Annotated in this window: 51 protein-coding genes and 1 tRNA gene (1 of these 52 running past the window's edge); 26 read left to right on the top strand and 26 right to left on the bottom strand. The window is 69.2% G+C overall.

Annotated elements, in window-relative coordinates:
• From YU1_RS29975 to YU1_RS0117095, 9 genes are all read left to right on the top strand, one after another.
• Positions 1–653 carry the 3' portion of an alpha/beta hydrolase gene (locus tag YU1_RS29975; protein ID WP_035715702.1) on the top strand. Its footprint begins 205 nt before the window's first position, so the window shows 653 of its 858 coding nt (coding positions 206–858); its start codon lies off the left edge, out of view; the stop codon is at positions 651–653.
• Entirely contained in the window at positions 650–3,016 is a 2,367-nt protein-coding gene (locus tag YU1_RS0117130) for a xanthine dehydrogenase family protein molybdopterin-binding subunit (protein WP_029005114.1), read from the top strand. Before YU1_RS29975 ends, YU1_RS0117130 begins: the two co-directional genes overlap by 4 nt.
• Positions 3,013–3,873, top strand: coding sequence for an FAD binding domain-containing protein (locus YU1_RS0117125; RefSeq protein ID WP_029005113.1), 861 nt, complete (start codon positions 3,013–3,015; stop codon positions 3,871–3,873). Before YU1_RS0117130 ends, YU1_RS0117125 begins: the two co-directional genes overlap by 4 nt.
• The gene (locus tag YU1_RS0117120) at positions 3,870–5,081 is read left to right on the top strand and encodes a xanthine dehydrogenase family Fe-S subunit (RefSeq protein ID WP_029005112.1); all 1,212 of its coding nucleotides are present in this window, start codon (positions 3,870–3,872) and stop codon (positions 5,079–5,081) included. Before YU1_RS0117125 ends, YU1_RS0117120 begins: the two co-directional genes overlap by 4 nt.
• Before the next feature lie 52 nt (positions 5,082–5,133).
• Positions 5,134–6,288 carry an ABC transporter substrate-binding protein gene (locus YU1_RS0117115; protein ID WP_029005111.1) on the top strand — a complete coding sequence of 385 codons (1,155 nt, stop codon included), beginning with the start codon at positions 5,134–5,136 and terminating at the stop codon, positions 6,286–6,288.
• A 70-nt stretch (positions 6,289–6,358) separates the two neighbouring features.
• On the top strand, positions 6,359–7,231 hold the full coding sequence (locus YU1_RS0117110) for a branched-chain amino acid ABC transporter permease (protein ID WP_029005110.1): 873 nt from the start codon (positions 6,359–6,361) through the stop codon (positions 7,229–7,231).
• Entirely contained in the window at positions 7,228–8,274 is a 1,047-nt protein-coding gene (locus YU1_RS0117105; protein ID WP_029005109.1) for a branched-chain amino acid ABC transporter permease, read from the top strand. The genes YU1_RS0117110 and YU1_RS0117105 overlap by 4 nt, the downstream gene beginning before the upstream one ends.
• Positions 8,271–9,095, top strand: a complete 825-nt coding sequence (locus tag YU1_RS0117100) for an ABC transporter ATP-binding protein (RefSeq protein WP_035715700.1) — start codon at positions 8,271–8,273, stop codon at positions 9,093–9,095. Before YU1_RS0117105 ends, YU1_RS0117100 begins: the two co-directional genes overlap by 4 nt.
• A complete protein-coding gene (locus tag YU1_RS0117095; protein WP_029005107.1) occupies positions 9,088–9,822 on the top strand; it encodes an ABC transporter ATP-binding protein in 735 nt (244 codons plus the stop codon). The genes YU1_RS0117100 and YU1_RS0117095 overlap by 8 nt, the downstream gene beginning before the upstream one ends.
• Positions 9,823–10,241: 419 nt before the next feature.
• Here YU1_RS0117095 and YU1_RS0117090 read toward each other — a convergent pair whose 3' ends face one another.
• Positions 10,242–11,258, bottom strand: a complete 1,017-nt coding sequence (locus YU1_RS0117090) for a hypothetical protein (protein ID WP_156922219.1) — start codon at positions 11,256–11,258, stop codon at positions 10,242–10,244.
• Between the two features lie 296 nt (positions 11,259–11,554).
• Here YU1_RS0117090 and YU1_RS0117085 point away from each other — a divergent pair, with 296 nt between their 5' ends.
• A complete protein-coding gene (locus tag YU1_RS0117085; protein WP_029005105.1) occupies positions 11,555–12,811 on the top strand; it encodes a cupin domain-containing protein in 1,257 nt (418 codons plus the stop codon).
• Between the two features lie 108 nt (positions 12,812–12,919).
• Here the strand turns inward: YU1_RS0117085 and YU1_RS29970 are convergent, their stop codons facing one another.
• From YU1_RS29970 to YU1_RS0117065, 4 genes are all read right to left on the bottom strand, one after another.
• Entirely contained in the window at positions 12,920–13,825 is a 906-nt protein-coding gene (locus tag YU1_RS29970; protein ID WP_051356972.1) for a CHAD domain-containing protein, read from the bottom strand.
• A 105-nt stretch (positions 13,826–13,930) separates the two neighbouring features.
• Positions 13,931–14,485, bottom strand: a complete 555-nt coding sequence (locus YU1_RS0117075) for a biotin transporter BioY (RefSeq protein WP_245263366.1) — start codon at positions 14,483–14,485, stop codon at positions 13,931–13,933.
• Positions 14,482–15,135 (bottom strand): energy-coupling factor transporter transmembrane component T, encoded by a 654-nt coding sequence (locus tag YU1_RS0117070; protein ID WP_029005103.1) that lies wholly within the window; start codon positions 15,133–15,135, stop codon positions 14,482–14,484. The genes YU1_RS0117075 and YU1_RS0117070 overlap by 4 nt, the downstream gene beginning before the upstream one ends.
• Positions 15,132–15,884 (bottom strand): energy-coupling factor ABC transporter ATP-binding protein, encoded by a 753-nt coding sequence (locus YU1_RS0117065; RefSeq protein ID WP_029005102.1) that lies wholly within the window; start codon positions 15,882–15,884, stop codon positions 15,132–15,134. Before YU1_RS0117065 ends, YU1_RS0117070 begins: the two co-directional genes overlap by 4 nt.
• Before the next feature lie 292 nt (positions 15,885–16,176).
• Between YU1_RS0117065 and YU1_RS0117060 the strand changes: the two genes are divergently transcribed.
• The 6 genes from YU1_RS0117060 to denD all read left to right on the top strand — a co-directional run bounded on the left by YU1_RS0117060 (position 16,177) and on the right by denD (position 23,879).
• Positions 16,177–18,522, top strand: coding sequence for a TonB-dependent receptor (locus YU1_RS0117060; protein WP_029005101.1), 2,346 nt, complete (start codon positions 16,177–16,179; stop codon positions 18,520–18,522).
• Positions 18,523–18,611: 89 nt separating this feature from the next.
• Complete coding sequence (locus YU1_RS0117055; RefSeq protein WP_029005100.1) at positions 18,612–19,292, top strand: Fe2+-dependent dioxygenase; 681 nt, start codon at positions 18,612–18,614, stop codon at positions 19,290–19,292.
• Positions 19,293–19,429: 137 nt separating this feature from the next.
• Positions 19,430–21,244 (top strand): IlvD/Edd family dehydratase, encoded by a 1,815-nt coding sequence (locus YU1_RS0117050; protein WP_029005099.1) that lies wholly within the window; start codon positions 19,430–19,432, stop codon positions 21,242–21,244.
• A 55-nt stretch (positions 21,245–21,299) separates the two neighbouring features.
• Positions 21,300–21,983: a GNAT family N-acetyltransferase gene (locus YU1_RS29965; protein WP_245263365.1), complete on the top strand. Its 684-nt coding sequence runs from the start codon at positions 21,300–21,302 to the stop codon at positions 21,981–21,983.
• Entirely contained in the window at positions 21,980–22,726 is a 747-nt protein-coding gene (locus tag YU1_RS0117040) for an SDR family oxidoreductase (RefSeq protein WP_029005098.1), read from the top strand. The genes YU1_RS29965 and YU1_RS0117040 overlap by 4 nt, the downstream gene beginning before the upstream one ends.
• 172 nt (positions 22,727–22,898) lie before the next feature.
• On the top strand, positions 22,899–23,879 hold the full coding sequence (gene denD, locus YU1_RS0117035; RefSeq protein WP_029005097.1) for a D-erythronate dehydrogenase: 981 nt from the start codon (positions 22,899–22,901) through the stop codon (positions 23,877–23,879).
• A gap of 44 nt (positions 23,880–23,923) precedes the next feature.
• Here the strand turns inward: denD and YU1_RS32110 are convergent, their stop codons facing one another.
• A complete protein-coding gene (locus tag YU1_RS32110; RefSeq protein WP_051356970.1) occupies positions 23,924–24,448 on the bottom strand; it encodes an arsenate-mycothiol transferase ArsC in 525 nt (174 codons plus the stop codon).
• 260 nt (positions 24,449–24,708) lie between these two features.
• Between YU1_RS32110 and YU1_RS34035 the strand changes: the two genes are divergently transcribed.
• Entirely contained in the window at positions 24,709–25,554 is an 846-nt protein-coding gene (locus YU1_RS34035; RefSeq protein ID WP_198018966.1) for a hypothetical protein, read from the top strand.
• Between the two features lie 105 nt (positions 25,555–25,659).
• Here YU1_RS34035 and YU1_RS0117020 read toward each other — a convergent pair whose 3' ends face one another.
• The 5 genes from YU1_RS0117020 to YU1_RS0117000 all read right to left on the bottom strand — a co-directional run bounded on the left by YU1_RS0117020 (position 25,660) and on the right by YU1_RS0117000 (position 30,166).
• Positions 25,660–26,445: a succinate dehydrogenase iron-sulfur subunit gene (locus YU1_RS0117020; RefSeq protein ID WP_029005096.1), complete on the bottom strand. Its 786-nt coding sequence runs from the start codon at positions 26,443–26,445 to the stop codon at positions 25,660–25,662.
• An 84-nt stretch (positions 26,446–26,529) separates the two neighbouring features.
• Positions 26,530–28,365 (bottom strand): succinate dehydrogenase flavoprotein subunit, encoded by a 1,836-nt coding sequence (gene sdhA / locus YU1_RS0117015; protein WP_029005095.1) that lies wholly within the window; start codon positions 28,363–28,365, stop codon positions 26,530–26,532.
• Position 28,366: 1 nt separating this feature from the next.
• Complete coding sequence (sdhD, locus tag YU1_RS0117010; RefSeq protein ID WP_029005094.1) at positions 28,367–28,753, bottom strand: succinate dehydrogenase, hydrophobic membrane anchor protein; 387 nt, start codon at positions 28,751–28,753, stop codon at positions 28,367–28,369.
• Between the two features lie 13 nt (positions 28,754–28,766).
• Positions 28,767–29,168: a succinate dehydrogenase, cytochrome b556 subunit gene (gene sdhC, locus YU1_RS0117005; protein ID WP_029005093.1), complete on the bottom strand. Its 402-nt coding sequence runs from the start codon at positions 29,166–29,168 to the stop codon at positions 28,767–28,769.
• 287 nt (positions 29,169–29,455) lie between these two features.
• Positions 29,456–30,166, bottom strand: coding sequence for an OmpW/AlkL family protein (locus YU1_RS0117000; protein WP_084539937.1), 711 nt, complete (start codon positions 30,164–30,166; stop codon positions 29,456–29,458).
• A 404-nt stretch (positions 30,167–30,570) separates the two neighbouring features.
• Between YU1_RS0117000 and YU1_RS29950 the strand changes: the two genes are divergently transcribed.
• Positions 30,571–31,533, top strand: coding sequence for a CE1 family esterase (locus YU1_RS29950; RefSeq protein ID WP_051356969.1), 963 nt, complete (start codon positions 30,571–30,573; stop codon positions 31,531–31,533).
• Positions 31,534–31,582: 49 nt separating this feature from the next.
• Here the strand turns inward: YU1_RS29950 and oxlT are convergent, their stop codons facing one another.
• Both oxlT and YU1_RS0116985 read right to left on the bottom strand, forming a co-directional pair.
• The gene (oxlT, locus tag YU1_RS0116990) at positions 31,583–32,899 is read right to left on the bottom strand and encodes an oxalate/formate MFS antiporter (RefSeq protein WP_029005091.1); all 1,317 of its coding nucleotides are present in this window, start codon (positions 32,897–32,899) and stop codon (positions 31,583–31,585) included.
• A gap of 408 nt (positions 32,900–33,307) precedes the next feature.
• Positions 33,308–34,378: a MaoC family dehydratase gene (locus tag YU1_RS0116985; RefSeq protein ID WP_342447001.1), complete on the bottom strand. Its 1,071-nt coding sequence runs from the start codon at positions 34,376–34,378 to the stop codon at positions 33,308–33,310.
• Between the two features lie 124 nt (positions 34,379–34,502).
• Here YU1_RS0116985 and YU1_RS0116980 point away from each other — a divergent pair, with 124 nt between their 5' ends.
• The gene (locus YU1_RS0116980) at positions 34,503–35,417 is read left to right on the top strand and encodes a cation diffusion facilitator family transporter (protein WP_029005089.1); all 915 of its coding nucleotides are present in this window, start codon (positions 34,503–34,505) and stop codon (positions 35,415–35,417) included.
• Positions 35,418–35,447: 30 nt separating this feature from the next.
• On the opposite strand, the gene YU1_RS0116975 is transcribed toward YU1_RS0116980, so the two are convergent.
• A complete protein-coding gene (locus YU1_RS0116975; RefSeq protein WP_029005088.1) occupies positions 35,448–35,651 on the bottom strand; it encodes a DUF1737 domain-containing protein in 204 nt (67 codons plus the stop codon).
• Between the two features lie 70 nt (positions 35,652–35,721).
• Positions 35,722–36,600, bottom strand: a complete 879-nt coding sequence (locus YU1_RS0116970; RefSeq protein WP_029005087.1) for an HpcH/HpaI aldolase/citrate lyase family protein — start codon at positions 36,598–36,600, stop codon at positions 35,722–35,724.
• A gap of 253 nt (positions 36,601–36,853) precedes the next feature.
• Here YU1_RS0116970 and YU1_RS0116965 point away from each other — a divergent pair, with 253 nt between their 5' ends.
• Positions 36,854–37,639, top strand: a complete 786-nt coding sequence (locus tag YU1_RS0116965) for a DUF429 domain-containing protein (protein WP_029005086.1) — start codon at positions 36,854–36,856, stop codon at positions 37,637–37,639.
• A 257-nt stretch (positions 37,640–37,896) separates the two neighbouring features.
• Here the strand turns inward: YU1_RS0116965 and YU1_RS0116960 are convergent, their stop codons facing one another.
• The 3 genes from YU1_RS0116960 to YU1_RS0116950 form a co-directional block, all read right to left on the bottom strand.
• Positions 37,897–38,646 carry an outer membrane protein gene (locus YU1_RS0116960; protein ID WP_051356968.1) on the bottom strand — a complete coding sequence of 250 codons (750 nt, stop codon included), beginning with the start codon at positions 38,644–38,646 and terminating at the stop codon, positions 37,897–37,899.
• 676 nt (positions 38,647–39,322) lie between these two features.
• On the bottom strand, positions 39,323–39,586 hold the full coding sequence (locus YU1_RS0116955; protein ID WP_051356982.1) for a hypothetical protein: 264 nt from the start codon (positions 39,584–39,586) through the stop codon (positions 39,323–39,325).
• A 382-nt stretch (positions 39,587–39,968) separates the two neighbouring features.
• Positions 39,969–40,667, bottom strand: a complete 699-nt coding sequence (locus YU1_RS0116950) for an outer membrane protein (protein WP_029005083.1) — start codon at positions 40,665–40,667, stop codon at positions 39,969–39,971.
• A 764-nt stretch (positions 40,668–41,431) separates the two neighbouring features.
• Between YU1_RS0116950 and scpC the strand changes: the two genes are divergently transcribed.
• The gene (scpC, locus tag YU1_RS0116940) at positions 41,432–42,946 is read left to right on the top strand and encodes a succinyl-CoA:acetate CoA-transferase ScpC (RefSeq protein ID WP_029005081.1); all 1,515 of its coding nucleotides are present in this window, start codon (positions 41,432–41,434) and stop codon (positions 42,944–42,946) included.
• A 79-nt stretch (positions 42,947–43,025) separates the two neighbouring features.
• Here the strand turns inward: scpC and YU1_RS0116935 are convergent, their stop codons facing one another.
• On the bottom strand, positions 43,026–44,060 hold the full coding sequence (locus YU1_RS0116935) for an aspartate-semialdehyde dehydrogenase (RefSeq protein ID WP_029005080.1): 1,035 nt from the start codon (positions 44,058–44,060) through the stop codon (positions 43,026–43,028).
• Positions 44,061–44,322: 262 nt separating this feature from the next.
• Between YU1_RS0116935 and YU1_RS29945 the strand changes: the two genes are divergently transcribed.
• From YU1_RS29945 to cysW, 4 genes are all read left to right on the top strand, one after another.
• Entirely contained in the window at positions 44,323–44,676 is a 354-nt protein-coding gene (locus YU1_RS29945) for a hypothetical protein (protein WP_035715693.1), read from the top strand.
• 153 nt (positions 44,677–44,829) lie between these two features.
• Positions 44,830–45,570 (top strand): metallophosphoesterase family protein, encoded by a 741-nt coding sequence (locus tag YU1_RS0116925; RefSeq protein ID WP_029005079.1) that lies wholly within the window; start codon positions 44,830–44,832, stop codon positions 45,568–45,570.
• Positions 45,571–45,706: 136 nt separating this feature from the next.
• On the top strand, positions 45,707–46,528 hold the full coding sequence (gene cysT, locus YU1_RS0116920; protein ID WP_029005078.1) for a sulfate ABC transporter permease subunit CysT: 822 nt from the start codon (positions 45,707–45,709) through the stop codon (positions 46,526–46,528).
• Between the two features lie 2 nt (positions 46,529–46,530).
• Complete coding sequence (cysW, locus tag YU1_RS0116915; RefSeq protein ID WP_029005077.1) at positions 46,531–47,391, top strand: sulfate ABC transporter permease subunit CysW; 861 nt, start codon at positions 46,531–46,533, stop codon at positions 47,389–47,391.
• 171 nt (positions 47,392–47,562) lie between these two features.
• Here cysW and YU1_RS0116910 read toward each other — a convergent pair whose 3' ends face one another.
• From YU1_RS0116910 to YU1_RS0116885, 6 genes are all read right to left on the bottom strand, one after another.
• Positions 47,563–47,886 carry a lipopolysaccharide assembly protein LapA domain-containing protein gene (locus tag YU1_RS0116910; RefSeq protein WP_029005076.1) on the bottom strand — a complete coding sequence of 108 codons (324 nt, stop codon included), beginning with the start codon at positions 47,884–47,886 and terminating at the stop codon, positions 47,563–47,565.
• 8 nt (positions 47,887–47,894) lie between these two features.
• Positions 47,895–48,179, bottom strand: a complete 285-nt coding sequence (locus YU1_RS0116905; protein ID WP_029005075.1) for an integration host factor subunit beta — start codon at positions 48,177–48,179, stop codon at positions 47,895–47,897.
• Between the two features lie 115 nt (positions 48,180–48,294).
• Positions 48,295–49,266, bottom strand: a complete 972-nt coding sequence (sppA, locus tag YU1_RS0116900) for a signal peptide peptidase SppA (protein ID WP_029005074.1) — start codon at positions 49,264–49,266, stop codon at positions 48,295–48,297.
• 127 nt (positions 49,267–49,393) lie between these two features.
• Complete coding sequence (locus YU1_RS0116895; RefSeq protein WP_029005073.1) at positions 49,394–50,362, bottom strand: ElyC/SanA/YdcF family protein; 969 nt, start codon at positions 50,360–50,362, stop codon at positions 49,394–49,396.
• 407 nt (positions 50,363–50,769) lie between these two features.
• On the bottom strand, positions 50,770–52,461 hold the full coding sequence (gene rpsA / locus YU1_RS0116890; protein ID WP_029005072.1) for a 30S ribosomal protein S1: 1,692 nt from the start codon (positions 52,459–52,461) through the stop codon (positions 50,770–50,772).
• Positions 52,462–52,858: 397 nt separating this feature from the next.
• Positions 52,859–54,481 (bottom strand): M48 family metalloprotease, encoded by a 1,623-nt coding sequence (locus YU1_RS0116885; protein ID WP_245263364.1) that lies wholly within the window; start codon positions 54,479–54,481, stop codon positions 52,859–52,861.
• Between the two features lie 806 nt (positions 54,482–55,287).
• Between YU1_RS0116885 and YU1_RS0116880 the strand changes: the two genes are divergently transcribed.
• Positions 55,288–55,364, top strand: a tRNA-Arg gene (locus YU1_RS0116880).
• A gap of 38 nt (positions 55,365–55,402) precedes the next feature.
• On the opposite strand, the gene YU1_RS34915 is transcribed toward YU1_RS0116880, so the two are convergent.
• Positions 55,403–55,831 carry a Com family DNA-binding transcriptional regulator gene (locus tag YU1_RS34915; RefSeq protein ID WP_084539946.1) on the bottom strand — a complete coding sequence of 143 codons (429 nt, stop codon included), beginning with the start codon at positions 55,829–55,831 and terminating at the stop codon, positions 55,403–55,405.
• Positions 55,832–56,255 lie beyond the last annotated feature (424 nt).

The raw sequence follows: 56,255 nt of genomic DNA, 5'->3' as shown, positions 1-56,255 counted from the left end.
ACCTTTATCCGGCGGCGGACCCGGCCGCGCCCTGCCTCGTCTTCATCCATGGCGGCTATTGGCAGCGCAATTCCCGCGAGGTGTTCGCCGCCTTCGCCGAGGGCGCGGCGGCGGCCGGCTGGTCGGTGGCGCTGCCCAGCCATACGCTTGCCCCCGATGCCAGCCTCGCCGCCATCGTGGCCGAGATCGGCACCGCCTTGGATGTGCTGAAGGCGGATGGCCCCGCGCATGGCATCGCCGGGCCGCTGGTGGTGTCCGGCTGGTCGGCGGGCGGGCATCTGGCGGCGATGCATCTGGCCCATCCGGCGGTGACGGCGGGCCTTGCCATCTCCGGCGTGTTCGAGCTGGGGCCGCTGCGCGACACCTTCCTCAACACCGCGCTGAAGCTCACCGACGAAGAGATCGCCACCCTCTCGCCCTTGCGTCTTCCGGTGGTGAAGAAGCCTTTGGCCATCGCCTATGGCACGGCGGAAGTGCCGGCCCTGGTGGCCGACGCCCGTGCGCTCCACGCTCTGCGCGCCGGCGCCCACGCGCCGGGGCCGCTGGTGCCGGTGGCGGGGGCCAACCACTTTTCCATCCTGGAGGAATTGCGCCGCCCCGGCGGGCTGCTGGTGCGCACCGCCCAGGCCATTCTGGGAGATGCGCTGACATGAGCCCGCGCTCATCATCCCTTGAGGGCGTCGGCGCCCGCCTGCCGCGCAAGGAGGACGACCGGCTGATGCGCGGGCGCGGCCAGTTCGTCGGCGACATCAAACTGCCGGGGATGCAGGACGTGGCCTTCGTGCGCAGCCCTTTGGCCCACGCGCGCATCCGCGGCATCGCCATTCCCCCGGAGGACCGTTCCCGCGTCTTCATCGCCGCCGATCTCGACGGGGTGAAGCCCATCCGCGCCGTGTCCGGCCTGCCGGGCTTCAAGGTCTCCGAGCAGCCGGTGCTGGCGACGGGCAAGGTGCGGCAGGTGGGCGAGCTGATCGCCATCTGCGTCGCCCCCACGCGGGCGGAAGCCGAGGACATCGCCGCTCGCGTGACCCTCGACCTGGAGGAACTGCCCGCCGTCTCCGACATGATCGCCGCCCGCGCCCCCGGCGCGCCTTTGGTGCATGAGCACTGGGGCGACAATGTCTTCCTGGAGACTTTGGTGGACATCGACATGGCGTCCGCCTTCGACGCCCCCATCAAGGTCTCGCGCACCATCTCCACCGCCCGCCAGTGCATGGCGCCCATCGAGGGGCGCGGCGTGGTGGTGCATCTGGACCACCGCGCCGACCAGATCGTCTTCCACACCGCCAGCCAGATGCCGCACATCGTGCGCACCGGCCTTGCCGGATGCCTGGGCCTGGACGAGGGCCGCATCCGCATCGTCTCGCCCGACGTGGGCGGCGGCTTCGGCTACAAGGCCATATTGCTGGCGGAGGAAGTGTGCCTCGGCTGGCTGGCGCAGCGCTGCGGCCACCCGGTGCGCTGGCTGGAGGACCGCCGCGAGCATCTGACCGCCAACGCCAATTGCCGCGAGCACCATTACCAGATCACGCTTTATGCCGAGCGCGACGGCACCCTGCGCGGGGTGGATTGCGAGGCCACCGTGGATAGCGGCGCCTATTCCGCTTATCCCTTCTCCGCCTGCCTGGAGGCTGCCCAGGTGGCGAGCATCCTGCCCGGCCCCTACGATTTCCCGGCCTATCGCTGCCGCACCTGGTCGGTGGCCACCAACAAATGCCCGATCCTGCCCTATCGCGGCGTGGCCCGCACCGGCGTGTGCTTCGCGCTGGAACTGGCGCTGGACGCGGTGGCCGCCGCCGCCGGCTTAGCCCCGGAGGAGGTGCGGCGGAAGAATCTGGTGCGGCCCGCGCAGATGCCGTTCGACAACATCACCAATAAGCATTTCGACAGCGGCGACTATCCGCAGGCGCTTGAGCGCGCGCTCACCGCCATCAATGCCGACGGCGTGCGCGCCCGGCAGGCGCGCGGGGAGGAAGACGGCCGGCGCATCGGCCTCGGCCTCTCCATCTATTGCGAGCAGGCGGCGCACGGCACGTCTGTCTACTCGGGCTGGGGCATCCCCATGGTGCCGGGCTTCGAGCAGGCCGGCGCGCGCCTGACCCCGGACGGCGGGCTGGAGCTGCGCATCGGTGCCCATTCCCACGGCCAGGGGCTGGAGACCACATTGGCCCAGGTGGCGCACGAGATCCTCGGCGTGCCGGTGGCGCGTACCCGCCTCGTGCATGGCGACACCGCCATGACGCCTTATTCCACCGGAAGCTGGGGCTCCCGCGTCATGGTGATGGCCGGCGGGGCGGTGGCCACCGCCTGCACGGAGCTGGCCGAGCGCGCGCGGCGCATCGGCGCCCATCTGTTGCAGGCGGACCTTGCCGACGTGCGCTTCGCCGATGGCCGGGTCACCGGACCTTCGGGCGACGTCTCGCTCGCGCAGATCGCCCACGTCTGGTATCGCCGGCCGCAGGACCTGCCGGCGGGCGTGGATGCCGGCGGGCTGGAAGTCACCGCCGGCTACAAGCCGGTGCGCGACAGCGGCACCTTCAGCTATGCCGCCCACGCCGTGGTGCTGGCGGTGGACCCGGCGCTGGGCGAGGTGGAGATCCTCGACTATGTGATCGTGGAGGACGGCGGCACGCTGGTGAACCCCATGGTGGTGGACGGCCAGATCTATGGCGGCCTCGCCCAGGGCCTCGGCACCGCGCTCTATGAGGAGATGGCGTTCGACGCGGCGGGCCAGCCTTTGGCTTCGACCCTGGCGGACTATCTGCTGCCCGGCGCCGCCGAGGTGCCCGCGCCGCGCATCGACCATATGGAGACGCCCTCGCCTTATACCCGCTTCGGCGTGAAGGGCATCGGCGAGGGCGGCGCCATCGCGCCCCCGGCGGCGGTGGCCAATGCCATCAATGACGCGCTGCGCCCGCTGGGCGCGGAGATGCTGCATTCCCCCGTCACCCCCCGCCGCATCGTGGAAGCGATATTGGCGGCGCGCGCCGCCCCAAGTCGGAGGGACGCCGCATGAAGCCCGCGCCCTTCGCCCTTGAGCGGCCGCGCACCACGGCGGACGCCCTCGCTTTTCTGGCGGCGGGCGGCAGGGTGATGGCCGGCGGGCAGTCGCTCGGTCCCATGCTGAATTTGCGCCTCGCCGCGCCCGGCCGGGTGGTGGACGTGTCCGCCGCCGATTTGCGCACGGCGGCGCGCGAGGGGGAGACGCTAGTGCTGGGCGCCTGCGTCACCCATGCCGACATCGAGGACGGCCGCATCGCGCAGGCCGCCGGGCCGGTGCTGGCGGCGCTGCTGGCGCGGGTGGCCGGCGGCATCGCCTATCGGGCGGTGCGCAACCGGGGCACCATCGGCGGCAGCCTCTGCCACGCGGACCCCGCCGCCGACTGGGTGAACGCGCTCTCCGCGCTGGATGCGTCGGTGGAGATCGCAACTCCCTCGGGCAGCCGGCGCCTGCCGCTGGGCGACTTCCTCACCGGGGCGCTCGCCACCGCGCTGGGACCGGACGAACTTCTGGCGGCGGTGCGCATTCCGCAGCCCGCCGCCACCGCCGGCTTCGGCTATGTGAAGCATTGCCGCAAGGTGGGCGAGTTCGCCCACGCCATCGGCGCGGCGCTGATCGACCCCGCGCGCGGCGCCGCCCGGCTGGTGATGGGCGCGCTGGAGCGCCCGCCTTTGCTGATCGCCGACGCCCGCGCGCTGTTCGGCGGCGCGGTGGACGCGGATTTCGCCGCCCGCTTCGACCCGGAGCCGGCGGACGCCGCGCTGCAAGCGGCGGGCATCGCCGATCCGGTCAGCCGGCATGTGCATGTGGAGGTGCTGCGCCGCGCGGTGATGCAGGCGGCGGGCCTCCAGGCGGGGAGGGCGGCGGCATGAATGCCCCATTGCGTCAGGTGCCGGAGGGCGCCGTCGCCGTGGCGCTCACCGTCAACGGCCGGCCGGTGGCCGCGCAGGTGGAGCCGCGCACGCATTTGGCCGATTTCGTCCGCGAGGACCTCAACCTCACCGGCACGCATCTGGGTTGCGAGCACGGCGTGTGCGGCGCCTGCACCGTTCTGCTGGACGGCGAGCCGGCCCGCGCCTGCCTCGCCTTTGCCGCCACCTGCGGCGGGGCGTGCGTGACCACCATCGAGGGGCTGGACGGGGACGAGGTGGCGGGCGAATTGCGCGCGGCCTTCAACCGTGAGCACGCCTTGCAGTGCGGCTTCTGCACGCCGGGCATGCTGGTTTCCGCCCGCGACCTCGTGCTGCGCCTGCCGGAGGCGGACGAGCGCCGGGTGCGGCTCGGCCTCAGCGGCAATCTGTGCCGCTGCACCGGCTATGTGGGCATCGTGCGGGCGGTGATGTCCGTCATCGCGGACCGCCGGGCGCGGGGCATCGCGCCGCAGGACGGCGCCGCCCGCGCGCTCGGCCCGGTGGGCGCCCATGCGGGCGACGGGGTGGGGGAGGGCAAAGCGGTATCCGCTCCGCCCACCGCCGCCGCGCTGCCGCCGGTGGCGGTGGAGGTGGTGGAGGACTTCATCCCCGCCCACACCTTCGCGCAGAGCTTTTCGCTCGCCCAGCCGCCGGACGCGGTGTTCGCCGCCTTCGCCGACGTGCGCGCGGTGGCCGCCTGCCTGCCCGGCGCCTTCGTGGAGGCGGAACCCGCGCCCGGCACGGTGGCGGGCGGGCTGAAGGTGCAGATCGGCCCGGTGGCCGCCACCTTCCGCGGCCAGGCGCGCATCACCCGCGACCCGGCGACGCGCACCGGCCGCATCGTCGGCGCGGGGGCGGACGTGGGCGGGCGCTCCAGCACGCAGGGCGAGGTGCGCTATCGCGTGCGCCCCGGCCAAGACCCCGGCAGCGCGGTGGTGGAGCTCACCGTCGGCTACACGCTGAAGGGACCGCTGGCCCAGTTCGGCCGGCCGGGCCTGGTGCGCGACATCGCCGGGCGGCTCACCGCGCTCTTCGCCGCCAATCTGGAGGCCCGCCTCGCCGGCGCACCGGCGCCCGCCGCTGCGCCGCCGCTCAATCCGTTCGCGCTCGCGCTCGGCGCGCTCGCCGCGCGGCTCGCCCGCTGGCGCGCCCGCCTCACCGGCGGCTGAGCCGCCCCGCCTTTCCCTTCACCGCCCACCCCACCTGTCCTGGAGACCCGAGATGTCGAGACCGTTCCGCTTAGCTTCGCTTGCCGCTCTCTCGCTGGCGCTTCTCGCCGGCGCGGCCTCGGCCCAGACCATCAAGATCGGCGTCAACGAGCCGCTCACCGGCCCGTTCGCGGCCTCGGGCACCTATGTGGTGAACGGCGCCAAGATCGCCGCCGACGAGATCAACGCCAAGGGCGGCATCGGCGGCAAGAAGATCGAGCTCGTCATCGAGGACAACAAGAGCAACCCCACCGAGGCCGCCGCCGTGGCGGAGAAGCTCATCACTTCCGACAAGACGCCGGTGATGATGGGCGCCTGGGGCTCCAGCCTCACCCTGGCGGTGATGCCCAAGCTCATGGACTATGAGGTGCCCATGCTGGTGGAGACCTCCTCCTCCGGCAAGATCACCACCTCCGGCAATCCCTACGTCTTCCGCATCTCGCCGCCGTCCTCGCTGGAGGCGGAGCTGTTCGCGCCCAAGGTGGACAAGCTCGGCCTGAAGAAGGTGGACTTCCTGGTCATCAACAACGACTGGGGCCGCGGCGCCGCGCTCGATTTCGGCGCCATGCTGAAGTCCAAGGGCGTCGAGGTCGGCCTGGTGGAGACCATGGACCAGGCGGCGCAGGACATGAGCGCCCAACTCGCCAAGATCAAGGCCTCGGACAGCGACACCATCGTCATCACCACGGCGGTGGACCAGCTCACCCTGATCTTCAAGCAGATGGCCGCGCTCGGCCTGAAGAAGCGGGTGATCACCACCGGCGGCTCGCAGAACCCCGACCAGATCATCGCCCAGGCCGGCGCCGCCGCCGACGGCACGCTGCACCTCACCACCTTCCTGCCCTGGGACCCGGCCAAGACGCCGAACCCGGAAGCCACCGCCTATTTCCTCGGCGAGTGGAAGAAGCGCGGCTTCGAGTTCGCCGGCGCCACCGAGAGCTTCCGCGGCTATGACGGCATCCGCGCCATCGCCGCCGCCATCGAGAAGGCCGGCTCCACCGATCCCAAGGCGATCCAGAAGGCGTTCTGGGAGGTCAAGTTCATGGGCCTTAACGGCCCGATCCAGTTCGTCAAGACCGGCCCGGCGGGCAAGGAGAGCGGCCAGAGCAAGCCGCAGGTCTATCTCATCAAGATCGACGGCGGGAAGGTGAGCCTCGTCGAGCTGTGATCCTCCCGGCCCGCCCGGCGCGCGCCGGGCGGGCCGCCTTTCCGCGCCCTGTCTCTTTTCGGAGCCGCCCGTGACGCAGGCCCTGCAACATCTCCTCAACACCCTGGTGCTCGGCGGCACCTATGCCCTGCTGGGCATCGGGCTGACGCTGATCTTCGGCATCATGAACGTGGTGAACTTCACCCACGGCGCGCTCTACACCTTCGGCGCCTATGCCGCCTATCTCGCCTGCGCGGCGCTGGGGCTCGACTTCTTCCTCGCTTTGCCTGTGGCGATCCTCGCCGGCCTCGCGCTCGGCGCGCTGATCGAGCTGGTGCTGCTGCGCCCGCTGCGCGGCTCGGACATGGACACCACGATGCTGGTGATGATCGGCGCCGGCATCATCCTGCAATCGGGCACGCTGTGGATCTTTGGCGGCGTGGCCAAGGCCATCCCCACGCCCTTCCCGGACGCGCCCCTCCAGATCGGCCCGGTGTCGCTGTCCTGGCTGCGGGTGTTCGTGTTCGCCGCCGCGCTGGCGCTGATCGCGGTGACCTACGGCCTCATCAACGGCACCCGCCTCGGCCGCGCCATGCGGGCGAGCTTCCAGGATGCCGACACGGCGGCGCTGATGGGGGTGAACGTCGGCTTCATCTACACCGCCACCTTCGCCATCGGCTCGGCGCTGGCCGCCGCCGCCGGCGCGCTGCTCGGCCCGGTCTATGTGGTGTTCCCGCAGATGGGAGACCTGGCGGCGGTGAAGGCGTTCGCCATCGTCATCCTCGGCGGGCTCGGCTCCATCAGCGGGGCCACCATCGGCGGCTTCATCCTGGCCTTGGCGGAGGAATTCGGCGCCGGCTACGTCTCCTCGGGCTATCGCGACGCCATGGGCTTCCTCATCATCATCGCCGTGCTGCTGGTGAAGCCCACCGGCCTGTTCGCGCGGGCGGAGCGCATCGGATGACGCGCCATCTGCCCCTCTCCCATCTCCCCCTGGCCCTGCTCGTGGTCCTGGCCCTGCTGCCGCTGGGCCTGAGCGACCCTTATCTGCTCAACGCGCTGATCCAGACCGGCATCTTCACCATCGGCGCCATGAGCCTCAATTTGCTGCTCGGCTATACCGGCCAGCTCAGCCTCGGGCACATCGCCTTCTTCGGCATCGGCGCCTATGCCAGCGCGCTCACCGCGCTCGGCTTCGACGTGGAGCTGCTGTTCGGCTGGCGCGTGGTGCACGAGCCCTGGCCGCCGCTCGCCGGCTTCGTGCTGGCGGTGCTGATCGCCGGCGCAACGGGCTATCTGGTGGGCCGCCTGTCGTTCCGCGTGCGCGGGGCCTATTTCGTCATCGTCACCATCTCCTTCGCCGAGGTGGTCCGCCTCGTGGCGCTGAACTGGGTGGAGCTGACCCAGGGCCCTCTGGCGCTCACCGGCATCCCGGCCATGCGGCTCGGCCTGCCGGGGCTGGGGGAGATGATCTTCCGCACCAAGGTGCAGAACTATTACCTGGTGCTCGCCGTCGCCGCCTTGTCCTATCTGGTGGTGGCGCGCTTCACCCGCTCGCGCTTCGGCCGCGCCATGCGCGGGCTGAAGGAGAACGAGGCGCTGGCCCTCTCCGTGGGGGTGAACGCCACCCGCACGCTGACCATCGCCGCCACCGCCTCCGCGGCCATGGCGGGCGCCGCCGGCAGCCTCTACGCGCATTATTTCCGCATCGTCGATCCGGACGTGTTCCTGTTCTCCACCACCGTCACCATGGTCATCATGGTGGTGAGCGGCGGCAAGGGCACGCTGATCGGCCCGGTGGTGGGCGGGCTGATCTTCGGCCTGCTGCCGGTGGCGCTGCGCCCGGTGCTGGCGCCGGAGGCGCAGTGGATCGTCTATGGCGCCGTGCTCATCCTCATCCTGTTCCTGATGCCGCGCGGCATCGTGCCGAAGCTGGAGGCGCTCGCCGCCCGCCGGCCGCGCGCGGCGGCGGCACAGAAGCCCGTCGAAGCGGAGAGCCGGCCATGAGCGTGTCCGATACCGCGCCCATCCTCTGCGTGGACCATGTGATGGTGCGCTTCGGCGGCCTCACCGCCATCGCCGACCTCCACTTCGACGTGCGGCCCGGCGAGATCCTCAGCCTCATCGGCCCCAACGGCGCCGGCAAGACCACGGCGTTCAACGTCATCACCGGCTTCCTGAAGCCCACGCAAGGCGAGGTGCGCTTCAAGGGCGTGCCGCTCGGCGGTCTCCAGCCGCACAGCATCACCCGGCTCGGGCTGGCGCGCACCTTCCAGCGCACCAGCGTGTTCCCGGACGACACGGTGCTGGACAATGTGCTCATCGGCCTTCACCGCGAAGGCGGCGGGCGGCTCTTCGACGCGGTGTTCAACCTGAAGCGCGAGCGCGCCGCGGAGCGCGCGGCGCATGAGAATGCCCGCGCCATCCTTGATCTGGTTGGCCTTTCCGGCCGGGCGCAGGAGAAGGCGGGCGCGCTCTCCTATGGCGAGCAGCGCCTGGTGGGTGTCGCCTTGGCGCTGGCCACCCGGCCGTCCATGCTGCTGCTGGACGAGCCGGTCTCCGGCATGAACGCCTCGGAGACGCAGGTGTTCGTTGATCTGCTGCGCACCATCCGCGCGCGCGGCGTCACCATCCTTCTGGTGGAGCACGACATGCCCATGGTGATGGAGGTGTCCGACCGCATCGTGGTGCTGAACTACGGCCGGCTCATCGCCGAGGGCCCGCCGGACGCCATCCGCGCCGATCCGGCGGTGATCGAGGCCTATCTCGGCAAGGGCGCCGCCGCGGCGGTGGCGCAGGCCGCTATGCAGGAGGCGGCCCATGCTTGAGATCCGCGATCTGGTGTGCGCCTACGGGCAGGTGGCGGCGCTGAAGGGCATCTCGCTTCAGGTGGGGGCGGGGCAATTGGTGGCGCTGGTGGGCGCCAACGGCGCCGGCAAGTCCACCACGCTGCGCGCCATCTCCGGCCTGGTGAAGCCGCGCTCGGGCTCGATCCTTTTCGAGGGGCGGGACGTGACGGGAGCCGACCCGCGCCGCATGCTGGGGCTGGGCATCGCTCATTGCCCGGAAGGGCGGCGCGTGTTCCCGCACATGAGCGTGGCGGAGAACCTCGCCATGGGCGCCTATCTGCGCCATGACGCGGCCGGCGTGCGGCAGGACTACGCCCGCGTCTATGCGGATTTCCCGCGCCTCGCCGAGCGCCGCGCCCAGGCGGCGGGCACGCTGTCGGGGGGCGAGCAGCAGATGCTGGCCATCGGCCGGGCGCTGATGTCGCGGCCCAAATTGGTGTTGTTCGACGAGCCCTCGCTGGGGCTGGCGCCGAACATCGTCGAGCAGGTGCTGTCCATCATCCGCGCCATCCGCGACGGCGGCGCCACCGTGCTGCTGGTGGAGCAGAACGCCTATGCGGCGCTGGAACTGTGCGACCATGCCTATCTGCTGGAGGCGGGGCGCATCGTCATGTCCGGCCCGGGCGCCGAGCTGATCGCCGACCCGCATGTGCGCGCCGCCTATCTGGGCGGCGAGGTCGAGACCGCCCACCGCATCCGCGCCTGAGGGGGGACAGGCGGACGGGAGACGGCAGGCCTGCGTGCCGCTCCCGCACCGGCCCTCTTCCGATGCATGGATGGATGGGATTGTCGCTGCCGCCCGGCGTCACGGCGAAGAACCGGCGCGGGCACCTCCCCCCTTGCGGGGGAGGGCAGGGAGGGGGGTGACGCGCTCTCCGTGGGCGACCGGCGTGGCCTTTCTCCGCGCGCTGCTGACGCGGCGCCCGTGCCGATCCGCGCGTTCTTCCCCAGCCGTTTCACCCCCCTCCCCAGCCCTCCCCCGCAAGGGGGGAGGGGGAGCGGCGCGCGCGAGGAAGATGGCGTGCCACCGAATGCCCGCAGGCCGGCGGGGTTCCGCTTGGCGCGCCGCAGTGCCGGCGGCTACCATGCTGGCGGCCCACCATGCCGGCGGGCCGCCGCGCGCGCTCAGCCCTCGCTCGTCACGGACGGGGGCTTGTTGGTGTGCACGACGCGGCCGTCTACCACCATCCTGTAGGGGTGGTTGGTCTGCACGCGCTGGACCAGATCCGACATCGACGTCGACGTCTGCGTTTCATAGAATTTCTTCATATAATGCAGATCTTCGTCTCTATACTCGGTCCCGCCAGCATTGGAGACTTGCGCCGTGCCGCTGCCGTCATGGTTCCAGAATACGCGTCCGGTACTCTTGAGGCTGATCTGGAAGACGCCGATCTCATATGTCCCGTCCGCCGTCTTCTCGGCGAATTTTCCGGCGACGTCATAGACCTCTCTGGCGCTCCAGTCCCATTGGACATAATCCATGTAGATCTGGAAATTCGCGACCAGATCCTTCTTGCTCTCGATGTATGAGGTCGCCATCTCGATGCCATCCGTGATGCGCGCGATCTCGGATGCGTCTGTCGTCGACTTCAGTTTTTCGGTTTGCTCTTCGATGAAAATTTTGCCGCTTTGAGATAATGTGAAGGCGCTGTTATATACTGCAATATTGGAGGACATGGTCGTAATATCAGTACCGCGGGATATAAGTTCGAGTATTTTATCGGATCCTGCGGCGTTGGCTTTGTCGATGAATGTCTGCTTGCCCTGGTCGTAATCATATGACCATTGCATATAATCAATCATATAATCCAGACTATCGGAATTCACCCAATTTCCGCTCTCGTCATGTTCGAATGCGTATATGAAATTGTTATACGCAGCCTCGCTGGTGAAGCGCGATTTCACCTCGTCGGTGGCGAGGTCGGCCGCAGTGAGCTGGGTGTCGGTTGACTCGGCTTCCGTCTGCGCCAGCCAAGCGACGGCGCCGAGGCTCGCTCCCCGCGTGTAGGACGGGCTCGCGTCGGCGCGCATCTGCCGCACCTTCTCGATGATGGCGTCCACGGCCGTGGCGGGCGATGTGTCCCCTGTCTTTTCCGTGAACAATGACAGGACGTTATAGGATGCGCTGACGTTCGAAATCATGCCGTCCTCCGGAGCGAAGGCGCCGTCGGCCACGTCATGTGGGGGCGGGCTGTGATGCGAACACCAGCATCATGCTGGATGAGAGGAAGGATAATAAATCGCAGGCAATATTCTTAACCTTAGGTAAGGTAGCACATGATCCTTCCAATATAAAGTTGCGGGATGACTGTTGCGCCGGCCAGCCCGCCGGCCGGTGCGGGCGCCGTCGCCCGCCCGCCGCTGCCATCTCGCCATCATCCAGGCTGCGGTATGATGGAACGATCGCCGCCGAATCGGCGGCAGCAGGGGACCCCGCCATGGACACGCTCTCGCGCCGCCATCTCTTGGCCGCCGCCGCCGCCGGCACGGTGGCCACCGCCGCCACCGCCGCCCAGGCCGCCAGCTTCGGCAATCCCGACCGGCCGCCGCAGGGCGCGGTCAACACGCTCGACAATCCCGCGAGCGCCACCGACCCCGGGCCGCAGAACCCGGCGCTCGCGGCGCAGTTTCCCGGCGCCTTCTCGCCGCCGGCGACCGATGTCGGCGACATGCCGCTGTTCTGGGCCTCGTTCAACAACGCCCCGCGGCGGATCCAGAACGGCGGCTGGGCCCGGCAGGTGACGCAGGCGGACTTCGCCATTTCCGAGACCATCGCCGGCGTCAACATGCGCCTCACCCGCGGCGGCATCCGCGAGATGCACTGGCACCAGCAGGCGGAATGGGCCTATGTCTCCAAGGGCGCCTGCCGCATCACCACCATCGACACTTCCGGCCGGGCCAATGTGGAGGACGTGGGCGAGGGCGGGCTGTGGTACTTTCCCGCCGGCCTGCCGCACTCGCTCCAGGGCATCGGCGAGGACGGCACCGAGTTCATCCTGTGCTTCGACGACGGCAAGGCCACCGAATACAACACCCTGATGCTGACCGAGTGGATGGCCCACACGCCGCCTGATGTTCTGGCGCTCAATTTCGGCCTGCCGGCGGAGACCTTCGCCCGCATTCCACTGGACGACCTCTACATCTTCCAGGGCCGGATGCCCGGCCCGCTGGCGGCCGACCAGGCGCAGGCGGCGGGCGCGGCCGGGCGTATGCCGCAATCCTCGGTGTTCAACCTTACCGGCATGGAGCCCACCCGCCGCACCCGGGGCGGGGAGGTGCGCATCGTCGACAGCCGCAATTTCCCGGCCGCCACCACCATCGCCGCGGCGCTGGTCACCGTGCACCCCGGCGGCATGCGCGAGATGCACTGGCACCCCAACGCCGACGAGTGGCAATACTATATCGCCGGCGCGGCGGAGATGACGGTGTTCAACACCGGGCCGAAGGCGGTGACGCAGAATTTCAAGCCCGGCGACATCGGCTATGTGAAGAAGTCGCTCGGCCATTACGTGCGCAACACCGGCACCACCGATCTCGTCTTCCTGGAGGTATTCCGCGCCCCCGAATTCCAGGACGTGTCGCTGTCCGACTGGCTGGCGCATACCCCGCGCGCCATGGTGGCCCAGCACCTCAATGTGGACGAGGCGACCATCGCCCGCTTCCCGTCCGACAAGCCGGCGGTGGTGCCGGAGTAGGGCGCGGGTGTCTTGCGACACGGAGCAGTGTCATACGACACGGAATCGATGGGGAACTTCGTGTCGAAGCCGGGGTGCGACACGGTTTTTACATGGGGAATTGATGTCCTATCCGGCGGGGGGCGGGCTCCCGCCGGCATCTTCCATGCGCCGGGCCAGCTTCGCGGCGAAGGCCCTGGCCGGGGCGCGGAACAGTCGCGCATGCCCGGCCTTGGCCTGCCGGACCAGCCGCCGCTGGAGCGCCCGGATGGCGGCGGCGACCTCCGACATGAGCGCCTCCTGGGCCGTGCCCAGGGCCGCGGCGAGGCGCGGCTTGAGCGCCTCAAGGTCTTGATGAATCCCGAGAATATCGCGCAGCCGCTGGGCCTTGCGGGCGCGCTTGGCGCCGGCGCCGCAGAAGTCGGCGCAGAAGTCCATCTGGTAGCGGTGCGCCACCACGCGCTTGCGCAGCGCATGCAATCCTTCCGGCCGGGTCCAATCCGGAGCGGCGCGGGCGCGGCGATAGGCCTGGCGCAGGCCGGCGACCACATCCGCCTCCCGCGCCGCCGCCGCCAGCCCATCGGCAAGCGAAGCCCTTGCGCCGTCGAGGAAATCCTGGATCGCGACACGCTGGTCGGTCGCCTGTTCCGTGGCGTCCGGCTGGGCCGCGATCACCGCCGCGGCGGCCTTGGCGTCCTTGGCCGGCAGCAGGCCGGCGTCGGCCAAAGCCTCCAGCGCATCGAGCGCCGCCTGCCGGTCGCGGCTGGCGGAGAGGCCGCGCGCGGCGTCCGAGGCGCGGGCGCGGGCGGCCTCGGCCTCCGGCCCCGGAATGAGGCGCAGCAAGGCCCGGTAGCCCTTCAGCGCCTTGCGCACGTCATGCACCATCTCCACCGCGTCGGCCTCGGCGAGCGCCTCGGCCACCTGGTCGAGCGCGGCGGCGAGGGCGGCGGCGAGGGCCGCTCCGGCCTCCTCGGCGACAAGGCTGGCAAGGGTTGCGGGCGGGGCGGGGGCGTCAGGCTGGGGCGTGGCGGTCATGGCTGGGAGTGTCGCACATTGCAGGCCATCCGTCCCCGGCCAAGGCGGCGCACCCCGTGGCCGGGGACGGTCGGCGGCCGCCAAGGCCTTGATTCGGCTTGATTTCTAGCGGCCCGGTCTGGCGCGGGCGAGGCTGCGGGCGGCGAGCGCGGCGAGCAGCGCCTTGACCAGGTCGCCGGGCAGGAACACCACGCTGCCCGCCAGCGCCTTCGACAGCGGCAGGTGGGCGATGAGCGCGAAGCCCGGCACGCCGAACAGATAGACCACGCCGATCCCGCCGATGACGGCGGCGGCGAAGGCGGCCACCACCGGCGGCCCCGGCAGGCGCGGCGCCAGCCAGCCGATGACATAGACGCCCAGCAGGAAGCCCAGCAGGAAGCCGGCGGTGGGGCCGAAGAACACCCCGAGCCCGCCCCGCCCACCGGACAGGAGCGGCGCCCCGAGCGCTACCACCAGCAGGAACAGGGCGACCGCCAGCGCGCCGTCGCGCCCGCCGAGAATGAGCCCCGCCAGCATCACGCCGAGGCTCTGCACGCTGATCGGCAGGCCGGCGACGATGGGCAGATAGAGCGGCGGAACGAGGCCGAGCGCGCCGATCAGGGCGGCGAACAGCGCGATGCGCACCAGCGAACGGGTTCCCAGGGCGGCCTCGTCTCTCACGGCATTGTCCTTTTATCCGAAGGGCTTGGCCGGTCCGCCGGGCGGCCGAAGCCGCGCGCGTCGAGGGCATCGGCCACATGGTCGGCCAGGCGCAGCGTCTGGGCGAGGAAGCCCGGCACCAGCGCCAGCGCTGGCCGCCGCGTGCTGCGGGCGCGCCACGCCTCCTCCCGCGCCCGCCATGCGGAGAGCAGGACGGGGACGAAGCGCACCACCAGCGCCACCGCCAGCGCCAGCTTGCGCGGGGCGACGCCGAAGCGCTCGAACGGCCGCAGCACCCGCTCCAGCGCGTCCATCATGTCCTGCATGGGGGTGGACAGGGTCACGAGGTCGGCCAGCAGCACCATGAGCAGGATGCGCAGCGCCACGGCGAACCCGGCGCCGACGGCGGCGCGGCTCCAGTCGCCGGCCCAGGCCTGGAGCAGCACCATGAGCAGCAGGACCGGCCCCAGCGGGCGCAGCAAGGCGAGGCGCGCCAGGGCGCGCCGGCCCAGTGCCGCATAGGCGAGCAGCACCGCTAGCAGCGCGCCGGCGAGCAGGAGCGCGCTGTCCGCCGGCAGCAGCAGGAGGCTGAGCCCTGCCAGCGCCAGGAGCTTGGCGCCGGCCGGCAGTCGGTGCAGCGGCGAATGCCCGGGCAGGTAGCTGGACATCATGGCAGGACGCCCGCGGCGGTGGCGGCCCGCGCCATCTCGTGGGCGCGATAGCGCGGCAGCACTTCCCGCGGCGGGCCGTCGCCGGCGACGGCGCCGGCCTCCAGCCAGACGATGCGGTCGAAATCGGCCAGCAGGTCCAGATCGTGGCTGGCCATCAGGATCTGCTGCGGCAAGGCCCTGAGGCGGGCCAGCAGCGACAGGCGGGTGGCGAGATCAAGGCTCGCCAGGGGCTCGTCCATGGCCAGGATCGGCGGCCCCGGGGCGATGGCGGCCAGGATGCAGACCAACTGCTTCTGGCCCTCGGACAATTCCTCCACCGCCCGCTCGCCCCAGCCGGCGCAGCCGTGGGCGGCCAGCAGCCGCTCGGCCCCGGCGCGGGCTTCGGCACGGGGCAGGCCCTGTTCCGCAAGGCCGAACGCCACCTCCTCCCGGACGGTGGGGAAGAGGATCTGGTGGTCCACATTCTGGAACACGAAGCCGACGCGGCCGGGCAGGTCGCGGCGGTGGGCGCGGGCATCGAGCCCGGCCACGGTGATCTCGCCCCGCGCCGGCACGATGAGGCCGTTGATCAGGCGCAGCAGACTGCTCTTGCCGGAACCGTTGGCGCCTACGAGGCCGATGCGCCGCTCGCCGAGGGTGAGGTCGAGGCCGCGAAACAGCGGGGCGTCGCCCCGGTCCAGCCAGACGTCGCGCAGCGCGATGCCGCCGGCCTCTCCGCTTTCGCGCTGCGCACGCGCCCCACCTGCCATGGTCTTTCCCGTGTTTCGCGCTCGCCATGACAGCGTTTTGCGGTGCGTGCAAGGGGGCGTCCGCCGCCGCCCGGCGAACAACCGGAAGCTGAAGAAAAGGTGCCGCGCCGCTATTCCAGTTTATATTTATTCAAAATCCAGAACAGCTCACTTTAGCACGGCTCAAATGTGGCACTTTCGTGTCCTTTTTCATTGCTGCGTAGCAAGCGATGGAAATAAAACGAAACCATCGAGATGAACTTTCTTACGTGTGCTCGCCTGGTGGGGCCCGCGTTTCAGGGGGACGACGCATATGTCCGCGAATGTTGCTGCGGAAGGAATCCGCTCATCCAGCCAGCCGGAAGGGCTGCGCGCCGCGCTCATGGGATCGCTGCACCTCACGGTGGGCGTCGCCTCGGCGATGGCGGCGGGGCCGGCCCTGGCGCAGCAGGCAGCCACCGGCGGCACCGAGCTCGACCTGCCCACCGTGCAGGTGCAGGGCGACACCGGCGGCTTCGTCGCCGAGAATACCGGGGTGACGCGCCTGCCGGTGCCGATCTTCAACATGGCGCAGCAGGTGAATGTCGTCACCCAGGAGGTGATGACCCAGCAGAACGACGTGACGCTGGAACAGGCGCTGCGCAACGTTTCCGGCATCACCTTCAGCGCCGGCGAGGGCGGCCAGCAGGGCGACAATCCCATCATCCGCGGCTTCTCGGCCCGCGGCGACATCTATCGCGACGGCATCCGTGATCCGGGCTGGTACACGCGCGACATGTTCGACACCGAGCAGGTGGACATCTTCCTCGGCCCGTCGTCCTTCGCCTTCGGCCGCGGCTCCACCGGCGGCGCCATCAACCTGGTCTCGAAGCTGCCGAAGAACGCCACCTTCGTGAATGCGGACGTGACCGGCTACACCAGCAACGGCTGGCGCACCACGCTCGATGCCAACGGCAAGTTCAACGACAACGTCTATGCCCGCATCAACCTGATGGCGCAGGACGTGGACGTGCAGGACCGCGACAACGTCAACGCCACCCGCTGGGGCGTGGCGCCCACCATCACCGCCAAGCTGAGCGACCGGACGACGGCGACGCTGTCCTATTACTACCAGCACGAAGAGAGCGTGCCGGACTATGGCGTGCCCTATCTGCCGGTGCCGACGCTGAGCACCTCGGCGGCGAACTTCGGGCAGCCGGTGGGCGGCTATTATGGCAACGGCACGGCCACCGCGCCGGTGCCGGTGCCCCGCAATACCTGGTACGGCGTGACCAACGGCCCGTTCGCCGACAAGGTGACGACCGACACCAACATGGTGACGCTGCAGTTCGAGCACGAACTGAACGACTACGTGACCCTGACCAACGGCACGCGCTACACCGCTAACGACCGCCTGGCCCGCGTGACCGCGCCGCGCTCCATCGGCACGATCACCGGCTCGACCACGGTCCCGACGCTCTATCCGGTGGGCTCGATGACCATCGGCATGCAGCGTTTCCAGACGGAAACCGACGCCACCCAGTTCTCGAACATCACCGACATGGTGGCGAAGTTCAAATGGGGCGAGTTCGAGCACACGCTGAATGCCGGCGTCGAAATCACCCGCGAGACCCGCGACCAAGAGCGCTACAACCTGTGCAGCCCGACCGTCGCGGCCTGCCGCGTGTCGCTTATCAATCCCATCGACGTGTCCGCCAATCTCGGCGTCGGCGGCTATCCGAGCTATTTGCCCAGCACCACGAACGGCACGACCATGACCGACGTGGCGATCTACGGCGCCGACCAGATCAAGCTCAACAAATATTGGCAGATCATGGGCGGCGTCCGCCTCGACAATGCCGCCACGGACTATGATGCGGTCACCATCACCAACAATGGCGCCGCATCGAGCGCGGTGCCGCTGTCCCTGAACAGCAACGACCAGCTGTTCAACTACAAGGTCGGCGTGATCTTCTCGCCGATCGAGACGGTCAATCTCTACGCCACCTATGGCACGTCCTCGAACCCCTCCGCCGAATATGGCGTCCTGGACAACGGCACGGCGACGCTGGCGCCGGAAAAGAACTCCACGGCCGAGGCCGGCGTGAAAGCGATGGTGCTGGATGGTCGCGTGACGCTCTCGGGCGCCCTGTTCCAGACCATGAAGACCAACACGCGCGTCGCCACCGACGGCACGGCGGACCTGCCGCCGACGGTGCTCGGCGGCGAGCAGCGGGTGCAGGGCTATTCGCTCAGCGTCGGCGGCGCGCTCACCAAGGAGTGGAACGTCACCGCCAGCTTCACGCATCTCGACACCGAGATTCTGAGCGTGGATCCGCTCGCCACCGCGGCGACCCGCGCGACGGTGGGCAAGGAGCTGCCGAACGCGCCGCCGAACTCCTTCTCGTTCTGGACCGCCTACAACGTCACCCAGGCCCTCCTCGTGGGCTTCGGCGGCACCTATAACGATGCCACCTACGCCAACGTGAACAACACCGTCTACGTGCCCTCCTATTGGGCCTTCGACGCCATGGCGAGCTACCAGATCACCAAGAACTTCCAGGTCCAGGTCAACGTCTACAACCTGACCGACGAGCTCTATTACGCCCAATATTACGGCGGCCAGGCCGTTCCGGCCGCCGGCCGCACCGCCACCTTGACGGCGCGCGCCACCTTCTGATCCCCGCAGCAAGCCGGCCGCCGCGCCCCTCCGGCGCGGCGGCCACCCCTTTTCGAGCGCGGCCCGGCCCGCGCGGAGTGCCGTTCGCGATGATGATCCGTATCCCCAAGGTGCTGACACCCGAGCAGGTGGCCCGTTGCCGGGCGGTGATGGATCAGGCCGGCTGGGTGGACGGGCGCACCACCGCCGGGGCGCAGGCGGTGAACGTGAAGAAGAACCTCCAATTGCCCGACGGCGGCCCGGAGGCGCGCGAACTGGGCGACATGGTGCGCGGCGCGCTGGAGCGCTCGGCGCTGTTCATGTCGGCCGTCCTGCCCCGCCGCATCCTGCCGCCCATGTTCAACCGCTACGACGCGGGCATGACCTTCGGCTCGCACGTGGACAATGCCATCCGCCTGGTCCGCACCACCGGCGACCAGATGCGCACCGACGTGTCCACCACGCTGTTCCTCTCCGAGCCGGACGAATATGACGGCGGCGAGCTGGTGGTGGAGGACACCTACGGCGCCCACAAGGTGAAGCTGCCGGCGGGCGATGCCATCGTCTATCCGGCGACCTCGCTGCACCATGTGACGCCGATCACCCGCGGCTCGCGGGTGGCGTCCTTCTTCTGGACGCAGAGCCTGATCCGCGACGCCGGCCAGCGCACCATGCTGTTCGACATGGACATGGCCATCATGCGCCTCAACCAGGACCATCCCGGCCACGTCTCGGCGGTGCAGCTCACCGGCGTCTACCATAACCTCCTGCGGCAGTGGGCCGAGGTCTGACAGGCACGGCAGCGGCCCCGCCTTCCGGCTTGTAACCGCTCCAGCCTGATTGATTTCGCTCGCGGCGAGGCGCATAAAGCGGCAATCAAATCGATTGAAATGCCGCTTCGAAAGCGTCGTCCCAGGGAGAAAAAACAATGGTCGGACAAGGGGATCAACCCGAAAAGCACGGCCGCAAGCTCAGGTCGCAGCTCTGGTTCGACAATCCCGATAACCCGGGGATGACCGCGCTCTATCTGGAGCGCTATCTCAATTTCGGCCTCACCCGCGCCGAGCTGCAGTCCGGCAAGCCGATCATCGGCATCGCCCAGACCGGCTCCGACCTCTCCCCCTGCAACCGCCACCATCTCGACCTCGCCAAGCGCATCCGCGAGGGCATCACGGCCATGGGCGGCGTGGCGTTCGAGTTTCCGGTGCATCCCATCCAGGAGACCGGCAAGCGGCCCACGGCGGCGCTCGACCGCAACCTCGCCTATCTCGGCCTCGTGGAGGTGCTCTACGGCTATCCGCTGGACGGCGTGGTGCTGACCACCGGCTGCGACAAGACCACCCCCGCCTGCATCATGGCGGCGGCCACCGTGAACATCCCCGCCATCGTGCTGTCCGGCGGCCCCATGCTGAACGGCTGGTGGAAGGGCGAGCGCACCGGCTCCGGTACGGTGGTGTGGAACGCCCGCGCCAAGCATGCGGCGGGCGAGATGGACTACGACACCTTCATGGACGTGGTGGCCTCCTCCGCCCCCTCCGTGGGCCATTGCAACACCATGGGCACCGCCTCCACCATGAACGGCCTCGCCGAGGCGCTGGGCATGTCGCTGCCGGGCTGCTCGGCCATTCCCGCGCCCTATCGCGAGCGCGGCCAGATCGCCTATGAGACCGGCCGGCGGATCGTCGACATGGTGTGGGAGGACCTGAAGCCCTCCGACATCCTCACCCGCGAGGCGTTCGAGAACGCCATCCGCGTCAATTCGGCCATCGGCGGCTCCACTAATGCGCCGATCCACCTCAACGCCATCGCCCGCCATGTGGGCGTGCCTCTGACGGTGGACGACTGGCAGAGCGTCGGCCTCGACATTCCGCTGCTGGTCAACATGCAGCCGGCGGGGGCCTATCTGGGCGAGGAGTTCCACCGCGCCGGCGGCATTCCCGCCGTGGTGGCCGAACTCATCGACGCGGGCAAGATCCACGAGGGCGCGCTCACCGTGAACGGGCGCAGCATCGGCGAGAACTGCAAGGGCCAGCTGAGCTGGGACCGCGACGTGATCCGCTCTTATGCCGAGCCGCTGAAGGAGGCGGCGGGCTTCCTGGTGCTGCGCGGCAACCTGTTCAACAACGCGCTGATGAAGACCAGCGTGATCTCGCAGGAGTTCCACGACCGCTTCCTGTCCAACCCGGCCGATCCCAATGCCTTCGAAGGCCGCGCCGTGGTGTTCGAAGGGCCGGAGGACTACCACCACCGCATCGACGATGCGTCGCTGGGCATCGACGAGCACACGCTGCTGTTCATCCGCGGCACCGGCCCGCTGGGCTATCCCGGCGGCGCCGAGGTGGTGAACATGCAGCCACCGGCGGCTCTGCTGAAGCGCGGCATCAACGCGCTGCCCTGCATCGGCGACGGCCGCCAGTCCGGCACCTCCGGTTCGCCCTCCATCCTCAACGCCTCGCCCGAGGCGGCGGCGGGCGGCGGGCTCGCCATCCTGAAGACCGGCGACCGGGTGCGCATCGACCTGCTGAAGGGCACCGCCGACATCCTCATCTCGGACGAGGAACTGAACCAGCGCCGCGCCGACCTCCAGGCCCATGGCGGCTTCCCCATGCCGAAGAGCCAAACGCCCTGGCAGGAGATCCAGCGCTCCATGGTCGAGCAGTTCGATGAGGGCATGGTCCTGAAGCCGGCGGTGAAGTATCAGCGGGTCGCGCAGACGATGGGCGTTCCGCGCGACAACCACTAGGTTTCCGCCAATGACCGAAGATGCCGGGGCCGGAGCGGGCCCCCAGGGCGAACTCGTGACAGGGGCTCCCGCGCGCCGCCCGGCGCGCGTGGTGCTGGAGGGGCGGCACATCGACGTGCGCCCGTTCGACGTGGACCTCCACGCCGCCGACCTGTTCGCCGCGTCCCATGGCGGGGCGGCGCAGGCCGCGCTCTGGGACTATCTCTCGGTTCCGCCATTCCCCGATCTCGAAGCCTTCCGCCGCTCTTATGCCGAGGCGGCGCAGAAGGACGACCCGCTCATGTTCGCGCTGGTGGACAGGGCGGGCGGCAAGGCGGTGGGCCATGCCACCTACATGCGCATCGAGCCGGCGCACCGGGTGATCGAGGTGGGCAACATTCTCTACACGCCCGCGCTCCAGCGCTCCCCGGCCGCCACCGAGGCCATGTACCTCATGGCGCGGCACGTGTTCGAGGACCTGGGCTACCGGCGCTACGAGTGGAAGTGCAACGCGCTGAACGCCCCCTCGCGGCGGGCGGCGGCGCGCCTCGGCTTCACCTATGAGGGCCTGTTCCGCCAGCACATGATCGTCAAGGGACGGAACCGCGACACCACGTGGTTCTCGCTGCTCGACACCGAATGGCCGCGCGCCAAGGCGGCCTTCGAGGCGTGGCTGGCGCCGGACAATTTCGACCAGGACGGCCGGCAGAAGCGCCGCCTGGAGGACATCAGAAACGATCTGGAGAAGGAAACGCCATGACCGGACGCTTGAAGGGCAAGACCGCGCTGGTGACCGCCGCGGGGCAGGGCATCGGCCGGGCGATCGCCGAGGCCTATGTGCGCGAAGGCGCGAAGGTGATCGCCACCGATCTCGACGTGGGCAAGCTCGCCGGGCTGGAGGGCGCGGAGCTGCGCGCTCTCGACGTGCGGAGCACGGATGCGGTGAATGCCCTCGCCAAGGACGTCGGCCCGGTCCATGTCCTCTCCAACAACGCCGGCTATGTCCACCAGGGCACCATCTTCGAGACCTCGCAGCAGGACTGGGACTTCTCGTTCGACCTGAACGTGACCTCGATCCACCGCACCATCTCGGCCTTCCTGCCGGGCATGCTGGAACTGGGCGGCGGCTCCATCGTCAACATCGCCTCGGCGGCCTCCTCCATCCGCGGCGTGCCGAACCGCTATGTGTACGGCACCACCAAGGCGGCCATCATCGGCCTCACCAAGGCGGTGGCGGCGGACTTCATCCTGAAGGGCGTGCGCGCCAACGCCATCTGCCCCGGCACCATCCAGTCGCCCAGCCTGAACGAGCGCATCGCCGCCGTCGCGGCGGAAACGGGCAAGACCCTGAAGCAGGTGCGCGCCGACTTCGTCGGCCGCCAGCCCATGGGCCGGCTCGGCAAGCCGGAGGAGATCGCCGCGCTGGCGCTCTATCTCGCCAGCGACGAGAGCGCCTTCACCACCGGGCAGATCCATATCATCGACGGCGGCTGGGTGCTCTGACGCCCGCCCATCCGGCCTGATCCCGCCGCGCCGCTCCGGCGCGGCGGCCTTTTCCCGCCATCGCCCGGATCGATCCGGGCCGCCCTGGCCGCACCGCCAGCGGACGACAAGGAGCTTCCGGACAACGGAAGCGGCGGTCCTGCCAGTGGTGCATGTCCAAGGAGAGCTTCCAATGCGCATTCTCGTCATCGGCGGCGCCGGCATGGTCGGCCGCAAGCTGATCGAACGCCTGGCCAAGGATGGCCGCCTCGGCGGCACGCCGATCACCGCCCTGACCGCCCATGACGTGGTGGCACCGGCGCGGATCGAGGCGCCGTTTCCCATCGAGACGCGGGTGTCCGACCTCTCGGTGCCGGGCGAGGCCGAGGCGCTCATCGCCGACCGGCCCGACGTCATCTTCCATCTCGCCGCCATCGTCTCGGGCGAGGCGGAGGCGGATTTCGACAAGGGCTATCGCATCAATCTCGACGGCACACGCTATCTGTTCGACGCGGTGCGGGTGCTGGAGGGCTATACGCCGCGCCTGGTCTTCACCTCCTCGCTGGCGGTGTTCGGCGCGCCCTATCCCGAGACCCCGATCGAGGATGATTTCTTCCTCACGCCGCTGACCTCCTACGGCACCCAGAAGGCCATCGGCGAACTGCTGCTGGCGGACTATTCGCGGCGCGGCTTCTTCGACGGCGTGGGCATCCGCCTGCCCACCATCTGCGTGCGGCCGGGCAAGCCCAACAAGGCGGCGTCGGGCTTCTTCTCCGGCATCATCCGCGAGCCGCTGGCGGGCCAGGAGGCGGTGTTGCCGGTCAGCGAGAACGTGGTGCACTGGCATGCCTCGCCGCGCTCGGCGGTGGGCTTCCTCGTCCATGCGGCGACGCTGGACACGGCGCCCCTGGGCGCCCGGCGCTCCATCAGCATGCCGGGGGTCGGGGCGAGCGTCGGCGAGCAGATCGAGGCGCTGCGCAAGGTGGCGGGCGACAAGGTGGTGGCCCGCATCCGCCGCGAGCCTGACCCGGTGGTGGCCAAGATCGTCAGCGGCTGGCCGCGCACCTTCAATCCGCAGCGCGCCCTCGCGCTCGGCTTCAAGGCGGAGACCTCGTTCGAGGAGATCATCCGCATCCATATCGCCGATGAACTGGGCGGCAGGATCGCGGACTGAAGCGGGGATCTGAACGGCACCGGCCGGTGGCCGGTGCCGGCCCGTCAGGCGGCGAAGGCCGGCTCCGCCCGCGCGGCGGCGAGAGCGGAGATGCCGGCGCGCAGGCGCGGCACGATCTGGCGGTAGAGATGCCGGCGGCGGCGCGGATCGGCCACCGTCGAGGGGTCTTCGAACGACCAGGTCTCCACCGGCAGCGGGGCGATGCCGGTCAGGCGCTCGATGCGCTCGCGGGCGTCGGCCACCAGCGAGATCACCAGGTCGATTCGTGGCGCACCCGAGAAGCCGAACAGTTCCATCGGCTTCGAGGAGAGCCCGTCGGACGGGATGCCTTCCAGGTCGAGGCAATCGACCAGCGCACTGTCCACCGCGCCGCTGCCATGGATGCCGGCGCTGAAGGCGCGGATCTGGCGGTGGGCATGGTTGACCATCGCCTCGGCCAGCAGGCTGAGGCCGGAATTGTCCCGGCATGCGAACAGGATGGAGGGGCGCTGCGGGATCGCCGCCAGCACCTCGGCCGCGGGCAGCGGCCGTGGGGCAGACACGGGGGCAAGGGGCGGGGCAAGGGTCATGGAACGGGCCTCCTTCCACGCGCCCTCCTCCCAGCCGCGGAATCCGGCGCGCCGGAAGCTCTTAGCGGCAAGCCTCAACGCGACGATGACAGCGCGGTGTCCGGCGTGTGGCGGCGGGAAATGGAGGATTGCGGGAGAATCGGCGGGCGTTCCGAAACTCCTTAACCAATTCGAAGTTCTTACCGGGGATGTATCCAAAAGCTGGCGCGCATCGTGATTCGCTGACATGCGTCTCCGCCGGCAGTGTATCGGAGGCTTGAATGGCGAAGAGCGAAGTGACGGGCGTCGAAGTCAGCCGGATCGCGGCCAAGGCGCTGCGGGATCCGGGGAGCGTGTCCCTGGACGAGATCAAGGTTTTGGCTGCGTCGGCCCTGACCCAGGCTCCCAACAAGCCGAAGGCGGCGGTCGCCGCGAAGGCGAAGGCTCCGGCCAAGGTGAGCGCGAAGGTGGCTCCGGCCCCGAAGGCCACGGCCGCCAAGGGGCCGGCCCCCAAGGCCGCCGCTCCGGCCAAGGCTGCCGCGGCGAAGGCCGCTGCTCCGAAGGCGGTGAAGGCTGCGGCCCCCAAGGCCGCCCCGGCCAAGGTTGCGGCGCCCAAGACTGCCGCTCCCAAGGCTGCGGCCCCGAAGGCTGCCGCGACCAAGACGGTCGCTGCCCCGGCTGCCAAGCCGGCGAAGACGGCCCCTGTGAAGAGTGCCGCGAAGGCCGAAGCGCCGAAGGCTGCGGCGAAGGCCGCTGCGCCCAAGGCGGCGAAGGCTCCGGCCAAGCCGGCTGCCAAGGCGGCTCCGGCCGCTGTCGCGGAGGCCCCCAAGGTTGCCGCGAAGCCGGTGAAGACGGTTGCGAAGGCGCCCAAGGCAGTCAAGGCCCCGGCGGCGAAGCCGGCCGAGGCGTCGGCTCCGGTCGAGGCTCCGAAGGCGGAAGCGGCCAAGCCCGCGAAGGCCCCGGCCAAGGCTGCCAAGCCTGCTGCCGCCAAGCCTGCTGCCACCAAGCCTGTCGCCGCGAAGGCGGCCACTGCCAAGCCTGCCACTGCGAAGCCTGCCGCTGCCAAGCCGGCGGCCAAGCCCATCACCAAGAAGGCCGCGGCCCCCAAGGCGCCGAAGAAGGCCTGATCTTTCGCCACAGTGGCGAAGCTCAAAAAGAAACGCGCGCCCCAGGGCGCGCGTTTTTCGTTTCAGGCGGGCGTCGAGCCGGGCGGACCCGGCTCCGACCCGGTCTCAGATCTGGCGCTCGACCATCATCTTCTTGATTTCGGCGATGGCCTTGGCCGGGTTGAGGCTCTTCGGGCACGCCTGGGCGCAGTTCATGATGGTGTGGCAGCGATAGAGCCGGAAGGGATCTTCCAGATTGTCCAGGCGCTGGCCGGTGCGCTCGTCGCGGCTGTCCTTCAGCCAGCGGTTGGCCTGCAGCAGGGCCGCCGGGCCGAGGTAGCGGTCGCCGTTCCACCAATAGCTCGGGCAGGAGGTGGAGCAGCAGGCGCACAGGATGCATTCGTACAGGCCGTCGAGGCGCTCGCGGTCTTCCTTCGACTGGCGCCACTCCTTTTCGGGAGCGGTGGTGTCGGTCTGGAGCCAGGGCTCGATGGAGGCGTGCTGGGCGTAGAAGCGGGTGAGATCGGGAACGAGGTCCTTCACCACTTCCATGTGCGGCAGCGGGTAGACGTTGACCGTGCCCTTCACCAGCACCTCGTCCATGCCCTTGGTGCAGGCCAGGGTGTTGGTGCCGCCGATGTTCATGGCGCAGGAGCCGCACACGCCTTCGCGGCAGGAGCGGCGGAAGGTCAGCGTCGGGTCGATGTGGTTCTTGATGTAGATGAGGCCATCGAGAACCATGGGGCCGCAATTCTCGCGGTCCACATAGTAGGTGTCGATCGACGGCGTCTTCCCGTCGTCCGGGTTCCAGCGGTAGATCTTGAACTCGGTGACCTTGGAGGCGCCCTGGGGCTTCGGCCAGGTCTTGCCCGTGGAGATCTGAGAGTTCTTCGGGAGAGAGAGCTCAACCATGGTGCGTCCCAATCGTCGGCTGCGCCGGTCGTTCGCGAGAGCCGGCCGCGCTGAGCACGGGCCGGCCCGATAAGGTCGTTCGGATCAGTACACCCGCTTCTTGGGCTCGATGTACTGGATGTCGTTGGACAGCGTGTAGGTGTGGACCGGACGGTCCTCCAGCCGCACCTCGCCGCTCGCCGTGTCGATGTAGGCGAGGGTGTGCTTCATCCAATTGTGGTCGTCGCGGTCCGGGAAATCCTCGCGGGCGTGGGCACCGCGGCTCTCCTGGCGGTTGAGCGCGCTGTCCATGGTCACGACGGCCTGGGCGATCAGGTTGTCGTATTCCAGCGTCTCGATGAGGTCCGAGTTCCACACCAGCGAGCGGTCGGACACGCGGATGTTGCCGGACGCCTTGAAGACGTCGTGGATCAGCTTGTGGCCCTCTTCGAGGACCTCGCCGGTGCGGAACACCGCGCAATTGTTCTGCATCACCCGCTGCATGTTGCCACGCAGCTCGGCCGTCGCGGTGTCGCCGGCGGCGTTGCGGAAGCGGTCGAGACGGGAGAGCGCCAGGTCGGCGCTGTTGGCCGGCAGTTCCTGGTGCTTCTCGCCCGGCTGCACCAGCTCGGCGGCCCGCAGCGCGGCCGCGCGGCCGAACACCACGAGGTCGATGAGCGAGTTGGAGCCGAGGCGGTTGGCGCCGTGCACGGACACGCAGGCCGCCTCGCCGATGGCCATCAGGCCCGGCACCACCTTGTCCGGATCGCCGCTGACCTTGTTCAGCACCTCGCCGTGATAGTTCGTCGGGATGCCGCCCATGTTGTAGTGGACGGTCGGAATCACCGGGATCGGCTCGCGGGTCACGTCGACGCCGGCGAAGATGCGGGCGCTCTCGGAGATGCCCGGCAGGCGCTCGTGCAGGATCGCCGGATCGAGGTGATCCAGATGCAGGAAGATGTGGTCCTTGGCCTTGCCGACGCCGCGTCCCTCGCGGATCTCCATGGTCATGGAGCGGGACACCACGTCGCGCGAGGCGAGGTCCTTGGCGGAAGGGGCGTAGCGCTCCATGAAGCGCTCGCCTTCCGAATTGGTCAGGTAGCCGCCTTCGCCGCGCGAGCCCTCGGTGATGAGACAGCCCGAGCCGTAGATGCCGGTCGGATGGAACTGCACGAATTCCATGTCCTGCAGCGGCAGGCCGGCGCGCAGCACCATGCCGCCGCCGTCACCCGTGCAGGTGTGGGCGGAGGTGGCGGAGAAATAGGCGCGGCCGTAGCCGCCGGTGGCCAGCACCACGAGGTGCGAGCGGAAGCGGTGGATGGTGCCGTCGTCCATCTTCAGGGCGATCACGCCGCGGCAGCGGCCTTCCTCGTCCATGATCAGGTCGATGGCGAAATACTCGATGAAGAACTCGGCCTTGTGCTTCAGCGCCGCGCCATAGAGCGTGTGCAGCATGGCGTGGCCGGTGCGGTCGGCGGCGGCGCAGGTGCGCTGGGCGGTGCCCTTGCCGAAGTGCGTGGTCATGCCGCCGAACGGGCGCTGGTAGATCTTGCCGTCCTCGGTGCGGGAGAAGGGCACGCCCCAGTGCTCCAGCTCATAGACGGCGGCGGGCGCGTTGCGCACCAGATATTCGATGGCGTCCTGGTCGCCCAGCCAGTCCGACCCCTTTACGGTGTCGTACATGTGCCACTGCCACTGGTCCTCGCCCATGTTGCCGAGCGAAGCGGCGACGCCGCCCTGGGCCGCGACGGTGTGGGAGCGGGTGGGGAACACCTTGGTGATGCAGGCGGTGCGCAGGCCCGCCTCCGAGCAGCCCACGACCGCGCGCAGGCCGGCGCCGCCGGCACCGACGACGAGCACGTCGTAGGTGTGGTCGATGATGGGGTAGGCGCTGCCGTTATAGGCCGGGGCGCTGGTGCCGTTGGTGGTGGCTTCGGGCATGTCAGCCTCCCATGCTGATCTTGAGCACGGCGAAGGCGCCGGCGAGGCCGATCACGGTGGTGAAGAAGGTGTTGGCGATGATCGCCAGGACCTTCACGCCCTCGTTGTGGAGATAGTCCTCGATGACCACCTGCATGCCTATGCGCATGTGCACCGTGATGGACAGCAGCATCAGCAGGATGACCACCGCCACCAGCGGGTTGGCGAGGGTGGCGTGGACCGTGTTGTAGCTCTCGCCGAGCAGCGAGATCACGATGCAGAGGAAGATCACCGCGAGGATGAGGGTCCCGATCGCGGTGAGCCGCTGGACGAAGAAGTGCTCGGTGCCGGACCGGGCGGAGCCGAGGCCGCGGACGCGGCCGAGCGGGGTGCGCATGGGGCTGTGCATGGGAAAGACCCTCTCAGCTCTTCACGGCCAGGCCGATGGCCCAGACGATGATGGTGAGGGCGATCGAGCCGGCGAGGGTCGCCTTCGCGAGCAGGACGCGCTCCTTGGGGCCGAAGCCGTGGATCGTGTCCCAGATCAGGTGCCGCACGCCGCCGAGGGCGTGGTGGATGAGCGCCCAGGTGAAGCCCAGCAGCACCAGCCGCCCGATCCAGGATCCGGCGACATTGGCGAAGGTGGTGTAGGCGTTGGGCGACGACGCGGCCGCCAGCAGCCACCAGACCAGCAGGACGGTGCCGAAATACAGCGCCATCCCCGTGATGCGGTGCACGATGGACATCACCATCGTGAACAGCGGACGGTAGATCTGCAGGTGGGGAGAGATGGGGCGCACAATGCGGGGCGGGCTGTCGGCCATGGGGCCTCCTCCGGAAATCGATCGATCAGGTATCCCAATCGTTGGCAGTTCGCAACGATTCCAAAGGAGGGGTCTGATCTATTGCGGTGGTGGTATGGCGCAGTGCAGCGCGGCTGCCAAGCATTCCGGTCCCGCGCTGGGGTCAGGGCTGCGATCGGAGGGATGCGGACAGGTCCGGTCAAACGCCTGCGACAGGGTTTTGAAACCCAGGTGGGCCAAGGGGCGTCGCAATGCAAAACAGCGCGGGTTGCCCCGCGCTGTCTGGTGAAAGCCTGTGGATACGGCGATCAGAAGCGGTAGGTGATGCCGGTGCTGATCAGCCACGGGTCCAGCTTGGTGGAGCCAGTGTAGGGCGTGGTGCCCACGACCACGTCGAAGTCGGGCTGGAGGAACAGCTTCTTGACGTCGACGTTCCAGCCCCAGTGCTTGTCCAGCATGTAGTCGAAGCCGACCTGCAGGGCCCAGCCCCAGGTGTTCTTGATGTCCAGCGAGGTCACCTGGTTGGCGTCCGTGCTGTAGAAGATGGTGTAGTTCACGCCGGCGCCGACGTAGGGCTGGAAGGCGCCGAAATTGGTGAAGTGGTACTGCGCCAGCAGGGTAGGCGGCAGCAGCCAGGTCTTGCCGATGGCCACGTTGTTCAGGCTGCCGGTGCCGTCGATGTAGCTGTAGGTGGTGCCGAGCACCAGTTCCACCGCCCAGTTGGGGGTGAAGTAATAGGAGATGTCCAGCTCGGGGATGATCGTGTCGGACGACTTGAGGCCCGAACCGGCGATGCCGTTCACCGAGCCGCTGTTGTTGGTGATGACGCCGGTCGCGCGCAGGCGGATCTGCCAGGGGTTCCAAGTGTCGACCACCACCGGCGCCACCGGTGCCTTCACGGCGAGGTCAGCGGCCGAAGCCGGCGCGGCGCTGAACGCCGCCAAGCCCACCACCACAGCGCCCGCGACAGTCGCGACGGTCTTCAGGCTTGCGCCCCATGCCTCAGTCCAGCCAGCCATTTGCCCCAATCTCCAACAAGAATTCGATGACGGACACTTGCCCCATCCCTGAGTCCGCCGTTTGAGCCAGATCAATTTTCTGGCCGTGGCGGCGGCCTGTTGCCGACTTGCAACAGTGGGCAATGCGCCACATTGTGGCCGCAAGAGTGACGGGATGCTGTGAGATTCGCTACCTGAAAATGGGTTGTGGCGGCGGAAAATCGGTTGTGGTGGCAATGCTGCCACTCGCGAGTGCGACCGCGGGACGCGGCGCTGCGTGCGGAGTGGGGCCTTCGTGCCGCGATAGTTTGGGATGCGGGTGGATGAATCGTAGCTGTGTCCCGTGGTGGCGGCTTTGCGTGCTGGCCTGCGTCCTGGTTGCGGGTCTGGCGGCCCCGGCGAGATCCCGGGCGCAGGAAGCCGCGGTGGAGCGCACCCTTTCGGTCGGCGCGGAACAGCGCAGCTACCTTCTCTCGCGCCCGGCGGGCGTCCTCGGGCCGCAGCCGACGGTGATCGCGCTGCACGGCGCGGGCGAGAGCGCGGAAGGCTTCATGGGCTATGTGGGCCTGGAGCCGACGGCGGCGCAGAACAGATTCGTCGCGGTCTATCCCCAGGGCATCGGGCGGGTCTGGAACGACGGCCGTCCGGCGGCCATGCGGCTCAAGGCGGTGCTGACCCCCGGCGACGACGTGGCCTTCCTCATCGCCTTGACCCAGCAACTGGTCGCCGAAGGCATCGCCGACCCGAATCGCATCTATCTGATGGGCATCTCGAACGGCGGCTTCATGGTCGAGCGCATGGCCTGCGAGCATGCGGACCTCTACGCCGCCTTCTCCGTCATCATGGCGACGGCCCCGGCCAATTACCGCGAGCAGTGCCGCCCGAGCCGGCCGGTGCCGATCATGTTCATCCACGGTACCGCCGATCCGGTGATTGCCTGGGACGGCTTCTGGACGCCCATGGGCGCCACGCTCTCCGCGCCGGACAGCGCCGAATTGTATGCCTCGCTGAACGGCTGCGCCTCCTCCGAGGCCGAATCACTGCCCGACCTCGACCGCATCGACGGGACCAGCGTGACGCTCCGGCGCTGGTCGGGATGCGCCGCGCCGGGCGAGGTGGCGCTCTACCGGGTGGAGCGCGGCGGCCACCAGTCGCCGGCGCGGGTAAAGACCTCGCCGGAACTGGCCACGGTGTTTCTCGGCCTGCGCAACCACGACATCGACGCGGGCGCGGAAAGCTGGGCGCTGTTTGCCCGGCATTCCCTGGCGCCGGGGGCGGGCCCCGCGGGCGCGGGCCCGGCGGTTCCTCTGCCTCTGCCCTCGCCCCTGAAGCCGGCGCCCATGAAACAGAAAAGCGCGGGGCAGGGGCTCCCCACCGCCGCGCGATAAATGAAACAAGAGAAGGAGAGCCGGCATCGCGCCGGCTCTCCTTCGTGTGTCAGTGGGCGGCTTCCGACCCCGGCTGCCAGGCCGGGGCCTGCGGGGCGGCCGCAGCTTCCACCGCCGAGCGGGCGAGGAAGCGGGCGCGCAGCGGCTTCAGCACGAACATGGCCAGGAAGGCCGCCGTCAGGTTGAGGCCCATGGCGATTGCGAACACCGCCGACCAGCCGTAGCGGGCGGCGACGAGGCTGGCGAGCGGCACCAGCAGCGCCGCCGTGCCCTTGGCGGTGTAGAGCATGCCGGCGTTGGTGGCGGCGAATTTGGAGCCGAACGTGTCGCCGCAGGTGGCGGGAAACAGGGAGTAGATCTCCCCGAACACGCCGAAGAACAGCGCCGAGAACACCACGAAGATCACCGGATTCTGCCCGTGGTAGACCAGCATGAGCAGCGAGCCGGCGGCGACCGTGAAGGCGATGAACATGGTGTTCTCGCGGCCGATGTTGTCCGACACCCAGCCGAACAGCGGGCGGCCGAAGCCGTCGAAGACGCGGTCCAGCGAGATGGCGAAGGTGAGCGCCGCCATCTGCACGCCCAGCAGGCTCACCGGCACGTCCGCCACCTTGAAATCGTGGGCGATGGGGGCGATCTGCGCCGCCGCCATCAGGCCGCCCGAGGCCACCATGACGAACATGGCGTAGAGCAGCCAGAAGATCGGCTTGGAGAGCGTGGCGCGGGGCGCGTAGTTGATCTTGCTCTGCGGCAGGCGGGACAGCTTCTTGGGCGGGGCCATCTGCGCCGGGGGCTTGCGCACCACGAAGGACAGCACGAACACCACCACGCCCTGGCCGATGCCGAAGGTGAGGAAGGCGGCCTCATAGCCATGGGTGGCGATCATCTGGGCGATGGGCACCACGGTGAGCGCCGCGCCCGCGCCGAAGCCCGCCGCGGTGATGCCGGCCGCGAGGCCGCGGTTATGGGGAAACCACTTCAGCGCATTGCCGACGCAGGTGCCGTACACCGCGCCCGCGCCGATGCCCGCCACCACGGAGGCGGCATAGAGCACGAACAGGGACGAGGCCATGGAATTGAGCGTCCATGCGGCCGCGATCATGACGGCGCCGAACATCAGCACCACGCGGGGGCCGTAGCGGTCCACGAACCAGGCTTCGATGGGGACCAGCCAGGTCTCGGTGAGGACGAAGATGGTGAAGGCCAGCTGGATGGCCGCGCGCCCCCACTGGTGCTTGGCCTCGATGGGGTCGACGAACAGGGTCCATCCGTACTGGAGGTTCGCGATCATCGCCATGCAGACGACGCCGCAGATCAATTGAATCCAGCGCTGGGACTCGCTGGCCGGCTGAGCGGCTTTTGCCATATCTGACCTCGTGCGTTTCCTGATGAAAGGTGAAGGCGGCCATCTTGGGTGGCCTTAGGAACCCGTCCGCCTTCCGGGATGGGCTTGGGATTTCGGGTAACAACGGGCACCGGGATGCGGCCTTGGCGTGGGGCCGGGCGGGGTGCGGCAGGCGGGGTCTCCATCTCCCGTAAGGTGATCTGGTATGCCAAATCCAAAATACAGTTCAGGCAGATCACCAGAGACGAAGCGGTCGCGCAAGTCGTGACGCAGCGGAATACGTAAGGGCATCAACGACTTAACCTAACGGCAGATAAGCCCTGCGCGCAGGCGCGCGGCGCCGATCGCGCAATCTGTGGTTGCGTGTCGGGCGTTGTTGAGGTCTTCAGGTTTCAGGGGCAGCGGCGGGCCCGGTGGCTCGCCCACGCCTCAGCGCGGGATCAGCACCCAGTAATCCAGGTCGAGGATGACGCTCGGGTCATACTCCTCCCCCACCTTCTGCGGCAGGTCGGCGCAGGGCTGATCCTTGGTGGCGATGGTGCGCAGGCGCAGCGCGCCCACGTCGTCGCGGCCGGAGATCTCCTGGGCGTCCAGCACCTCGCTCCAGGCGAAGACGGTGAGGCCCGCGAACAGCGGCGCCACATGCCGCCCGCCGTTGATGCCGGCGATATGGAAGGCGTTGGACAGGCCGTTGAACGACAGGGCGCGGGCGATGGAGATGACGTGGCCGCCATAGATCAGGCGGCGGCCGAAGCGGCCTGCGCCTTCGGTATATTGGTTGAAATGGACCTTGGCCGTGTTCTGGTAGAGGCGGGTGGCGATCATATGCTCCGCCTCCTCCACCGTCGTGCCGTCCACATGGTCGATGCGCTCGCCCACCTCATAGTCGCTGAAGCGGAACGGGCTGCCGGACAGTTCGAAGCGCCAGGCGTCCATATCGAGCGGGGGCACCGCATTGCCCAGCGCATCGGCGGCCAGGGCCGCGGGCAGGGCGGGGACATGGGTCTCCAGCGCCGGCGCGCGGGGATCGCGCTTGCGCACCATCACCCAGCGCACATAGTCCAGCACCTCGGTGCCGTCCTGGTTGAAGCCGGTGGAGCGGACGTAGACGACGCCGCTCTGGCCGTTGGAATTCTCCCTGAGGCCAATGACTTCCGAAACGGCGGTCAGGGTATCGCCGGGATAGACCGGGGCGAGGAAGCGCCCGCCTGCATAGCCGAGATTGGCTACCGCATTGAGCGAGATGTCCGGCACCGTCTTGCCGAACACCACGTGGAAGACCAGCAGGTCGTCCACCGGCGCGCGGGCATAGCCGATGTCCTCGGCGAAGGTGTCGGCGGACTGCACCGCGAAGCGCGAGCCGTAGAGGGCGCTGTAGAGCGCCACGTCGCCGCTGGTGATGGTGCGCGGCGTGGCGTGGCGGATCACCTGGCCAAGCGAAAAGTCCTCGAAGAAGTTGCCCGAATTGGTCTTGCTCATGCGGTCCCCCTGTGCCGCCATGTTTGCAGAGCCGCCCGGCGCCGCGCAACGGGGAAAAGGGCCAAGATGTAGTGTTGCGGCGGGCCGTCGCTTGACCTAATGGACACCTTGGCCCCCATGGCCCGAACCAAGAAGAGGACTGCCCGTGTCGGGTTCCGCCAGCCAGAAACTGTCGTTCCAGGCCATGGTGTTCGTCGCCTGCCTGTTTCCCTTCTACATCCTCGCCGCCACGCTCACCAATTCGGCGGCGGTGTTGACGGACCTGCTGGCCACGTCCTTCGACCTCACCTCGCTCACCACCTGCTGGCTGGTGCTGAGGATCGCCCACGGGCGCGAGAAGGGGCGGTTCGCCTATGGTCTTGGAAAGCTGGAGAATCTCGCCGAGCTGATGATCGCGGTGCTGCAGGTGGTGCTGGTGGTCATCGCCGGCACGCGGGCCATCCACGGCCTGCTCAACCCCGAGCATGTCAGCGGCGCCCTGCTCGGCCTCGGCGTCACTGCGGTGGCGGCGGTGGGCAATGTCTATCTCAACCGCAAGGCCAGGCGGGTGGCGGAGGAGACCCACTCCCCCGTCATCGCCGCCCAGGCGCGGGTGCATCTGGTCTCGGCGGTGTCGTCCGGCTCGGTGTTCGTCGTCACCGTCATCACCTCGTCCTTCTCGGTGGACTGGATCGCCTATCTCGATCCGCTCGCCTCCTTCGTGGTGATCGCGTTGATGATCTACAACATCTTCGAGATGCTCACGAATTCCATCGGTTCGCTGCTCGACCAGGCGATCGGCGAGGCCGGGCAGCTGCGCATCCTGCGGGCGCTGGCCAGCCATTTCGACGATTTCGAGGAACTGGGCGACATCCGCACCCGGCAGCACGGCGGCAAGATGATGGTGGACCTGCACCTCGGCTTCGATGCCGACTGGAGCGTCGGCCAGGCGCGGGCGGCGGCGGCGGCGATCCGCGCGGCGGTGGTGCGCGAGTTTGCCGAGGCGGGGGACGATGTGGAGGTATCCATCGTGCTCATCCCCCGCGCCGCCGAGCCGGCGGATGCGCCGGTGGCCGCCTGAGAGACGCGTTTCAATTCAACGGCTTGCCGGTCAGTAGTCGGACAGGGTGAGGTCCTCGGACCATTCGCCCGCCACCTCCTTGACGATCGCCTGGCCGCAGATGACGCGGCCCTTCAGCGGATCGAAGGTGAGGGTGGGGGCGCCGTGCAGCTGCCAGCCCTTGTTGAGCGCCGCCGAGACGCGCTTGCAGAAGGCGGTGTCGTCCGGTCCGGTGAGATAGCGATAGAGCTTCATGGCCTCTCCTTGCATGCCTCCAGGCCCGCCACGCGGGAGGGCCTAAAGGCATTTGATTGCAATGTGTTGGTCAGGTCCGCGCGGCGATGGCGTCGGCCAAAGCAACGGTGCGGCGGGCCATGTCGGCATGCATGCGCTCCACCATGCGCCCGTCCAGCTGGAGCACGCCCTTGCCGGCATTCTCCGGGCGGTCGAACACTTCGATGATCGCCCGTGCCCGGGCCACCTCGGCGTCGGGCGGCGAGAAGGCGGCGTTGCACGGCTCGATCTGGCCGGGATGGATCAAGGTCTTGCCATCCATGCCCATTTCGACGCCCTGGGCGCATTCGGCGGCGAAGCCCTCCTGGTCCTGGAAGGCGTTCCACACCCCGTCCAGAACCTCGATGCCATAGGCATGGCCGGCGGCCAGCACGGTCATCAGCCAGCCCACCATGGGGGCCCGGCCGGGGACTAGGGCAGCCCGGGTCTCCTTGGCCAGATCGTTCGTGCCGAGCACGAAAACCTTCAGCCGGGTCAAGGGGTTGCGGGCGGAGGCGGCGACCGGCTTGATGTCCAGTATGGCGAGCGGGGTCTCGATCATGGCCCAGATGCCGATGCTGGCGGGGGCGTTCAGCGCCTCCAGCTTGCGCCCCGCCACCAGCAATTGCTCGGGGTCCTCCACCTTGGGGATGAGGATGGCGTCCGGCCCGGCGGCGACCGCGGCGGCGAGGTCGTCCTGCCCCCACGGCGTGTCCAAGCCATTGATCCGTATGACGACTTCGCGCGGGCCGAAGCCGCCGGCCTTGACCGTCTCCAGGATGCGGGCGCGGGCCTCGACCTTGGCGTCGGGGGCCACCGCGTCCTCCAGATCGAGGATGACGGCGTCGCAGGGCAGCGATCTGGCCTTCTCCAGGGCCCGGGCGTTGGACCCCGGCATATAGAGCACGCTGCGACGCGGACGGATGCTCATGGCTCTGCAATTCCCCATTTGCGACATACATTGCGGCCGCGCGCGCCAGAGCCCGCCCGAAGCCGCCCGCCGCGCCAGCACCGGCCCGCGCCACCCTGGAAAAACCAGAGCGATCCCAAGGCCCTGCGCGCCCGCGCCGGTCCGGCCCCCGCTTGCGCGACGCGCCACCGCAGCCCTAGCGTAGCGACAGGACGGGGGAACTGTCACGGCCATACCACACGATGCGACACAGCATGCGACAGAGAGGGCGACCATGACGCTCGCGGAGGTAGCAGGGGATGGCTCGGGCGGGCCGGACGTTCTCGGCCTCGACGGCTGCCCCGGCGGCTGGATCGCCGCCCGCTGGTCGGCATCGGGCGACCTGACCCTCACGCGGGTGGCGCGCCTCACCGACCTGTTCCCGGAGGGCGGTCCCGTCCTCCAGGCGGCCATCGACATCCCCATCGGCCTGCCCGACCGGGTGGGGGCGGGCGGGCGGGGGCCGGACCGGGTGGTGCGTCCGCTGCTCGGGGGGCGGCAGTCGAGCGTCTTCTCCATGCCCTCGCGGGCGACGATGGAGGTGGCCTGCGACATCGCCATCCCCGAGGAGGCCCGCTACCGCGCCGCCTGCGCCGTGGCGCTGGAAACTTCGGATCCGCCGCGCAAGATCTCGCGCCAGGCCTATGCGCTGTTCCCCAAGGTGCTGGAGGCGGACGCTTTGCTGCGCGCCCGCCCCGGCCTGCCGCTGGCGGAATGCCATCCCGAGGTGAGCTTCTGGGCCATGAACGGCCGGCGCCCGCTGGACCTGCCGAAGAAGGTGAAGGGCCAGCCGGCGGAGAGCGGGCTCGATCTGCGCATCGCCCTGCTCGCCGGCGCGGGGATGCCGGTCGGCCGGCTCACCCGGGCGGAGGCGCGCGGGCTCGGGGCGGGGCTGGACGATCTGGTGGACGCCTGCGCCTGCGCCTGGACCGCGCGGCGGATCGCGGCCGGCACGGCCCTGACCTTCCCCGACCCGCCGGAGCGCGACCGCCACGGCCTGCCGGTGGCCATCCTGGCCTGACCCTCGCCGCGCGGGCTGGTCCTTTCGCCGCCGCGGGCTTGCCCCTCGCTGCCGCCGGCTTGGCCGGCACCAGCGCAAAAAAAAACGGTCCGGGGCAGGGCCGCCGGACCGATAAGGGGTTCTGGTGTTCGTCGAAAGCGCGCGCGGCGGGCCGGAAGGGCCCTAAGGCCCCACGGCGCCGTGCCGCGCGCCGTCATCAGTCTCGCCCGCGAGGGGCGGGGACCCACCGGCCGTTAGGGACGGCCGGGGGACGGGCATCAGAACTTGTAGTTGATGCCGGCCTTCACGGTGTGGAACTTGTTGTCCACGCTGACCGTGCTGCCGGTCAGGGCGCTGCCGTAGTCGCTGTCGCCCAGGTCGACGTAGAGATACTCGGTCTTGAACGTCCAGTTGTTGGTCAGGGCGTACTCGAGGCCGCCACCGACGGTCCAGCCGGTCTTCACGCCCGAGCCCTCGCCGGAATACAGGCTGGTGGGGGTGAGCTGGCTGATGGAGGTCTTGCTCTCGCCATAGGCGAAGCCGCCGGTGACGTAGGGCAGGAAGCGGTCGAACGCATAGCCGAGGCGGCCGCGCACGGTGCCGAAATAATCCAGCGAGGACTTGAGGTTGGTGGTGGCGCCGGGGGTCGTCAGGGTGACGTCGCCCTCGATGCCGGACCACTGGATGTCGGTCTCAAGGCCGAGCACGATGTTGTTGGCGAACTGGTAGTTGTAGCCCGCCTGGCCACCGGCGAAGAAGCCGCTGGAATCCGCCGAGGCCGAGCCGAGGCCGAGCGGGGAGGCCACGCCGCCGAAGGCGTATTCATACTTGTCGCCGCCGAAGCCGGCGTTCGCGCCGATGTAGAAGCCGGTCCAGGAGAACACCGGCACCACCGGAACGATGGGAGCCTTCACCGGGTAGCGCGTGGCCAGATCCGCCGCCGAGGCGGGGGCGGCGATCGCCAGGGCGATCGCGGAGGTCACGATCGCGGTGGAGGCGATCGCGGTAGAGAGCAGAAGACGCTTCATGTTTGTTACCTTTTTCAACCAGCCCCCGATGCTCCCTTTTTACAAGATCTGGCGCGAAACGGTGTTGCGGGGCCGCAACAACCAAATGAGGCACACTCTGTTTTGGTTGTATGGCGTGGGAAAAATGCGCGACATGCGCGAGAAAAGGTACGGTGTAGCCGAGAGACGTGCTGTCACTTACCTCTATGACCCATGGTCATGATTTTTTGATCGCTGCAATCACAGTAAAAAAATAGTTTCAACTGCCGGAACAATGGCAGGTTGCGAAGTAAAGACATCTTTTTGCCATCGGCAGATCTACTTTCGCCATAATTCCACGTGTGCGTCCGGCCAAGACAGAGCTTCCCGCGCGCCGAGGCATACCGCCAGATGCGCTGCACCTGCTCGGCCTCATGAGTGCGTTGCGCGCCTTATGTTACCTTGCGTTCGGTATCTGCTTCCGCGCGATCGGGGCGCCGCAGCCGTGCCGTGCCGCGCGATGCGGCGCAGCGGCCGGAACGCCGGGTCGGGGAACGACGGGAGGGCGGGGCGGCGGCATCGCGGCGGGCGTGCGAGCCTCAGGGCGGGGGCGGGCGGGTGCCGCCGCGCCGCCGCGCGGGCACCTGCCGGAGCGCCGCCCGCGCTGCGGCGTGGGCGGGCAGGCGGGCGGGCGGGAAGGCGGGAAGGAAGTAAGGCGCTATTTGCCGGTCCAGCCGGCTTCGCGGCTGCACGCTTCCATGGTGCGCGGATTGGACTTTTCCCACTGCGTGATGGAGCGGGTCTCGGTGCTGGGCATCTTGTTGTTCATGCAGGTGCAATAGGCCAGCACCACCGGCGCGGCCTGCCCCTCGTCCTTGTTGTCGCTGACGCAGGCGGCGATCCATTTGACGTCGTCGGACGTCTGCTGCGCCGTGGCGGGCATCGCCGCCAGCGCGATCACGGCGACAAGCGCCCCAGTCATCCATTGCATGCTCATTTCCCCTCGCTGAGCCCTGGTTGCGACCCGCGCGGAGGCCTGGTCGGGGCCGGGCCACTCATCCGGGCGACATGCGCCGGCCGGCGCGGGATGCTGGCCGGCCGGCGCATGTGCTTGGCAGCGCGGCGCGAAGGCGCGCCGCCAGCCCGGAACCCCCGCAGGTTCGAGGCGGACCATGGCCGAGTCGGGCCGGCCCTGTCTTCCCAATGCGCGCACGCGCCCCCGCCGAGGGCGCCCGCGCGGGAGCACATGCGCCGGTGGACGCGCGAGCCGATGGCGGGGCGGGACGGCGCGCAAACGCAAACGGCCCGGGCGCAGGGCGCCCGGGCCGTCAGAGCCACCGGCCGGGAAGGCCGGGGGCCGGTCGTCAGAACTTGTAGTTCACGCCCGCCTTCACGGTGTGGAACTTGTTGTCCACGCTCACCGCGCTGGAGCCGACGCCGTAGTCGCTGTCGCCGAGGTCGACGTACAGATACTCCGTCTTGAAGGTCCAGTTGTTGGTCAGGGCATATTCGAGGCCGCCGCCGATGGTCCAGCCCACCTTGGTGTCGTTGCCGTCGAAGATGCTCAGGGTCGAGCCGGAGAGCTGGGTGGCCGAGGTCTTGCTCTCGCCATAGGCCATGCCGCCCGTGATGTAGGGCAGGACGCGGTCGAAGGCGTAGCCGACGCGGGCGCGCACGGTGCCGAAATAGTCGAGCGACGACTTGATGTTGCTCGCGCTACGGGCGCTGGCGGTGTCGATGTTGCCTTCGATGCCCGACCACTGGATGTCGGTCTCAAGGCCGAGCACCACGTTGTTGGCGAACTGGTAGTTGTAGCCGATCTGGCCACCGGCGAAGAAGCCCGAGGAATCGGCCGAGGCCGACGAGGTGACCGGCACGCCGAAGTTGTAATTGTACTTGTCGCCGCCGTAACCGGCGTTGGCGCCGATGTAGAAGCCGGTCCAGGAGAAGACCGGGGCCGGGGCGACGACCGCCTTCACCGGGTAGCGGTTGGCGAGGTCCGCCGCGGAGGCGGGAGCGGCGATCGCCAGGGCGATCGCGGACGAGAGCAGAAGACGCTTCATATTCTTGATCCTGTGGGGCCTACCCCCGGCGGCATCCTCTACAGCAGCGCCGGGCAAATTCCTGTGTCATCCATGCAACAACCGCCGGCTAATAACCCGGTACCGCCAAGTCACGCAGCTGTGACGTGTGGAAATACCGCCGCGTGAGTGCGGTATACGAGTAGCATTCAGGGGTTAAATATCCGCTAAGTTTTCCGGATAGACTGGCTAGTTCGTGGCGGAAATCTGTCCGGCAAAGTCGAATAAACGAGAGTGCTTGCGGCGCGGGCGGTCATGCGGCTTCCGTCGCCGGATTGTTCTTGCGGGCCATGTCCCTGCCATGCCGCCATCTCTTGCCCGAGCCGGCGCAGGATTTGGCGATCCGGGGCGCTGCGCTGCGGAAATCCCGGCGGCCGGCGCGCCGCCCTTCGGCGCCGGAGCGCCGGAGCGGGGCCAGGCATCCGCTCTCGTGATAAGAGACCTGCGCCAGATGCATGGCTTTGATGTCGTTGGGGAAATCCGGCTGTGGATAGCCGCCGGGCTCGCCACCGTGCGGGCCCGTCGTGCGCGTCGCGGCGTCGGGCGGGGGCGGGCGCCTTGCCCCCCGCCGGTTCGCGCCCGCGCGCGGTGTCTCGCGCGGTCGCGGGCAGCCGCGCGCGCACGGTAGGGCAGCCCTGCGCGGACGGGCGGTCTTTTGCGACCTTCGTGGAATTCCGGGGTCGCGCGGGGCGCGCCTATGGTGTTCGCTTAACCGTTCCTCAGGAAACGCCGAAAGAGACGCCAAGATGCCCAATAGCCGGATTCGCCTTGCCTCCCTCCTGCACAAGGTCGTCTCGGCCGAGGAGGCTGCCAGCCACATCAAGGATGGCATGATGGTGGGCATGAGCGGCTTCACCCGCGCCGGCGAGGCCAAGGCCGTGCCCATGGCGCTGGCCGAGCGGGCCAAGCGCGAGCCGTTCAAGATCACCCTGGTCACCGGCGCCTCGCTGGGCAACGACCTCGACAAGCAGCTGGCGGAGGCGCACGTGCTCTCCCGCCGCATCCCGTTCCAGGCCGACCCGGCGCTGCGCAAGGCGATCAACGCCGGCGAGGTGATGTTCGTCGACCAGCACCTGTCGGAGACGGTGGAGCACCTGCGCACCCGGCAGCTCGGCCCGCTGGACGTGGCGGTGGTGGAGGCGGTGGGCATCACCGCGCAGGGGGGCATCATCCCCACCACCTCGGTCGGCAATTCCGCCACCTTCGCCATCCTGGCGGAGAAGGTGATCATCGAGATCAACATGTCCCAGCCGGCGGAGCTGGAGGGGCTGCACGACATCTACATCCCCACCCGCCGGCCGTTCCGCGAGCCGATCCCGGTGGTGGCGCCGGAAAGCCGGGTGGGCCTGCCCTTCATCGCCATCCCGCCGGAGAAGATCGCCGCCATCGTGGTGACCTCCAAGCTCGATTCGGCCTCCAATGTGCTGCCGCCGGACGCGGAGACGGCGGCCATCTCCGGCCACCTGATGGAGTTCCTGAAGCACGAGGTGAAGCGCGGGCTGCTGACCGAGCGCCTCCAGCCGCTCCAGGCCGGCATCGGCACCATCGCCAACGCGGTGATGCACGGCTTCATCGAGAGCCCGTTCTACGACCTCACCATGTATTCCGAGGTGCTCCAGGATTCGACCTTCGATTTGTTCGACGCCGACAAGCTGAACTTCGCCTCCGGCTCGTCCATCACTTTGTCGAAGGCGAAATATGACGCGGTGATTCCGAAGATCACCGACTACAAGCCGCGCCTGATCCTGCGGCCGCAGGAGATTTCCAACCATCCGGAGATCATCCGCCGCCTCGGCATCATCGCCATCAACACGGCGCTGGAATTCGACATCTACGGCAACATCAACTCCACCCATGTGGGCGGCACCCACATGATGAACGGCATCGGCGGCTCGGGCGATTTCGCCCGCAACGCCTATCTGTCGGTGTTCGTCACCAAATCCATCGCCAAGGGCGGCGCCCTGTCCTCCATCGTGCCCATGGTCAGCCACGTGGACCATACCGAGCACGACGTGGACATCGTGGTGACCGAGGTGGGCCTCGCCGACCTGCGCGAGCTGGCGCCGCGCGAGCGGGCGCGCCTGATCATCGCCAATTGCGTCCACCCGCTCTATCGCGACGCGCTGACCGACTATTTCGAGCGCGCCACCGCGCGCGGCGGGCACACGCCGCACATCATTGAGGAGGCGCTGTCCTGGCACGTCAAGGCGCGCGAGACCGGCGCCATGGGCGAGCCGCTCCACCTCGTCGCCTCGGCCTGAGGGGCAGGGGCCTCAGTCTCCAAACGAAAACGGCCCGCCTCGCGGCGGGCCGTTGTCTTTCAGGTTTTTCGCGTGGCGCTCAGGCCGCCTTGCTGCGGGCGGTGATGAGCTTGCGGTTGACCAGCACCTCGGCGATCTGCACCGCGTTCAGCGCCGCGCCCTTGCGCAGATTGTCCGACACGCACCAGAAGGCGATGCCGTTGTCGACCGTCGGGTCGTCGCGCAGGCGCGAGATGTAGGTGGCGTCCTCGCCCGCCGCTTCGTGCGGGGTGGTGTAGCCGCCGGTCTCGCGCGTATCGACCACCAGCACGCCCGGGGCCGCGCGCAGGATCTTGCGCGCCTCCTCGGCGGACAGCGGCTTCTCGAACTCCACGTTCACCGATTCCGAGTGGGAGATGAACACCGGCACCCGCACGCAGGTGGCGGTGAGCTTGATCTTGGGATCGAGGATCTTCTTGGTCTCGACCACCATCTTCCACTCTTCCTTCGTGTACCCGTCCTCCATGAACGTATCGATCTGGGGGATCAGGTTGAAGGCGATGCGCTTGGGGAACTTCTTCGGCTCCACCGGGTCGGAGACGAACACCGCGCGGGTCTGCGCGAACAGCTCGTCCATGGCGTCCTTGCCGGCGCCGGAGACGGACTGGTAGGTCGAGACCACGACGCGGGTGATCTTGGCGGCATCGTGCAGCGGCTTCAGCGCCACCACCAGCTGCGCCGTGGAGCAGTTGGGATTGGCGATGATGTTCTTCTTGGTGAAGCCGACGATGGCGTCCGCATTCACCTCCGGCACGATCAGCGGCACGTCCGGATCGGTGCGCCACTGCGAGGAATTGTCGATCACGACGCAGCCCTGCGCGCCGATCTTGGGCGACCATTCCTTGGACACGGCGCCGCCGGCCGACATCAGGCAGATGTCGGTGTCGGAGAAGTCGTAGGTCTCCAGATTCTTGCACTTCAGGGTTTTGTCACCGAAGGAGACCTCGACGCCGACAGACCGGCGCGACGCCAGAGCGACAACCTCATCCGCGGGAAAGCCCCGCTCGGAGAGGATCGAGAGGATCTCCCGGCCCACGTTTCCCGTGGCGCCGACGACGGCGACCTTGTAACCCATGACAGACCTTCGATGGTTCACCGGCGCCGAACGCGCCGGAAGTGAGCGCTTTTAAGGAAAAAGCCGCCGCGTTGCAATGTGGGGGCGACCCGGAGGCCCCGCAAGGGAAGCCGCGCCCTGAGTGAAGCCGCGCCCTGAGTGTTGCCCGCCCGCCACGCGCGTTCACCACGCCGCAGGGAACCCGCCTCGACCGCCACGCCTTTCTTGCGTACACTGGTGAGGTGCCGTAATCGGAATCGAGGTGGTTCCGCGGGAGGGTATCATGCGTGTCGCGCCGTTTTTCATTCTTGCCGCAGCTTTGACGTTCGCGGCGTCCGCGCAGGCGCAGACGTCCACCACGTCGACGGCTACCACGCAGACCACCACCACCCAGACCACCAACGCGGCGCCCAAGGCGCCGACGCGGACCTCGTCGGCCAAGCCCAAGCGCACCCGGATCGAGATCGTGCAGCGCTCGTATCTTGACGCCGGCACGGTGGTGAAGCCCGGCTCCAAGTCGTATCTCGACTATGCCCTGCCGGCCAGCGTGCGCTATCCCACCAACGGGCCCGGCTTCTACGACGTGGTGCCGCAGTCCGCCTCGCTGCCGCGCCAGTTCGACCTGCCCGGCTTCTGAGCGCCGGGGCGGGCCGTCCCGCCCGCGCCGAGAGATACGGGAGCGCTCCGCTCCCCGCCGCCCGCAACGCCTGTTGCGGGCGGTTTTGTTTTCCGGCCCCGGCTGTCGCGGGCCGGTGCCCTTGCTCCGTGCCGTTCCAGGGGATCGCCCGTCATGCGCATCGCGGTCATCGCCGACGTCCATGGGAATGCCCTCGCGCTTGAGGCCGTGCTGGCGCGGGTCCGCGCCCTCGCGCCGGACCTTGTGGTCAATCTCGGCGACCTGGTGTCCGGCCCGTTCGATCCCGCCGCCAGCGCCGATCTGCAGATGGAGCTTGCGGCCGCCACCCTCGCCGGCAATCACGAGCGCCAATTGCTCGCCGGCGGCACCGGCCCCGCCGACGCCTTCGCCCGGCCGCGCCTCTCGCCCGCCCATCTCGCCTGGATGGCCGGTCTGCCGCCCACCCTGTCGCTGGCCGGCGGCGAGGTGTTCGCCTGCCACGGCAGCCCGGCGGGCGGGGACCTGGAATATCTGCTGGAGGACGTGAGCGGCGGCCGCCCCTGCCTCGATACGCCGGCCGCCGTGCTGCCGCGCCTCGCCGGCATCGAGCAGGCGCAGGTGGTCCTGTGCGGCCACACCCACACGCCGCGCGTCGCCGAGGCGGGCGGCGTGCTCATCGTCAATCCCGGCAGCGTCGGCATGCCCGCCTATCGCGGCGCCCAGCCGGTGCCGCACGCCATGGAGGCGGGGGCGCCGCATGCCCGCTTCGCCGTGGTGGAGCGGCACCCCGCCGGCTGGTCGGCGAGCCTCCACGCGGTGGCCTATGATTTCGAGGCCGCCGCCCGGCAGGCCGCGGCGGCGGGGCGGCCGGACATGGCCCATGCGGCCCGCACCGGGCGCCTGCCCGCCGCGTGAGCGATGAAGGGGAGGGCGCGTAATCCACGTGCCGGCTGCGGAATAGGGCGATTTCCCGATCGGGCATGACAAATGCCGCGGCCCCCGGCATAACACGCGGAGCCGCCCCGCCAGCCCGAGAGCCCCCGAGAGCCCCATGTCCAGCGTCATCCCGGGCTTCCGCCTCTCGCTCGGCATCACGCTGACCTATCTGTGCCTGATCGTGCTGCTGCCGGTGGCGGCGCTGCTGCTCCAGGCCTCGGGGGTGGGCTTCTGGCGCTACGTCGCCATCATGACCTCGCCGCGCACGCTGGCCTCGTTCCAGGTCACCTTCACCACTGCCGCGCTCGCCACCGCCTTCAACGCGGTCTACGGCCTCGCGCTCGCCTGGGTGCTGGTGCGCTACGACTTTCCCGGCAAGCGCCTGCTGGACGCGCTGGTGGACGTGCCCTTCGCGCTGCCAACGGCGGTGGCCGGGCTGGCGCTCACCGCCCTGTTCGCCAAGAACGGCTGGTACGGCGCGCCTCTGGCGCAATGGGGCATCCAGGTGGCCTATGCGCCGGCCGGCATCGCCTGCGCCATGGCCTTCACCTCCATCCCCTTCGTGGTGCGCACGGTGCAGCCGGTGCTGGAGGACCTGGCGGCGGACGTGGAGGAGGCGGCGGCGACGCTCGGCGCCTCGGACCTGCGCATCTTCCGCACCGTGATCCTGCCGGCGCTGTTCCCCGCCTTCCTCGCCGGCTGCTCGCTGGCCTTCGCCCGCTCGCTGGGCGAGTTCGGGGCGGTGGTGTTCATCGCCGGCAACCAGCCGTTCCGCACCGAGATCGTCGCTTTGCTCGCCTTCATCCGGCTGGAGGAATACGACTATCCCGCCGCCGCCGCGATCGCCGCCACCATGCTGGCGCTGGCCTTCCTGCTGCTGCTGGCGGTCAACGCCATCCAGGCCTGGCACCAGCGCCGGGCGATCCGGGAGGATTGAGGATGGCACCTTCCCCCACCTCCGCCCCCACCTCCGCCCCCGCCCGCCGCCGCGTCGGCGACGGCACCGCCACCCGGCGCGTCCTCGTCGGCCTGGTGCTTCTGGTCACCGCCTTGGTGCTGCTGGCGCCGCTCGCCGCCATCTTCAGCGAGGCGTTCGCGCGCGGCGTGCCGGCCTATCTCTCGGGCCTCGCCCAGCCCGACACGCTGCATGCCATGCAGCTGACGCTGATCACCGCGCTGATCTGCGTGCCGGTCAATGTGGCCTTCGGCATCGCCGCCGCCTGGACCGTGGCCAAGTTCAGCTTTCCCGGCCGGGGCGTGCTGCTGGCGCTGATCGAGCTGCCCTTCTCCATTTCGCCCATCGTGGCCGGCGTCGCCTATCTGTTTGTCTATGGCGCGCAGGGCCTGCTGGGGCCGTTTCTGGAAGCCCACGACATCAAGGTCATGTTCGCCCCGCCGGCCATCGTGCTGGCCAGCCTGTTCGTCACCGCGCCCTTCGTCGCCCGCGAGATTGTGCCGCTGATGATGGCGCAGGGCCGCGAGGAGGAGGAGGCAGCGGTGACGCTCGGCGCGTCGGGCTGGCGCATCCTGCGCACGGTGACGCTGCCCAATGTGCGCTTCGCCCTGCTCTACGGGGCGGCGTTGTGCAACGCGCGGGTGATGGGCGAGTTCGGCGCGGTGTCGGTGGTGTCCGGCAACATTCGCGGCCGCACCTCCACTTTGCCGTTGCAGATCGAGCTGCTCTACCAGGACAGCCAGGTGGCGGGCGTGGCGCTGTTCACGCTGGTGGCCAAGCTCATCATCGAGCGGCTGGACGCCGAGCGCGAGCGCCTCAACGTCCGGCGCGGCGCCGGGCACTGAGGCGGCAGGGCCGGGCGGGACAGAAACGAGCCGGACAGAAACGAGGGCCGTGACCGGGCGGGAGGGCGCGGCCGGCGGTCGGGCCGGCCGGCGCCCCAGGCTCAGCGCCCGAGGCTCAGCGCCCGAGGCTCGGCGCTCCACTGTCAGCCCCGCAGGCTCAGCCCCGTAGTGTCAGCGCCGCAGGGCGGGCAGGCCGGTGCCGGAGGCGATCTCGCTGTCGCGGCGGGCCTCGGCGCGGGTGAGGTCGCGGCGGGCGCGCCGGGCCTCGCGGCGGTAGCGGCCCTGGCGCAGCCAGGTGAGGAGGCCGCCGAGCACGAGGCCGAAGATCACCCCGGCGAAGACCAGCGCGAACAGCGGCAGCGTCACCGCCAGCGCCGGCGCGTCGGGCGTGAAGGGATCGAGCGACAGCATCACCGGCTTGCGGTTGGCCACCGCCAGGGCGACGATCGCGACGGAGACCGGCAGGCCGATGATGAGGGCGAGGATGCGACCCACGGCGGCGCTCACGCCTCGCCGTTGAGACGCTCGCGCATCTCCTTGCCGGTCTTGAAGTAGGGCACGCTCTTGGAGGAGACGTCCACCTGCTTGCCGGTGCGCGGGTTGCGCCCGGTGCGGGCGTCGCGATTTTTCACCGAGAAGGCGCCGAAGCCGCGCAGTTCCACCCGGTCGCCCTTCGCCAGCGCATCCACGATCTGGTCGAGGATGGCGTTGACGATGTTCTCGACGTCGCGCTGGTAGAGGTGCGGATTGGCTTCGGCAATCTTCTGCACCAGTTCGGACTTGATCATGTCGGCTCAGATTCCGGGGCCAGAATGAGGGGGATCGGACGTAACGCGCGCGACGAACGAAGGCTCAGGGGGCAGACCTGAAGTCGTGGAACGGCAACGCCGCATCCCACCCCGGCTAGTTATGGGCCGGAGCCTGCCAGAGGGCCAAAAGGCCGTCAAGCTGAGCCCGGTCCAGCGCGCTCTGGGTGGCCTGCGACAGAAGCGCGGCGAGGCTGTCGAAGCCGCTGGCGGCGGCGAGGGCGGAGGCCATGCCGCGCAGCCAGGCGAATTCGCTGGTGCGGTTCTCGGTGCGCCAGGTGCGCAGGCGCAGGCTCTCCGGCACGCCCTTCTCGCGCGCCAGCCAGGCGCGGGCGGTGCGCTCGTCGCCGATCTCGTCCACCAGTTGCAGATCCAGGCCCTGGTGGCCGGTGAACACGCGGCCGTCGGACACTTCGGCGAGGCGGGCGTCGGAGATCTTGCGGCGCTCGGAGACGAGGCCCTTGAACCAGCCGTAGCTGTCCACCACCAGCGAATTGATGGCGGCGCGGGCTTCCGGGCTGGTGGGCTGGTAGCCGTTGGGCACCGCCTTCAGCGGCGAGGACTTGATGTCCTCCACCGTCACGCCGATCTTGCCCAGGAGGTCGGTGACGTTGGGATATTGGAAGATGACGCCGATGGAGCCGACCATGGCGTTGCGGCGGGAGACGATGTGGTCGGCGCCGATGGCGGCGATATAGGCGCCGGAGGCGGCCATGCCTTCCACCACCGCCACCACCGGCTTCTTGTCGGCGAGGCGGCGGATGGCGTCATAGACCTGCTCGGCGCCGGTGACGGTGCCGCCGGGGCTGTCGATGGACAGGATCACCGCGCGGGCATTGGACTTGGCGATGTCGTCCAGCATCTTCACCCGGTCGCGGTCGTTGCGGATGATGCCGCCGATGACCACGCGGGCCACGTGGGGCGAGCTGGGCAGGGTGTCGCGTCCGAAGCTGGCATAGCCGCCGGCGGCGATGGCCGCGACCACGGCGAGCACGCCCAGGGTGCGCCAGAAGGTGAGCTTGCGGCGCAGCCGGCGGCGGTCAACGATCTGGTCCACATCGAGCGACATGCGCTGGTCTCTCCTTGCCCCGCCGTGGCCGCACTTAAGCGGGCGCCCCGTGGCTTGGCAAGCCGCGCGCCGGTTTCGCCGCAGGCGGCGGGGGCGGGGCCCTATGGCCGGGGGAGCGGCGGCGGGCCTAGCCGCCCTCCGTGTCCGCGCCGCGGCCGGAGCGGCGGGGCGCGTCCGGGCCCTGGCGCCGGAGGGGGGACGGCGCCGCCTCGGCGCGGATCGAAGGCCGGGCGGCGGCATCGGCCCAGGAGGCCCTGCGGGCGGTGGGCGGGGCCATCCGGGCGGCAGGCAGATGGACGGCGGGCGAATGGGCGGCGGGCGTGTGAGGCCCGCCGGGATGGGGGGCCGCGGGATGGGGCGCGGCCGGGCGGCGCGGCGCGGCCGGAGCGAGCCGCGGCCCCGGCACGGGCGGCCGGCGCGGCACCGGCGGCAGGGTGGCGGCGCGGGCCGCCTCCGCCGCCCAGTCCACCGGCACGCAGAAGCCGCGCGCCACATAGGAGCCCGGCCCGTCCGCCATCTTGGCGTGTTCGTCCAGCACGAAGCGGCGGATCACCGGATGGGCGGGCCAGTTGTGGCGGTCGATGCCGAACGGATAGACCGGGTGGAAGGTGAGCACCGTCTCGCTGGGGCACCAGTATTTGCGCGCGGTGGCGACGACGCGCAGCGCGGTCGGGGCGCAGTTGAGCAAAGTGATGGAGCGGCAGGCGCCGACCAGCGCGCGGGTGAAGGCGAAGTTCTCGCCGGTGTGGGCGGAGGCGCGCTCCAGCACGAGGCGGGCCGGGGGCACGCCGGCGGCGCGCATCAGGCGGGCCATGTAGTCCGCCTCGATCTCGCCCGGCCGGGGCTGGGGCAGGCCGGCGCGCCGCAGCAGCGGCAGCAGCGCCGCCGCGCCCTCGGTCTCCATCACCGCGACGCCGCCGGCGACGACGATGCGGTCAAACTGGCGGGCGTGGAACAGCCGGGCGGCGGCGAGCGCGACGGCGCCGGAGGCGGCCCCGCAGCCGAGCGCCAGCCCGATGGCGGTGCGCCCGGGCGGCAGGTGCCGGAACAGATGCTGCGTCAGCTCGCGGGCGTGGGGCACCGTCACGTCGGGCATGGCTCAACCCCCGTGTGAATTTCATTCGAAATTCGAACTAATGTTCAGGCGATGTCGCGACGAGAAGTTGTATTCGTGGCTACGAATACCCGATGTCGTCCATGAAACTTGATCGTAGCCATAGGTAAGCTTCATGCCGTTTGCATGACGGCGTCAAAGCCTATTCGCTCCAATACGGTAGGATTCAGGTGTCGCGACGCCTGACCTTGTGCCGGCGAAGAACAGCGCCGGGCCGGGGGCGCCGGGCGCGCCTGATGTTCTGCGGCGGGACGGTGCGGGGCGGCGGGCGAGGGGAGCGGGACATGCGCGGTTGCGCGGCGCCCCAGGCGGGGCGGCGCCAAAAAAAAAAAAGGCCGGCGCTGGGCGCCGGCCTTTCCGATCTTGCGAAGCGCCCGCAGGCGCGGCGATCACTCGCCGGTGCGCTGCTTGAGGGCGGCGCCCAGGATGTCGCCGAGCGAGGCGCCGGAGTCCTGCGACCCGTACTGCGCCACGGCTTCCTTCTCCTCGGCGATTTCCATCGCCTTGATGGACACCTGCACCTTGCGCGCCTTGCGGTCGAACAGGGTGACGCGGGCGTCCACCTTCTCGCCGACCGAGAAGCGCTCGGGGCGCTGGTCGTTGCGCTCGCGGGCCAGCTCGGAGCGCTTGATGAAGGCGGAGAGGTCGGTGCCGGTGAGCTTGACCTCGATGCCGCCGTCCTTCACGTCCGTGACTTCGCACGTGACGATGGCGCCCTTCTTCACTTCGCCCGCGTCGGCGAAGGGATCGCCGGCCAGCTGCTTGATGCCGAGCGAGATGCGCTCCTTCTCGACGTCCACGTCCAGCACCACCGCCTTGACGGTGTCGCCCTTGCGGAATTCGTCGATGACCTGCTCGCCCGGACGGTTCCAGTCGAGGTCGGACAGATGCACCATGCCGTCCACGTCGCCGTCGAGGCCGAGGAACAGGCCGAACTCGGTCTTGTTCTTGACTTCGCCTTCGACCACCGCGCCGGGGGCATACTTCTCGCCGAACGCTTCCCACGGGTTCTGCAGCGTCTGCTTCAGGCCCAGCGAGATGCGGCGCTTGGCGGGATCGACCTCAAGCACCTGGACTTCCACTTCCTGCGAGGTCGAGACGATCTTGCCGGGGTGGACGTTCTTCTTGGTCCACGACATTTCGGAAACGTGGATCAGGCCTTCGATGCCCGGCTCCAGTTCCACGAACGCGCCGTAGTCGGTGATGTTGGTGACGCGACCCTTGAAGCGGGCCTCCACCGGATACTTGGCCTCGATGCCTTCCCAGGGATCGCCCAGGAGCTGCTTCATGCCGAGCGAGATGCGGTGCGTCTCGTGGTTGATCTTGATGATCTTCACCTTCACCGTCTGGCCGATGTTCAGCACTTCGGTGGGGTGGTTCACGCGGCGCCACGCGATGTCGGTGACATGCAGCAGGCCGTCGATGCCGCCGAGGTCAACGAACGCACCGTAGTCGGTGATGTTCTTGACCACGCCCTCGATGGCCTGACCCTCTTCGAGGTTCTGGACCAGCTCGTGGCGCTGCTCGGCGCGGGTCTCTTCCAGGACGGTGCGGCGCGACACGACGATGTTGCCGCGGCGGCGATCCATCTTGAGGATCTGGAAGGGCTGCTGATTGTGCATCAGCGGGCCGACGTCGCGGATCGGACGGATGTCCACCTGCGAGCGCGGCAGGAAGGCCACGGCGCCGTCGAGATCGACGGTGAAGCCGCCCTTGACCTGGTTGAAGATCACGCCCGTGACCTTCTCATTGGCGGTGAACGCCTTTTCGAGCTTGACCCAGCTCTCTTCGCGGCGGGCCTTGTCGCGCGAGAGGACGGCTTCGCCCATCGCGTTCTCGACGCGCTCGAGATAGACCTCGACCTCGTCGCCCACCTGGATGGGGTTCTCGCGGCCGGGGCCGGCGAATTCGCGCAGCGCGACACGGCCTTCGGTCTTCAGGCCGATGTCGATGATCGCCAGATCCTTCTCGATGGCGACCACAATACCCTTGACGACGGCGCCCTCCTGGAGGTCGCTGCGGCCGAAGCTCTCTTCGAGAAGGGCGGCAAAATCATCACGCGTGGTTTCTACGGCGGACATCTAGTCTCCGAATGTCTGGCGCCGGCGTCTGGTGTTGAGACGCCCGTATCGCACGGATAGCCCGGGAGACACCCGAGCCGCCGCCGGACGGATCCGGCGGGCCGGCGCAAAGGCCGCGCGATACAAAGCAGGGTTGGGGTGTCCGCGGCCGATGCGCGCGAAAGCCTCAGGCGGGACAACCTCCGTGTCGCGACGGCGCGTATCCCGCGCCACCGGCCCGCCCGGGCGGCCTCCACGATGGGATGCGCAGCCGGAACCGGGGTTACGTAGTGGAAAACGGGTCCATCCGCAAGGGTTCGCTACGCGGAAACCCGCGTCCGCCGCCCGGAAACCCGCGTTCGCCGTCGCGAAAGCCGCGCGGCGCGGGTTTTTGCCCGGCTTTGCCGCCGCCGGGGGCCTATTCGGTGACGATCTTCACCTTGTCGCCATAGTGCAGCTTGGCGTCGCGGTCGATGCCGTTGAGGATCAGGAAGCGCTCCATCGGCCGGTCCGGCACCTGCATGCGGCCGGCCATCTTCTCCACCGTGTCGGTGAGGCCGACGCTGACCACGCGGATGCGCAGCGGCTTCACCGTCTCCGCCTCGTCCGTGGCCACCCGGCGGAAGGTGTCGGCGGCGGCGCGGAACTGCTTGTCCAGCTCCGGCGTGAGGTTGCGGGCGGCGAAGATCAGCCGGTAGACGTCCGAGCCGAAGCGGATGGCGAACATGCGGAACGACCATTGCTCGCCGCGCGCCACGGCGGTGGCGGCCGAGAAGCCGTTGACGGTGAGCGTCTCCACCGAATTGACCTCCACCCCGTCGATCCAGCCGGAGGCCAGATACTGGCCGAGCGACTGGTCGCCCGGCACCCGCACCGCGTCGAGGCGCAGCGCCTCCGAGCCGGACGGGGTGGCGCCGAGCACCGCCTGGGAGGTGTTCTCCAGCGAGAAGCCCTCCGGCGCGGTGAAGGTGAAGCCGAGCTTGGGGTGGAAGAAGTTCCGCCCGCGCACGAAGCCTTCCTTCGGGTCGTCGCCATAGACCATGCCGTCGATGGCGGAGAGATAGGCCGCCTTGTCGCGCTCGCCATTGCCGGGGGCGGCGTATTCGCGCGCATTGGCGATGGCGATGGAGATGCGCTCGGGCGTGGCCGGGTGCGAGGACAGGAAGTCCATGTCCGGCGTGGTGGTGCCGGCGAGCGCGGTGCTGCGGATGCCCGACTGCTTGCCCATGTCGGCGAGGAAGCGCGAGGCGCCATAGGGGTCGAAGCCGGCGCGCGCGGCGATGCCGACGCCGATGGCGTCCGCCTCCAGCTCCTGCCCGCGCGAGAAGGTGGCCAGCGTCTGCCGGCTCTTCTGCATGGCGAGCGCGCCCATGTTGGGATCGGCCACCACGTCGGAGATGACACGGCTGACCAGCACCGCCTGCTTCACCTGGTCCTCGCGGATCGAGGCGTGGCGGGCGATGACGTGCGCCATCTCGTGCGCCAGCACGGACGACATTTCCGAGGTGTCGTTGGCCAGGGAGAGCAGGCCGCGGGTCACGTAGAGCGAGCCGTCCGGCAGCGCGAAGGCGTTGATGGCCGGGGAGTTCAGCACGGTGACGCGATATTTCAGGTCCGGCCGCTCGGAGGCGGCCACCAGGCGCTCCACCACCTGCTGGATCAGCGCCTTCAACTGCGGGTCGTCATAGGCCCCGCCGTAGCTCGCCACCAGCCGCTCATGCTCGCGCCGCTGCGCCGGGCTCATGCCCGCCGTGTCCGAGGGCGCCAGCGAGGCGCGGGTGAGCGGCACGTTGGAGCGGTCGAGATCGATATTGGCGCAGCCGGTGAGCACGCCGGCGATGGCGGCCAGCGTCACCGCCGTGCGCCCGGCGCGCGCCAGCCGGCGCACCGGCAAGGATGGCAAGCGCAGGGCTGGCAAGCGCAGGGACGGCAAATGCAGCCCCGGCAGGCGCAGGCGCGGCGCGCGGACGCGCGCGGTGGACGCCCCGCGTCCTCCCGCCCGGCCGCTCATGCCCGCTGCCAACCCCCGTGTCCCGCTCACCGCACCCTCTTTCGTCCGCCCCGGTCCCGCCGGAGGCCGGGAGGCGTCGCGCACCCCGCCGCCCCTGTCAAACCCTGTATACCAGACTTGAGAACGTTTAGTGAACCTGTGGCCCAGGCGCACCGCCCTGTCCTCCAGCGGCGGGTGCCGGCCCGGACCGCTCCCGGCGCTGTCCCGCCTTTAAACGCCCCCCGCCTTCAAACGCTCCCCGCCTTCAACCCCCGCCATGTCCGTCCCGCCGCGCCCGCGCGGGGCTGCGGCCGGCCGGTCCATGGCCAGGCTGCCGGTCGGCTATGCCCATACCGGCAGTCTCCCCAAGGTGCCGGGCAAGATGGCGGTAGCGAGGCCATATCGTGGAAACGTAGCGCCGGGGAGCCGCCAAACATGGCGTTTTCCGGCCGCGTTGCACCGGCGCCATACCCCGCCCGCGCGCCTCAACCCCGCCATCGCCCGTATCGTCCGCCTGGTATCATGTGTCTGGTATCATGTGCCCGGTGTCGTGTGTCCGGTGTCATCTGCGCCGCCGTCGCGTGCCCAACTTCGGCACGGGTCCGGCCCGATGGTTCATCCTGCGTCATGAACCCACGCTGAAGGGCGGCGCCCGCCGCGCGCCTCGTCGCCACCGGCGAACGGGAGGCAGGCGCCAAGTGTGTCCGGCGCCAGGGGTATCCAGGCGCCAGGAGTATCCAGGCGCCGAGAATACCCAAAGGCGGGGCCCGGCTGAAGGGGCGGCGGGCATCGGCCTGTTCACCCTTTCTTACGCCGTCTTTCCCCCGTCCCAAGCTTCCGCTAAGAGGGGGCCTGGCGTCCCGGTAGCTCAGCAGGATAGAGCAGCGGTTTCCTAAACCGCAGGTCAGGGGTTCGAATCCCTTCCGGGACACCATCTCGGTTTCTGGTCTCTCCAGGCTGCCTCAAGGACCTTCATGACACGCAGCCTGCGCGACCGCGCGCGGGCCCTGTCCGGTGGCTCCCGCGCGGCCGCGATGCGTCGGCGCGGGGCCGGGGGACACGGGAAAGGCATTGCGACACGATGAGCGGGCATGACGACGGACGAAGCGGGGGGAAGTGTAGCGCGCAAGATCGAATGTCACCGCGCGCAAGATCGAATGTCACCCCTTTAGCCCCCTGGAAACGGCCAGTGCCGCGTTGACTGTGGGCGGCAGCAGAGCGTGTGTGCTGCTCCTCAACGGGAGACCTCACATGGACCGCACGCTCGCGGCGCTCGGGTTTGGGCTCGGGGGGCCTCAGGGCATTCAGGGTGCCGCAGCGGCGGCACTTGATTTCGATGGTGCCGGAGATGGCACCACGGCCGGCGCGGAACAGGAGCGCGCGGCACGATCCACATCGGATGTTCTCTACTTGTTAAGGCCTTGCGGGTTACCAGCCCCTTGGGGGACCGTTCCGCACCGTTCGGTCGCGCGGGTTGCTTGCCAGCCGGCCCGCGTTCGGGGCGCTCGCGCCCCGCCCCACCTCAGGCGATAGTGCCGCCCTCCGGGTCGCCGGCCATGGTGCCGCTCCCGGAGGCGCCGCCGCCACTGCTCCCCTCGTCATCCTCGCTGTCCGTCTCCTGCTTGGCCTCCTTGGTCTCCAGGGTCANNGTGGTGATCCAGCCGGATCCGGGCTGGATGTCGTGCTCGACGCTCTCGGCGCACCAGGCGGTGCCGTCCGCGTCCGGGCCGAAGCCGGTCACCTTCACCGGGCAGCCGGCGACGGCTGCGGGATCGCCCGCGCCGGTCACCTGGCCGGTGGCGGACTGGCGCCCGCGCTCACGGGC

Origin of the sequence: Azorhizobium doebereinerae UFLA1-100 (assembly GCF_000473085.1) — a bacterium.
Taxonomy (GTDB): Bacteria; Pseudomonadota; Alphaproteobacteria; order Rhizobiales; family Xanthobacteraceae; genus Azorhizobium; species Azorhizobium doebereinerae.
The sequence above is the reverse complement of the archived record's forward strand: the minus strand, read 5'-3'. Positions and strand labels throughout refer to the sequence as shown.

Excerpts from the sequence above, each read along its gene's own strand:
- sdhA (WP_029005095.1), bottom strand. The coding sequence starts at position 28,365 with ATGCCCGAAGCCACCACCAACGGCACCAGCGCCCCGGCCTATAACGGC.
- YU1_RS0117100 (WP_035715700.1), top strand. The coding sequence starts at position 8,271 with ATGAGCGTGTCCGATACCGCGCCCATCCTCTGCGTGGACCATGTGATG.
- YU1_RS0116965 (WP_029005086.1), top strand. The coding sequence starts at position 36,854 with ATGACGCTCGCGGAGGTAGCAGGGGATGGCTCGGGCGGGCCGGACGTT.
- YU1_RS34035 (WP_198018966.1), top strand. The coding sequence starts at position 24,709 with ATGGCGAAGAGCGAAGTGACGGGCGTCGAAGTCAGCCGGATCGCGGCC.
- sdhD (WP_029005094.1), bottom strand. The coding sequence starts at position 28,753 with ATGCACAGCCCCATGCGCACCCCGCTCGGCCGCGTCCGCGGCCTCGGC.
- YU1_RS0117065 (WP_029005102.1), bottom strand. The coding sequence starts at position 15,884 with ATGGCAGGTGGGGCGCGTGCGCAGCGCGAAAGCGGAGAGGCCGGCGGC.
- YU1_RS29945 (WP_035715693.1), top strand. The coding sequence starts at position 44,323 with ATGCGTGTCGCGCCGTTTTTCATTCTTGCCGCAGCTTTGACGTTCGCG.
- YU1_RS0117000 (WP_084539937.1), bottom strand. The coding sequence starts at position 30,166 with ATGGCTGGCTGGACTGAGGCATGGGGCGCAAGCCTGAAGACCGTCGCG.
- YU1_RS32110 (WP_051356970.1), bottom strand. The coding sequence starts at position 24,448 with ATGACCCTTGCCCCGCCCCTTGCCCCCGTGTCTGCCCCACGGCCGCTG.
- YU1_RS0116955 (WP_051356982.1), bottom strand. The coding sequence starts at position 39,586 with ATGACTGGGGCGCTTGTCGCCGTGATCGCGCTGGCGGCGATGCCCGCC.
- YU1_RS0117020 (WP_029005096.1), bottom strand. The coding sequence starts at position 26,445 with ATGGTTGAGCTCTCTCTCCCGAAGAACTCTCAGATCTCCACGGGCAAG.
- YU1_RS0116905 (WP_029005075.1), bottom strand. The coding sequence starts at position 48,179 with ATGATCAAGTCCGAACTGGTGCAGAAGATTGCCGAAGCCAATCCGCAC.
- YU1_RS0116950 (WP_029005083.1), bottom strand. The coding sequence starts at position 40,667 with ATGAAGCGTCTTCTGCTCTCGTCCGCGATCGCCCTGGCGATCGCCGCT.
- YU1_RS0116970 (WP_029005087.1), bottom strand. The coding sequence starts at position 36,600 with ATGAGCATCCGTCCGCGTCGCAGCGTGCTCTATATGCCGGGGTCCAAC.
- cysT (WP_029005078.1), top strand. The coding sequence starts at position 45,707 with ATGTCCAGCGTCATCCCGGGCTTCCGCCTCTCGCTCGGCATCACGCTG.
- YU1_RS0117050 (WP_029005099.1), top strand. The coding sequence starts at position 19,430 with ATGGTCGGACAAGGGGATCAACCCGAAAAGCACGGCCGCAAGCTCAGG.
- YU1_RS0116975 (WP_029005088.1), bottom strand. The coding sequence starts at position 35,651 with ATGAAGCTCTATCGCTATCTCACCGGACCGGACGACACCGCCTTCTGC.
- sppA (WP_029005074.1), bottom strand. The coding sequence starts at position 49,266 with ATGTCGCTCGATGTGGACCAGATCGTTGACCGCCGCCGGCTGCGCCGC.
- scpC (WP_029005081.1), top strand. The coding sequence starts at position 41,432 with ATGCCCAATAGCCGGATTCGCCTTGCCTCCCTCCTGCACAAGGTCGTC.
- YU1_RS0117125 (WP_029005113.1), top strand. The coding sequence starts at position 3,013 with ATGAAGCCCGCGCCCTTCGCCCTTGAGCGGCCGCGCACCACGGCGGAC.
- YU1_RS0116960 (WP_051356968.1), bottom strand. The coding sequence starts at position 38,646 with ATGAAGCGTCTTCTGCTCTCTACCGCGATCGCCTCCACCGCGATCGTG.
- YU1_RS0116895 (WP_029005073.1), bottom strand. The coding sequence starts at position 50,362 with ATGCCCGACGTGACGGTGCCCCACGCCCGCGAGCTGACGCAGCATCTG.
- YU1_RS0116935 (WP_029005080.1), bottom strand. The coding sequence starts at position 44,060 with ATGGGTTACAAGGTCGCCGTCGTCGGCGCCACGGGAAACGTGGGCCGG.
- YU1_RS0117130 (WP_029005114.1), top strand. The coding sequence starts at position 650 with ATGAGCCCGCGCTCATCATCCCTTGAGGGCGTCGGCGCCCGCCTGCCG.
- YU1_RS0117040 (WP_029005098.1), top strand. The coding sequence starts at position 21,980 with ATGACCGGACGCTTGAAGGGCAAGACCGCGCTGGTGACCGCCGCGGGG.
- YU1_RS0116925 (WP_029005079.1), top strand. The coding sequence starts at position 44,830 with ATGCGCATCGCGGTCATCGCCGACGTCCATGGGAATGCCCTCGCGCTT.
- YU1_RS0116985 (WP_342447001.1), bottom strand. The coding sequence starts at position 34,378 with ATGGCGGCACAGGGGGACCGCATGAGCAAGACCAATTCGGGCAACTTC.
- sdhC (WP_029005093.1), bottom strand. The coding sequence starts at position 29,168 with ATGGCCGACAGCCCGCCCCGCATTGTGCGCCCCATCTCTCCCCACCTG.
- YU1_RS0117120 (WP_029005112.1), top strand. The coding sequence starts at position 3,870 with ATGAATGCCCCATTGCGTCAGGTGCCGGAGGGCGCCGTCGCCGTGGCG.
- YU1_RS29970 (WP_051356972.1), bottom strand. The coding sequence starts at position 13,825 with ATGACCGCCACGCCCCAGCCTGACGCCCCCGCCCCGCCCGCAACCCTT.
- oxlT (WP_029005091.1), bottom strand. The coding sequence starts at position 32,899 with ATGGCAAAAGCCGCTCAGCCGGCCAGCGAGTCCCAGCGCTGGATTCAA.
- rpsA (WP_029005072.1), bottom strand. The coding sequence starts at position 52,461 with ATGTCCGCCGTAGAAACCACGCGTGATGATTTTGCCGCCCTTCTCGAA.
- YU1_RS0117105 (WP_029005109.1), top strand. The coding sequence starts at position 7,228 with ATGACGCGCCATCTGCCCCTCTCCCATCTCCCCCTGGCCCTGCTCGTG.
- YU1_RS0117090 (WP_156922219.1), bottom strand. The coding sequence starts at position 11,258 with ATGATTTCGAACGTCAGCGCATCCTATAACGTCCTGTCATTGTTCACG.
- YU1_RS0117070 (WP_029005103.1), bottom strand. The coding sequence starts at position 15,135 with ATGATGTCCAGCTACCTGCCCGGGCATTCGCCGCTGCACCGACTGCCG.
- YU1_RS0117085 (WP_029005105.1), top strand. The coding sequence starts at position 11,555 with ATGGACACGCTCTCGCGCCGCCATCTCTTGGCCGCCGCCGCCGCCGGC.
- YU1_RS0117060 (WP_029005101.1), top strand. The coding sequence starts at position 16,177 with ATGTCCGCGAATGTTGCTGCGGAAGGAATCCGCTCATCCAGCCAGCCG.
- cysW (WP_029005077.1), top strand. The coding sequence starts at position 46,531 with ATGGCACCTTCCCCCACCTCCGCCCCCACCTCCGCCCCCGCCCGCCGC.
- YU1_RS0117055 (WP_029005100.1), top strand. The coding sequence starts at position 18,612 with ATGATGATCCGTATCCCCAAGGTGCTGACACCCGAGCAGGTGGCCCGT.
- denD (WP_029005097.1), top strand. The coding sequence starts at position 22,899 with ATGCGCATTCTCGTCATCGGCGGCGCCGGCATGGTCGGCCGCAAGCTG.
- YU1_RS0117115 (WP_029005111.1), top strand. The coding sequence starts at position 5,134 with ATGTCGAGACCGTTCCGCTTAGCTTCGCTTGCCGCTCTCTCGCTGGCG.
- YU1_RS0117095 (WP_029005107.1), top strand. The coding sequence starts at position 9,088 with ATGCTTGAGATCCGCGATCTGGTGTGCGCCTACGGGCAGGTGGCGGCG.